The organism is Halorubrum sp. AD140, from assembly GCF_034497445.1.
Classification (GTDB): Archaea; Halobacteriota; Halobacteria; order Halobacteriales; family Haloferacaceae; genus Halorubrum.
Genome location: NZ_JAXRUU010000012.1, coordinates 1 through 54,020, shown reverse-complemented (window position 1 = coordinate 54,020; position 54,020 = coordinate 1). Strand labels below are relative to the sequence as shown.

Below are 54,020 nucleotides of genomic sequence, written 5' to 3'. Positions count from 1 at the left end.
GTCCCGATCGTCGGCGTCGGCGGAATATCGGATGCGGCGGGCGCCTACGAGAAGATACGTGCGGGAGCCTCGCTCGTCCAGTTGTACACCGGGCTCGTGTACGAAGGGCCGGGGCTCGCCCGCGATATCAACGAGGGACTCCTCGAACTGCTCGAACGGGACGGGTTCGACTCCGTCGCCGACGCGGTCGGCGCGGACCTGTAGCCGAGAGAACACCGGCGATCGTTCGTCGGCCTACGCCTCGTCGCGCACGATGACGACGACGTCGTCGGCCTCCAGCAGCTCTCCGTCGCCCCGATACTGTCGCTCCTCCTCGATCGAGAACTCGTCGCCGACCAGCGTGACGCCGGCCGCGCGGAGCTCGTCGCCGTCGATCTCGTACTCCTCGCGTGCGATCGCGGCCTCGATGTCGCCGACTCGGTCGCCGTACTTCGGGCCGACCGTCGCGTAGTCGAGGTCTATCCCGATAATCACCGTCTCGACCGGGGCGTCGGCGTCGGGGTGGACCGCGACGTCGGCGACGTGCATCACGCCGGTGATGTCGTCCTCGAAGCCGCGAACGTCCGCGTACACCTCGACGGCGTCGAGCTCGGCGTTCAGCGGGAGTTGGTTCTCGCTCTTGTACTTCCGGAGCGCGCCAACGACGGCCGTGGCGGCGGCGCCGGCCTCGTGGTCCGCCTCTAGCCCGAGCGGCTCGGGCCAGTCCGCGAGGTGGATCGAGTGGGTCGAGTCGCTCGCGCCGTCCGCGTACATGTCGTGCCAGAGCTCCTCGGTCACGTGCGCGAGCAGCGGCGCGAACAGCTTCAGGAACCGGCGGTGCGCCGTCCGGAGCGTGTACGTCGCCGCGTCGTCCTCGCGCTGCTTGACGATCTCGAGGTAGTCGTCACAGAACGTGTTCCAGAAGAAGCTCCGGAGCTCGTCGCGGGCCTTCGAGAACGCGCGGTCCTCGAACAGCTCGGTGAGCCGTTCGATCTTGGCGTCGAGCTCGGCGAGCAGCCACCGGTCGAGCTCGCGGAGTCCGTCCGCCGGCTCGGTCGGGAACGGCTCCGGCGCGAGCGACTCGACGAGCTTGGAGGCGTTCCACAGCTTCCGGATGAGCTTCTCGCCCGCGCGGAGGTCCTTCTCCTTGAACGGGAAATCGTCGCCGACGGCGGTGCCGGCGGCCCAGTAGCGCGTGGCGTCGACCGGGAACTCCGCCAGGACCGCCTCGGGCTCGACGACGTTGCCGACGGACTTCGACATCTTCTCGCGGTTCTCGTCGAGGACGTGCCCGTTGATCATCGTCTCCTCGAACGGGACCTCGCCGGTGTGCTCGTAACACTTCACCAGCGTGTGGAACAGCCAGAAGCTGATGATGTCGTGACCCTGCGGCCGGAGATCGAACCGGTACAGCTCCGGGTGCTCCATCGTGAACGCCTCGGCCTCCTCGTCCCAGTCCCAGCCGGCGTTGATCAGCGGCGTCAGGCTGGAGGTGGCCCAGGTGTCGAGCACGTCGTCCTCCGGCTCGAACGCGTCGTGACCGCACGCGGGACAGGCGTCGACGGGCGGGTCGTCCGAGAGGGGGTCGACGGGCAGGTCGGCCTTCTCGGCGATGACGACCTCGCCGCAGTCCTCGCAGTACCACACCGGGAACGGGATTCCTGAGGAGCGCTGGCGGGAGATCAGCCAGTCCCACTGGAGCCCCTCGACCCAGTGCTCGTACCGGGTGAACATCTTCTCCGGCGACCATTCCATCTCCCGGCCGACCTCGAGGTACTCGTCGGTCTTGTCGAGCATCTCGACGTACCACTGCTCGGTGACGAGGAACTCGACGCTCGTCCCGCAGCGCTCGTGGACGTTGACCGTGTGCGTGATCCCACGACGGTCGAGGAGGGCGCCCGCGTCGTCGAGGTCCGAGACGATGGCCTCGCGGGCCTCGGCGGAGTGTAACCCCTCGTACTCCTCGGCGACCTCGGTCATGTGTCCGGACTCGTCGATGGCGACCCGGAGGTCCAGGTCGTGGACCTGGTACCACTCGATGTCGTTCTGGTCGCCGAACGTACAGCACATCACGATCCCGGAACCGGTCTCCATGTCGACGCGCTCGTCGGCGATGATCTGCACCTCGTGGCCGAACAGGGGGACCTCGGCGAACTCGCCGACGAGACCCTGGTTCTCGTCGTCGTCCGGGTGGACGAAGACGGCGACGCACGCGGGGAGGAGCTCCGGGCGCGTCGTCGAGATGAGGAACTCGTCGTCAGTGTCGCCGTCTGCGTCGCCCCCGACCACGGGGAAGGCGATGTCGTGGAAGTGGCTGTCCTGCTCGTCGTCCTCGGTCTCGACCTGCGAGATTGCGGTCTCGCACTCGGGACACCAGATCGCGGGGGCCTTCTCGCGGTACTCGCGGCCCTGCTCGTACAGGTCGACGAACGACAGCTGGGAGACGCGCTGGACGCGCGGTTCGATCGTCTGGTACGTGTGGTTCCAGTCGACCGAGACGCCGAGCGACTGGACGTTCGCGGTGAACTGCTCCTCGTACTGCGCGCAGACCTCGCGGCATTTGGCCTGGAACTCGCGGCGTTCGAACTCCTGGTGGCGGATGCCGAGCTCGTCCTCGGTGAGCCGCTCGGAGGCGATTCCGTTGTCGTCGTAGCCGAACGGGAAGAACGTCTCGCCGCCGTTCATGCGCTCGAAGCGCGCGACGAAGTCCTGGAGGGTGAAGCCGTACAGGTGGCCCATGTGGAGGCTCCCCGATACCGTCGGCGGGGGCGTGTCGATGGAGAAGACCGTGTTCGGATCGACCGGATCGTCGTCGGGGTAGGCGTACGTCTCCTCGTCGACCCATCGCCGCTGCCACCGCGGCTCGACGGCGTCGGGGTCGTACTCACCACTGGGCATTTCACGCCCATCTTCCCGCGGTTCCCCCTTAACGGCCTCGGTTGTGCAGGGCGAGCCCGCGTTACAGCGCGGTCAGGCGCCGCCGGACGCGGTCAGACCCGGTCGTCCAGGTCGTGCTCGGCCGCCATCCGCGACGCCTCCGCCGCGAACCGCTCGATCTCGTCCGCCGAACTCTCCCCGAGCGCGTTCTCGTCGACGTCGCGGCCGGCGGTGATCCCGTCGCCCGTGACGAGCCGCTGCTCGGCCAGCTCCTTCGTGTGGACGCGCTCGCCGTCCTCCGTGGCGTAGGTGAGCCGCACGAGCCCCTTCGAGTCGAACTCTCGATCGACGAGCCAGACCGTGGTCATACCCGGGGATGGGTGCCTGCGACGCTTAAGAAGGACGATCGTGGTGGGTGAACCATCCCGCAGCGGTTTCGATCCCGATGGTCTGCGGTCGGCGCGCGCCTGCGAGGCCGCACACGCGGCCGAGCAGCGCGTGCGAGGGAGTCGCTGGCGCCCTGCGCCAGCGACGAGGCTGGGGAGGTGTGAGGGGCGGTGCTGTGCGGGGCGGGACTCGAAGGGGCGAACGCGAGGACGGCGTAGGCGACGTAAGGACCGCAGGAACGAGTGAAGCGAGTGACGAGGACCGCAGCGAGCCCCTCAAGTCCTCGCGGTCGGGGATTCGGCGGTCTCGCTCACCGTATCGAGACTGTTCGTTTGCGATCGACATTCCGAGAAGCTGAATCGAACCGCGGCGAAGGCAGACACCGACCCGCGGATACGACACGCAAAAACGGAGACACGTGAGTACGGCGTCGCCAGCGCTTTGTACCGGCTCGTCGAACCAGCACGCATGCGCGTGAAGTTCGACCGCGACACCTGCGTCGGGATGTACCAGTGCGTCGCCGAGTGGGACGCCTTCGAGAAGAACCTGAACGACGGGAAGGCCGACCTGCGAGGGAGCGAGGAGGAAGACGAGGACGTGTTCGTGCTCGAGGTGCCCGACGGCGAGGAGTTCGACGCGAAGTTCGCGGCACGGGTCTGCCCGGTCGACGCCATCGAGGTGTACGACGACGGCGAACGGGTGGTGTAAACGAAGAACGATTCCCGACGGTCGGTTTGTCGATCGCTGCTAACGGAGCGCGTCAGATAGACACCTCCAAAGCCCCAGCCGCGACGACTCGCGCGGCTTGCTGCGCGCTTCGGTCGCTCGCGTTGCTCGCTCCTTGCGGTGCTTGCGTCGCCGTGCTTCGTCCTCGCGACTGCCCCTTTGCGTCCCGCCCGAGCGCACAGCACCGCAGCCTCACGCCTCCCCAGCCTCGTCGCTCGCTTTGCTCGCGACTCCCTCGCGCGCGCTGCTCGCGCCCGACGGGCGCTCACAGGCGCGCGCCAAGTGAATGGTTCACAGGAGCGTCGAACCCTCACCCGCTCCTACAGATAAGCGCTCGGCGAGGTCTTCGGCGAAGTACGTGATGATGAGATCAGCGCCCGCGCGCTTGAGCGACAGCAGCGACTCGTGGGCGGTCGCCTCCAGGTCGAGCCACCCCTTCTCGGCGGCCGCGTGCAGCATCGCGTACTCGCCGGAGACGTTGTACGCGGCGACCGGATGGTCGAACTCCGCGCGGATGTCGGCGACCACGTCGAGGTACGGGAGCCCCGGTTTCACCATCAACACGTCCGCGCCCTCCTCGGCGTCGATCCGGGCCTCGCGGAGCGCCTCGCGCCGGTTGGCGGGGTCCATCTGGTAGTGTCGGCGGTCGCCGAACGCTGGCGCGCCGTCGGCCGCGTCGCGGAACGGACCGTAGAACGCCGACTCGTACTTGACCGCGTAGCTCATGAGTGCCACGTCCTCGTGACCGGCCTCGTCGAGCGCCCCGCGGATCGCTCCCACCTGTCCGTCCGTCATCGCGGAGGGGGCGACCATGTCCGCGCCAGCGTCGGCCTGCGAGACCGCCGTCTCGGCGAGCAGCTCCAGCGTCTCGTCGTTCTTCACCGTGAGCGTCGGGTCCGTCTCCGCGGACTCCTCGATCACGCCGCAGTGCCCGTGGTCGGTGTACTCACAGAGGCAGACGTCGCCGATCACGTACGCGTCGGTCTCGGCGGCGATCCGCCGCGTCGCGCGTTGGACGACGCCGTCCTCGGCGTACGCCCGACTCCCCTCCGAGTCCTTCGACTCGGGGATCCCGAAGAGGATCACGGCCTCGACGCCGGTCTCGCGGACCTCCTCGACGCGGTCGACGGCCTCGCTCACGGGGACGCGTTCGTGGCCCGGCATCGTCTCGATGGGAACGCGCTCGTCGGTCGTCGCGTCGACGAAGACGGGCGCGACGAGGTCCGAGGCTGCCAGCGACGTCTCGCTGACGAGCGGACGGACGCCGTCGGTCCGAAGCCGCCGCGGCCGGTCGGTGGGGTGCATAGCGGAGCGTTGGCTCCGGGCGGTCTTTTATGATCCGTCCGCGGCGAGCCGGTTACGGACCTGAAGGCGGTGAGAGGCGAGGCCGAAGAGGAGGTTATTCCGACGATTCGACGTCGATCCGGTCGCGGAGCGACGCGAGTTCGTCCGACTCCGCGAGCTCCTCGACGCGCTCCTTGAAGTGCTCCTCACAGAGGCCGACGACCACGCCGCTCTGCTCGGCCTCGTACGTGGCCTCCCGCTCGCAGTAGTGACACCGCATGGTCGCCACTCTATCGGCGTCGGGCTTAACCCTGTTCGTCGATCGGGGAGGATCCGGTCTCCCGCCCGGTTGGAGCCGGCAGCCGGGCGCGAACGGGCTCGAAGGCGTCGGCGGTCAATCCCGCCTCGGCGAGCGTGCGCTCGTGCGCGTCGCTCCCACCCGTCAGGAGCAGGTCGTGCTCGGCGGCGACTCGCTCGACGCGCGCGTCGTCGACCGGACGCCCGTACGGGTAGAACCGCTCGACCGCGTCCAGATCGCGGGCGACGTCGAGCGCGGCGGCGACGTCGTCGTACCGGAACGGGTGCGCGAGCCCGACGAACGCGCACGCGTCTCGAAGGAGTTCGACCCCCCGATCCAGTTCGGTCACGTCGCGGGCGACGTAGCAGGGGCCGTCGTTCCCGATCAGCGCGTCGAAGGCGCCCGCGTAGTCGTACGGCGCCTCCGACTCCTCGATCGCGCGGGCGACGTGCGGGCGCCCGAGGCCGGGACGGGGGTCGACGCCGAGGTCGACGCCGAGTCGCTCCTCGACCGCGTCGAGGATGGCGGCGCCGCGGCGCTGCCGGTCCGCCTGGAGACGCTCGATCTCCGCGTCGAGCGCCGCGGTGTGTTCGACGGCGTATCCGAGCAGGTCGAGCCGTTCGAAGCCGGCGTCGACCCGCAGTTCGATACCGCGGACGACTCGGACCCCTTCGCGTTCGACGACGGGGGCGTCGAGGTCGGGGTGGATCCGGTCGTGGTCGGTGACGGCGACCCAGTCGAGCCCCGCGTCGGCGGCGGTCGCAGCGAGTTCCGCGGCCGTCATGGTGCCGTCGGAGATCGTCGTGTGCGCGTGGAGGTCGGCGACGATCCGGTCCGTGTCCATGGATTCCGTTGGCCTCCCCCGTACTAAGCGGCGACGATAGATTCGTGTGAATGCACACCAATATAAGGAACTATAATTTGATATCCCGGACTAAGGTTGTGCATGGACAATCATTAAGAACCGTCGGCGCTGTTTATCTGTCGATGCGCTTGAACGGCGTCGACGACCGACTCGAACGGCACCAATACCCGACGACCTCGGAGGAACTGATCGCGGCCCACGGGAACGCGACCGTAGAGCTCGCGGAGGGCACCGAGCGTCTCGGCGACGTGCTGGAGCGGTTCGGCGACCAGACGTTCGACGACGCGGAAGACGTGTTCACGGCCCTCCGCGCGGGCGTCTGTCACCGCGGCGTCGGTCGGCGGTTCTACTCGGACCGCGACCCGACGACCGACGCCGAGGACGGACCCTCACCGGTCTCGTTCTGAACGGACACGAGTCGACCGCGCTTTTCGACGTCTACCGCGTCGGTAGCACCGGATCGTCGCCAGCGGTACGAGTGGCGTAACGGCACGAGTGTCAGTCGCGTCGGAGAGGCGCGCGCGAGAACGGATCCGACTCACACCCAATCGATCGCCGGCGACAGGTCGATCGGCACCGATCCCTTCCGATACCCCTCCACGTGCCCGTCCGGGCGCGCGCGGAGAACGACCGCCGGGCGATGTCGAACGTCCGGCTGAGCCTCGCGAACCGCCGCCCAGTCGTCCGCGGGGAAGGACGTGCAGTCGACGAGCAGCGTGACGCCGCCGCCGTGCGCCCGTAGCTGGCCGCTCGTCTTGGTCTCCGCCGTGTCGCGGACCGCCGCGACGGGACCGTTCGCGGATCGGTTCGAGGCGGGCTGCGGGCGCGTCACCTCGACGAGAGACGCGCGTCCGGTGTCCGGATCGGTCGCTCGGAAGTCGAGCGAGTGCCCGGTCGTCACCTCGATCTCCGGAGTCACGTCGTATCCGGAGTCGGTGAGGATCCGCGCTACCGTGAACTCCGCGATCGTCGCGCTCATTCGCACGATGTCGAGCGACGCCGAGGTGCCGAGCTTGCCCGCCATCGTCTCGCGATATTCGTCGAGCGTGCCCGGCCGCAGCGTCTCCTCGACGAATCCTGTCCCCTCCTCGCGCGTCGCCTCCGGGAACCCGGCGGCGTGATCGCGGAAGAACGCCCGCGTCGTTTCCGCGCCGTCCTTCGAGCAGAACACCGGAAGGAAGTACCAGGAGACGTGCGGGAACGCCGCGAGCCACGGCTCCTCGTCGTGGAGCGCGGCGAGCAGCTCCCGTTGGACCCACCGAGAGACGGGATACGCCACCTCGTCGAAGCCGTACTTGTCCGTGCGCCACAGCTGGCTCGGCGTCTCCGTGTTCCCGATCCAGTAGCCGACCGGTCCTCCGCTCGCTCCCGCGGGCGGGTCGGCGTCGTCGTCGGTCCAGCAGAACAGGGCGAACGAGCCGTCGTCCATGTCGAACCGCCGCGCGTCGTACCCCGGTGGGGGACTGAACCACGGGTCGCTCGCGGTCGCTCCGAGGTTGTCGTCGAGCGGTCGTTCGAGCTGCGAGTGGACGCGGTCGGCGCTCCAGCGACCGGGGGCGCGCCTGAAGCGGAGCGGTTGTGCCACGGCCGTGTTATCGCGCCCCAGGTCTAATCGGTTCCGGTGCCCGAAACGCGACGCCCCGACGATCTCTCGGAGTAGTTTCGACAAGCAAACAATTCACCGACACATATATGACTGATTGTTTCTAAGTGAGGTCGTACCATGTCAATGGGTGCCTATGACGAGGCCGAACACGAGCGTCGCGAGAAGATGACCAGCGAAGTCGACGCCGATTTCGACGCGGAGCGGCCGGAGTATTCCGGCTCGCTCACGTTCGACTCCGGCGACTCGGCGGAGGCACTCCTCGACAAGTTCCAGGAGCTGCAAGGCGAGTGAGGCGGGCATCGGAGTCCCTCTTCTGCGGATCGACGCTTTCGACCCGGCCCGCTGACCGATCGGACCGTCGGTCAGGACAGCGCGATGGCGGCCGTACAGACGATCGCGACGGCGAGGACGTGACCGACGACCGCGCCGAGCAGGACCGGTTCCTCGAGTAGAAACGGGACGAGCGCCAGCTGAAGCACCGAGAATCCGATGTTCTCCGCGTCGATCCGCCTGACGCGCGCGGCCTCCTCCGGGTCGAGATCGACGTTCACCGCGCGCCAGAGCGCGACGACCGCGCTCCACCAGGAGGTGCCGATCCGATAGGTGAGGTCCCAGAGGATGAGGAGCGTCAGGTAGACGGCCGGAATCGGCGGGTTCGAGCCGAAGAGACGAGTGAGAAGCGTCCCATCCCAGGCGATCAGGTACGTGATCAGGGCGATGAACGCGAGCACCCCGAGGACGATCTCGATGCTCGACCCGAACAGGAGCCGCTTGTGCTCCGGGGGCGTCGACAGGCGGCGGTTCGCGGCGCCGAGCCGGTGCATCTCGACGCTGCCGATCGCCGCGACCACGACGGCGACCGTTCCCGCGACGACCGCGTCCCACAGCTCGTAGTGCCAGCCGAGGACGACCACGCCGGCCTGAAACAGCAAGAACTGGATCGCGACCGCGAGCCGCCGCGACAGCCCCAGGCCGGGGATCCCGCCCACGAGGCTCTCGTACACCCACGTCTCGCCGTAGTTTCGACTCACGACTCCGACTCCGCGTCGAGCTCGGCCGTGGCGTCGGTCGGGCCGGTCGGGCCGGTCGCGCCAGTCGCGTCACTCGCGTCGTCACGCCGGAGACTGTCGATCGCCCTCGCGACGGCGACCTCGAACGGCGTCTGCTCCACCGGCACGAGGTCGCGGATTCGGTCGTCCTCGACGATCACGGTGTTTCGGAGCCCCTCGACGAGCGAGCGAGCGAGGTACGGGTTCACGTCGGTCACCAGTCGGAGCCACTTCGCCGACAGCTCCGGGCTCAACACCGGCACCCGGACGATCCACAGCCTGTGGCCGAGCTGGCGGCGGGTTCGCCGGAGGATCTCGGCGTACGTCAGGACGTTCGGTCCCCCGATCTCGAACGTGTCGTCGCGCGTCTCGGGGACGTCGAGGACGCCGACGAGGTACGCCACGACGTCGTCGATCGCGATGGGCTGACACAGGGTGTCGACCCACTTCGGCGTCGTCATCACCGGGAGCCGGCTCGCGAGACCGTATATCACCTCGAAGCTGGCGCTCCCGGCGCCGATCACGATGGCAGCCCGCAGCGTCGTGAGCGCCGGATCTCCGGCCGCGAGGATCCGTTCCACCTCGCGTCGGGACCGGAGGTGTTCTGAGAGCTCCTCGCGGTCCTCTCCGAGTCCCCCGAGGTAGATCACTCTGTCCACGCCCGCGGCCGACGCCGCCGCGGCGAAGTGCTCGGCGCAGTTGCGGTCCCGTTCCTCGTACCCGGGGCCCCCGTCCATCGAGTGGACGAGGTAGTAGGCGGCGTCGACGGGAGTGCCGTCGACCTCGAACGCCGGGGGGAGCGTGTCCGGCTTCAGAAGGTCACCTTCGACCACGTCGACTCCGTCCGGCGGGACGTAACCGTCGGCGTCGCGAACCAGCGCGACGACCTCGTGGCCGCGGTCACGGAGCGCCGGTACGAGTCGGCCCCCGACGAACCCTGTGGCGCCGGTGACGAGCACGCGCATACCGACCGCTCGTGGGGAGCGACCAATAAGCCTCCGCCACCGTTCGGGCGTGCGTCGGAGCGTGGGTCGCCATCGAGCGTCGCCGTCCGCTTCCGTTCGCCGGGACCGAACCCTAAAAGGGACCGCGCGCCGCTCGTTGGAGCATGCACGCTGGCGAGTTCGAGCCGGTTCGCGGGGTGTCAGACCTGTACGTCCACGACACCGGGATGTTCGACACCGACGAGTACGGAGCCGTGTACGTGTACGACGTCGAGCGCCCCGTCGTGATCGACACCGGGACCGGCGCGAACCGGGAGGCGCTGTTCGAGACGATTGAGGAGATCGGGATCGGACGCGAGGACCTGGCGTGGATCCTCCCGACTCACGCCCACCTCGACCACGCGGGCGGAGCGGGCCACCTCGCCGAGCGCTACCCGAACGCGGAGGTCGTCGCGCCGGAGAAGGGGGTTCGACACCTCGTCGACCCGGGCCGCCTCGTCGCCGGAACGAAGGCCGCGGTGGAAGATCAGTGGCAGTACTACGACGACCCCGTTCCGGTCCCCGAAAGCCGGATATCGGGGCTGTCCGAGGGGGACCGAGTCGACCTCGGCGACCGCGAGCTCGTCGTGCACGAGGCGCCGGGCCACGCGCCGCACCAGGCGATCTACCACGACCCCGACGCCGGCGTGGTCTTCGCGGCCGACGCGGCCGGGATCTACGTCCCCGAAGTCGACGGGATCGAGCCGACGTCGCCGCCGCCGCAGTTCGACCTCGACCAGTGTCTCGCGGACGTCCGGACGATCGAGGAGTTGGACCCCGACTACCTCTGTTTCGGTCACTTCGGGCCCCGCGAGTACGAGCCCGAACTGGCCGGGGAGATAAAACGCGCGTACGTGGAGTGGGTGGAGGCGGTCCGCGCGAAACGGGAGGAGCTCGCGGACGACGACGCCGTCGTCGAACACTTCGAGGCGGCGAGCCGGAACGTCGAGTTCTGGAACCCCGAGCGCGCCCGAGCCAACGCGAGCCTGAACGTCCGCGGCGTCCTCGCGTACCTCGACTACGTCGGTGAGAACGAGGAGTGAAAACCGCCGCGACGAGGGGCGGGCGAATCGCGCGGACGCAAACCTCCTAAACCCCGCGCCGCCTAGGTGTCACTCATAAATGGGCATCTTCGACACGATCCGCGCCGTGCTCGGAACGAGCGCCGAGGCGGACGCGACCCGGGAGGCCGACCCCGAGGACCTCTTCGGGATGTCGACCGCGTACATGACGATGGAGGCCGACCTCGGCTACGACCACTGCGGGGAGGCCGCGCTGTGTTTCTCCGGCGTCGACAGCACGCGCTTCGACGACGCCGTCGAGACGGTCGAGGCCATCCTGGAAGCCGGCGAGGTCGACACCGGAACCGGGTTCCACCGCCACGAGGACGACCATGGCTACCAGTGGTTCGTGCTGGAGGACGACGACCCCGAGGACCTCGTAACGAGCGTCCACTTCGCGGCCGACCAGTTCATCGAGGAAGGGTTCGGCTCGCGACTGCTCGCGGCCGTCTTCGGCTTCGAGAAAGCCGACGTGGTCGCCTACTGGATCTACTCGTTCCGGCGCGGCGCGTACTACCCCTTCTCGCCGGAGGGGACGAACGAGCGGAACCAACAGGTCGAGTTCAAGCTCCAGTCCGTCCTCGACGGGGAGCTCGGCCTCGAAGACGACGAGTCGTACTGGTACCCGCTGTGGCCGGACGTACCCGGGAACCACCCGTGGGAGTGAGCCGACGTGAGGATGGGCCGATGAACGCGTCGACCTCGGGGGGAGAGACGGGGTCGACCTCGGGGGAGGAATCCGACGGCGTTACATCCGAAGACACCTCGGACCGCACGTCGGACGGCAGCCGCGATGCGCCGGAGAAGCGCGCGATTCGGTGGGTCGCCGTGCAGGCCGCGGTGCTGACCGCCGCCGTCCACCTGCTGTGGGCGTGGCCGCGGCTGAGCGATCCGGGAGACGTGCGCCCCTACGTGTTCCTGCTCGGCGGCGCGTTCACGGTCGCCGTCGCCGTCGCGACGCTGCGCGCCCCCGAGTATCGACGGCTGTACGCCCTCGGCGCCGGTACGCTCGCGGCGTTCCTCCTCGGCTACGTCGGGTGGCACGGCGCCGCGACAGCGGGGGCGCTCGGGAGCGACCCCCTCGCGATCGTCGCGGTGGGCGCCGAGATCGTCGGCGTCGCCGCGTTCGTCGCACTCTACCGGCTCGCGCCGCCGACGAGCGTGGTGCTCGAACGGCGGACCGAGGGGGAGAAGCCGTGAGCGACGACGCGTACCTGACGGTGGCGGAGCCCGCGACGGCGACGTTCGAGGTCCGAGGCTCGGAGTTTCTCGGGCACGTCGCCCCGGTCGACACCGTCGAGGAGGCCGAGGCGTTCATCGAGCGCGTCAGGGGCGAGTACGGCGAGGCGACCCACAACGTGCCGGCGTACCGGGTGCCGGCCGGCGCGGCGTCCGAGCGGACGCCCGGGAGCGATCCCATGCTCCGGGAGTACGCCTCCGACGACGGCGAGCCGTCGGGATCGGCCGGGAAGCCGGCGCTCAACGTACTCCAGCAGCGCGATATCCGCAACGTCGTCGCGGTCGTGACCCGGTACTACGGCGGGACGAACCTCGGCGTCGGCGGGCTCGCGCGCGCCTACTCGCGAGCGGTGAAGGAGGGGATCGACGAGGCCGGGGTAGTCGAGGAACGGCCGCATCGGCGGCTGGTCGTCGAGACCGGGTACGACGATTCGGGCACTGTTCGAGGCGTGATCGAGTCGTCGGGCGTCGCGTTCGACGCCGACTACGACGAACGCGTGCGGTTCGACCTCCGGGTTCCCGTGGTCGAGGTCGACGAACTGATCGAGCGACTCAACAGCGCGACGAGCGGCCGGGTCGAGATCGACCGGTAGCCACGGCGGCGTCGAGGTGGCGAACAGGCGACGGGTTCGAAACGGACTGCGTCCCGCGGCGGTGCGTCGCGCTCCCGTCCAGTGCGCCGCGGGCGAGAGTCACGTCACGGCGGGGGTAGCCTCGGTATCCGACTTCAACTGTCGACCGGGAGCCGGCTGACCGACGGACAGGCGACTACGCGAACTTCCGAACCGTCATCTCCAACGTGTCGAGGTCGAGGATTGGCGCGTATCCCGCGTCGGGGTCGATGTTGACGGACTTCTGGAAGTCGGTCTGGGCCTGCCAGCAGCCGGAGTTGACCGCGAGGACGTTGTGGTACTTCCCCCAGCCGAGCTTGTGGACGTGACCGGTGTGGAACACGTCGGGGACGTCCTCGATGACGAGGTAGTCGCGCTCCTCCGGCGCGACGCGGGTGTGGCCGCCGAACTGCGGGGCGACGTGACGCTTCTTCAGCAGTTGGTACATCGCCTTGTGGGGCTCGTCGTAGCTCGCCTTCTCCTCGGGGAGCTCCGCGATCACCTCGTCGAGGGAGACGCCGTGGTACATCAGGACGTCGACGCCCTCGACGCTGACGGTGGCCGGGTTCGAGACGATCCGGGCGTCGTGAACGTCCATGATCGAGCGCAGTTCGTCGTTGAATCCGGGCTGGGGCTCCGCGAGTCGAACCGCGTCGTGGTTGCCGGGGATCATCACGATCTCGGTGTCGCCGGGCACCTCCTTGAGGTGCTCCGCGAACGCCTCGTACTGGTCGTAGATGTCGACGATCTCCAGCTCCTCGTCCTGGTTCGGATAGACGCCGACGCCCTCGACCATGTCGCCCGCGAGCAGGATGTACTCGACCGGTTCCGCCTCGGGGGTGTGAAGCCAGTTCGTGAACCGGTGCCACGCGTCGGCCATGAACTCCTCGCTGCCGACGTGGACGTCGGAGATCAGCGCGGCCTGGACGTGGCGGTCGGCCGCGCCGGTTCGGTGGGTTCGGGGAACGTCCGGGAAGTGCAGCGAGTCGGCGAACAAGATCCCGGAGTCGTCGGCGAGCGTCCCTTCGACGGCGACGCACTCGTCCATCAGGATCTCGTCGACGACGTCGGCGAGTCCCTTGTCTTTCATCACCAGCGCGGGGAACGTCCCGGTGGTGTCCTCCAGCTCGACGAGCCAGTGGCCGGACTTGGTGGAGCGAACGTCGTTGACGAGTCCGATCATCGCGGCGTCGCTGCCGCCGGGCATGTTCGCGATCGCCTCCGCTGGTCGGTGGTTGACGCGACCCCGGAGCAGCTTCGAGAGCCGCTCGTAGCGGTCCCGGAACGTCCGGACGAAGTCGGCGTACTCGCCGGTCCCCGTGCTCCGTCCGGTCATGTCGTTTCCGACCTCCAGCTCGCGGCGGTCCGGGTCTCGAGAGCGGTCAGCGTCGCGAGGGGAGTCGGAAGCGCCCCGCCCGTCGACGGTCTCGGTGGCCGCGACGGACCGCGAGTCGGAATCTGACGAGGAATCGGCGCCGACGTGGCGTTTCTCCTCTCCCTCCGACCCCTTTGTTTCAGGTGGAGAACGCTCCGGCGATCGGGCATCGATCTCCTCGGGTTCGTCGCGTGACGGGAGGGCGGCGTCTGCTACGTTCGAGTCGGAGACGGCTTCGCCGCCGGCGATAGTTTCGGAGTCCGTCGAGGTCTCGGAGTGTGAGTCTGCCGAAGTCCGGGAGTCGACGGCCTCGCGCACGTGGTCGACGGTGATTCGAAGCGCGTCGTCGGGAGCGGCGTCGACCGCCGATTCGAGGGCGGCTTCGGAGTCTGACGCGCCCGCCAACAGGGTGACCGCCTCGCGTTCGGCGTTGTACCCTCGTCTGGCCAGCTCTCTAACGATTCGCGCGTTCGACTCCAGCGGCACGGCCGTCGAGACGGGAGAGCGACTCAAAACGGTTCCGGAGGACCGGTCGGAAGCGCCGCTACCTTTCGAAGCCGTGACCCGGAAGCTTATGACCGAAACCCGCCAATTCACACGCAATGGAAGAAGGGGATCGGTCGGGACCCGAGGACGATTCTGCCGACCGAACCGAGTCGCTCGACGACGAGGGCGAGGAGGGATACGCACCGGACAACCGGGACACAGCAGACGACCCCCCTGCCGACGGTGAAGATAGCTCGATGGGCCCGGGTCCTCGGGAGCTAAGCTCCTCGGGGATTGCGGCAGTCACGGCGCGCGATCCGGGGGAGGTCGATAGGTCGGAAGCGAGCGTCGGGGATCCAACGGAGGTCGACACCGAGTTAGCGGGCCTCCTGTACCGATTCCGCCACGACAGGGAGGGGGCGTTGATGTGGATCCGGGAGCTGCTGTCCAGCGTCGCCATCGTGCTGGCGATCGGCCTGATCCTGTTCGGGGTCAGCGGGGTGTGGCCACCGATGGTCGCCGTCGAGTCCGGGAGCATGGAGCCGAACATGGAGGTCGGTGACCTCGTCTTCGTCACGGAGCCCGGTCGGCTCGCGCCGGACGCTGCCGACAACGACGTGGGCGTGGTGACCTACGAGAACGGCGAGACGGTGGACTATCGGACGTTCGGGTCGTACGGCTCAGTCGTCATCTATCGGCCCCCAGGGCGGACCGCCTCACCGATCATCCACCGCGCGATGTTTCACGTCGAGGAGGGCGAAAACTGGTACGACCGCGCCGACGACGAGTACCACGACGCGGGAAACTGCGAGGAACTGAACCACTGTCCGGCCCCCCACGACGGCTTCATCACGCTCGGCGACAACAACGGAGAGTACGATCAGGCGAACGGTCTCGCCGCGCCAGTCAGAGCCGAGTGGATAACGGGCGTCGCGCGAGTCCGCGTCCCGTACCTCGGGTACGTGCGGCTGATCGCGACGGGACAGGCGGAGGTGAGCGACGTGCTCGCGACGACCGTCGTGTCTGAGTCAGCCGCCTCGGAGTCGGTCGGAGCCGGCGACTGGCCTGCCGGTTCGGACGACGGGAGCCGAGACGAGACGAGGTGGTCGCTCTCGGCGCTCACGGCATCGACCCCCACGGTTTCGAGTGGAACACCGGCGGTCGCGGCGGAGTGAGTTCGGAACGAGCGATCGAAGTCGACCAGCCGTCGGTGAGTCGATCAGTTGTCGAACCGCGCCTGGACGAACGGCTGTGCGTTCTCGATGTCGCCGAGTCGGGAGTCAGACAGCAGCACCGCCTCCGTCTCTTCGACCGGAACCGAGAGCCCCATCTCCTTCGTGCGGCCGTAGCGGCCCTTGGAGACGACGACCGCGTTGACGATTCCGAGCATGTCGAGCTCGCTGATGAGGTCGGTGACGCGACGCTGCGTGAGCACGTCGGCGTCGATCTCCTCGCAGAGGCGTTTGTAGATGTTGAACACCTCACCGGTGTTGATGTTGTGGACGCCGTTCTTCTCCAGGAGGATGACGGCGAAGAGGACGATCTTACTCTGCGTCGGGAGGGTCCGAACGACCTCGACGACGCGGTCGAGCTCGATCTTGTCCTGTGCCTGACGGACGTGTTTCTCGGCGACGACCTCTGCCTGAGAGCGCTCGGCGAGCTCCCCGGCGGTCCGGAGGAGGTCGAGAGCGCGGCGCGCGTCGCCGTGTTCCTGCGCAGCGAACGCCGCACAGAGGGGGATCACGTCGTCCGTGAGCGCCTCCTGCTTGAACGAGATATCGGCGCGGTGCTGGAGGATGTCTCGAAGTTGGTTCGCGTCGTACGGGGGGAAGACTATCTCCTCTTCGCCGAGACTGGATTTAACGCGGGGATCGAGGAAGTCTGTAAACTTCAGGTCGTTCGAGATCCCCATGATGGAGATCCGCGACCTGTCGAGCTCGGAGTTCATCCGCGAGAGGTTGTAGAGGGTGTCGTCACCGCTCTTTTCGACGAGCTTGTCAATCTCGTCGAGCATGATCACGACCACGCGCTCGTGGTAATCGACCGCCTCGAAGAAGGTGGAGTAGACGCGGTCGGTGGGCCACCCGGTCATCGGGACATCTTCCATCTCTTCGGCGTCGGCCTCCAGCTCGTCGATCCGCTCGTTCAGGTCGTCGAGGGTAGCGAACTCGCTCCCGACGAGCGCGTCGGGATCGTCGGTGGCCTCGGACTGGAGGTCTCGATACCGGTCGAGGCGGTTCGCGATGACCTGCTGGTTCTTCTCGATGAAGGTGTTGGCGAGCTGAGCGAGGACGCGGTACTGCGTGTCGGTCACCTCGCAGTTGATGTACTCGACCTCGCAGGGAACGTCGTACTTCTGTGAGGTCGATTCGAGCTCCTGAGAGACGAACTTCGCGGACGCCGTCTTACCCGTTCCCGTTTTTCCGTAGATGAGGATGTTTGAGGGCGTCTCGCCGCGGAGCGCGGAGACGAGGATCGTCGCCATGCGGTTGATCTGGTCGTTTCGGTGGGGAAGCTCGTGCGGGGTGTAAGAGGGCCGGAGCACCTCTTTGTTCTCGAAAATCGGCTCGCCGGAGAGGAGGTCGTCGAACAGTCCCTGATTGTCGTCCGCGTCGTCCAAGACGACGCCGTCGAAGTCGACGTCGGGTGACGAGCGGTCGCGACCGCCGTTTTCGACACTGACGTTCGATCCGGCGTCGGCGTCTGTTAACGCCTCGATATCGGAATTTTTCGCCAGGTCTGTGTTAGTGTCCGCGTCCGTGTTCGTCAACGTCTCTGGATCTGCCGTGACGTTCGGGTCCACCTTTCGACTCGAGCCGTCGGCGGGACCGTCGCGTTCGGCCCTCACCGCGCGTGGGGGCGGATCGTCTTGGTCGCCGTCCGTAGTGGACGGGTTTCCTCCGTTCTCGTCGCTGTTCTCCGGTTCGTCCGCCTGCGATGTGTGCTCTCCTTCGTCCATGTGAACCCCCCTATTTCAGGTGGAAATACCCCGAATGGAGGCGATCCGTGTCGTGTTCCGGCCTGAAACGTCGACATCCAGAGAGACCGGCGTCCAAGGATGTCCAGTTGATGCAGTCGAATTAGATGAAGAGGTGCTACAAAAATGTTGCTCTCCGGACCCGAAACGGAGCGACGTTCGCTTCGTCGCCGTCAGCTCCGACGAAATGAATTTCGAGATCGTGAATCGATCGGGGCGATCGGTTTGGAATGAGAGCACGGCCGCGTCAGGTAGGCGCTCTCAGATGGGTACCCGCTTTATCCTCCCCTTGTACTACGTCGCACCCCCCCACCCCTTTGTTTCGGGTGGAACACCGATCTCGTGGGTGGGGGGAGAAAGAGAAGACGTCTCTATGAACAGAAGGATTTATATAGCATGGATAATAACAGTACCCTCGGTAATCCGTCCGAGTTTATTTTATATTTGTTCTGTGTTGTTTTTAGACTTTTCTGAGTTGTGTATACCGATATCTCCTCCTGTCCTCCTCCTCTCCCGTCCCCCTTGGTCGTCTCCACCCGAAACAAAGGGGTGGGGGAGGTGAGACGACAGAGGAGAGGTAGAGAACAGAAAGTGGAGTGAAACGACAGGTCGGCCCACGCTCGCTGTCGCGGACCCCGACTCTCCTCACTCGTCTCTCACACCTCTCCGATATTCGAAACCAACTCGTTCGACATCGCCCGTTTCGAAACTGCTCACCGTCGATATCGGCAGAACAAAAATGTCTGACGCAGTTCTTAAGTGAGAGGGGTGTGGACTCTACGTTAATTCCCCGAATACGCGCCAAGCCAACCTGGATCGGGTGTTGGCACGCACTCCGAGCATTCGGGAGAGATCACAGGATTGGAGGTCAGGATGGGACTGCTCACGAATCTCAAAGACAGCATATCACGGGTCACGGACGGGTTGTTTGCGGCCGACGAACCCAAACGGATCGGGATCTACGGACCGCCGAACGCCGGAAAGACGACCCTCGCAAATCGGATCGCGCGCGACTGGACGGGTGACGCCGTCGGGCCCGAGAGCCACATTCCACACGAAACGCGGCGGGCTCGACGCAAAGAGAACGTCGAGATCGAGCGAAACGGCCGGAAGGTCACGATCGACATCGTCGACACTCCCGGCGTGACCACCAAGGTCGACTACAAGGAGTTCCTCGATCACGACATGGACAAAGACGACGCCGTCCGCCGCTCCCGCGAGGCCACCGAGGGCGTCGCGGAGGCGATGCACTGGCTCCGAGAGGACGTCGACGGCGTCATCTACGTGCTCGACTCCACCAACGACCCGTTCACGCAGGTGAACACGATGCTCATCGGGATCATCGAGTCGCAGGACCTCCCGGCGCTCATCCTCGCGAACAAGACGGACCTCCCGGAAGCGAACGTCCAGCAGATCGCGAACGCGTTCCCGCAGCACGAGACGATCCCGCTGTCGGCGCTCGAAGGCGAGAACATGGACGAAGTGTACACGAAGATCGCGGAGTACTTCGGCTGATGCCTGGTCCGACTCCCAACGTCGACGGCGATGCCGCTTCCGGCGACGACCCCGACGACGGCGTCCGCATCGACATGATAAGCGGGGCTCGGATGGAGGGGCTCACCGGCATGGAGAAGATCCGCCTCATCCTCGATGGCGTCCGAGACGGAAACATCGTCATCCTTGAGGAGGGGCTCTCCCCCGACGAGGAGTCGAAGCTGATCGAGGTGACGATGACGGAGATCAGCCCGGACGACTTCACCGGAATCGAGATCGAGACGTACCCGAAGGCGGAGACGACAGACCAGAGCTTCCTCGACAAGCTGATGGGGCGAAAATCCGCTCAGAAGCTCACCGTCATCGGTCCGGCCAACCGAATCGAGACGCTGCACAAAGACGAGAACCTCATCAGCACGCTCGTCTCCCGCAAATAGATGCCTCACCAGTGTACCACCTGCGGCCGGACGTTCCCCGACGGCTCGAAGGAGATGCTTTCGGGCTGTCCGGACTGCGGTGGGAACAAGTTCCAGTTCAAGCCCGCGGGCGCGACGACCGACGATCAGTCGCCGCCGGACGAGCAATCGGTACCGAACGGGAGGTCGCCGCCGGACGAGACGGAGCGGCCCACCCCCGAATCACCTGACCCCACCGGTGTCGACGCCACCGATGCCCCCGAGCCGACTCCCCCGGTCGACGCTGACTCGACTCCCGCCGACTCTACGCGGGTTGCCGACGAGGAAGCCGCCAGCACCCGGCAGCCGTCGGCGAACGCTCAGTCGACGAGTTCGGCCGCTTCCGACGCCGCGATCGACGACTCCACGACGGGGACCGAACACGTTCGCGAACGCGACGAGGAGGACACTGCGCAGGCGAGCGCCCGATCCGACGTCGTCTCGCCGGACGAACTCGACCGGGCGAGCCAGCCCGTCGACTCCAACACAGATGCTCGGGACGCCCCCAACCCTGATGAGTCCCACCCCGACATCGACGAACTCCGAGACGAGCTCAACGATCAGTTCGAGAGCATCCGGATCGTGAGTCCCGGGAAGTACGAGCTCAACCTGATGGAGCTGTACGACCGCCAGGAGTACATCATCTCCCTGCAGGAGGACGGCCGGTACGTCATCGAGATGCCCGACGCGTGGGGGATTCAGGACGAGTGAGGTATTCCGGAGAGTGAGGTATTCCGGACGAGTGGTGTCGATCAATCTCTGACTCGCTCGGTACGATCCGCGCGTTACTGACCCGACCGAAGCCTCCGCAGCCGTCGCCCCCGTCGAACTGTACATTTGGGCGACCATTGTCGAAGCGCCGAACTGTACATTTGGGCGACCATTGTCGAAGTGGACACAGTTATGCGGCTTCCTCCGCTACGGACGCCCATGTCTGCTGATCGTGCTTTCACTTCGGAGTCTCGCTCCGACTCTCGTTCGATCCGACGCGACGAAACCGACCGGTACGCTCGCGACGAGGTGGGCGTATGCGCGTAGTCGCCAAGTTCGGCGGCACGAGCCTCGGCAGCGGCGACCGGATCGAGCGCGCGGCCGATTCGGTCGCAAATGCGGTCGAGGCGGGACACGAGATCGCTGTCGTCGCGAGCGCGATGGGGTCGACGACCGACGACCTCCTCGACGACATCACCTTCGAGACGGACGACGCCGACCGCGCCGAGATCGTCTCGATGGGCGAGCGCACCAGCGTCAGGATGCTCAAAGCGGCCCTCTCGGTCCGCGGTATCGACGCCGTCTTCCTCGAACCCGGTCATCCGGACTGGCCGGTCATCACCAACGAGCTCGGCGAGGTCGACGTGGAGGAGACGAAGAAGCGCGCGCACGCCATCGCGGAGCGGCTCGACGGCGTCGTCCCGATCATCACCGGATTCCTGGCGGAGGACCACGACGGCAACGTCACGACGCTCGGTCGGGGCGGGTCCGACACGACCGCGGTGATGCTCGGCAACTACATGGACGCCGACGAGGTCGTGATCGTCACCGACGTCGAGGGCGTCATGACCGGCGACCCCCGGGTCGTCGAGGGGGCGCGAAACGTCGGTCGGATCACCGTCGACGAGCTGCGGAACCTCTCGTTCCGCGGCGCTGAGGTTGTCGCCCCGTCGGCGCTCTCGTACAAGGACGGGGACCTCGTGGTCCGGGTCGTCCACTACCAGCACGGCGACCTCCTCCGGGGCGGGACCCGAATCGAGGGACAGTTCGAGAGCCTGATCGACATGCGCGAGGAGCCGCTCGCGTGTCTCACCATCGCGGGTCGCGCGATTCGGAACCAGTCAGGCATCCTCTCGCAGCTGGCGAACGCGCTCCGCAAAGAGGAGATCAACATCGACGCGGTCGCCTCCGGTATGGACTCCGTCACGTTCTACGTCGACGTCGACACGGCCGAGACGGCCGAGGCGCTGCTTCACGAGGCGGTCGTCACCGACGAGGCGCTCTCGTCCGTCACCGTCGCCGATCCGATCGCCGTCATCCGGGTGATGGGCGGCGAACTCCCCAACCAGCCGGGCGTCATCCAGGACATCATCGCGCCGCTCGCCGACGCCGGGATAAACATCATCGACCTGATAACGAGCGCGACCTCCGTCGCGGTGTTCGTCGACTGGGACGACAGGGAAGCGGCGCTCGAGATCGTCCAACAGCGCTTCGACTGACGACTCACTCGCCGTTCCGACCGTCAAACTCCTCGAACTCGATCCGATATCGGGTGGTCCGTCGCCCGTCGAAGCGCGGGCCGCTCCCCGCCGCAGCGAACCCCAACGCCTCGATCACTTCACTCGTTTCCTCGTCGTTCGGGACGACGACTTCGACCCCCATCTCCTCCCGGCACGCGAACCGCCGCGGCTCCTCGAACAACCGTTCGACCGTCTCGCCGCTCCCGTCGAAGTCGGTCACGTGAACGGTGTCGTCGCGAACGTCGAACGCGACGAATCCGAACACCGTCTCCTCGTCGTCCTCGTCACTGGCGTCACCCCCGTCCTCGTCACTGGTGTCACCCCCGTCCTCGTCGCCCGCCACCGCAACCCGAACCGACCGGTCGTGGATCACGTCCCTCACGACGTCTCGCGGCCTATCGATCGCAGCCGCCAGCGCCTCGGCGTCGGATTCGAGTCCGTCACGTATCCGCATACCACGGTTATCCGTCGGACCCGTATAAATCCGCTGGCGGTCGTCACAGCGGTCGACTGGTAGCCGCCCACGTTCCATCCGCCTTGTCTTTCGATCCCGTTCCTTCCACCTTTCTTCCGGTCCCGTTCCTTCCGTCTTGCCTCCGGTCCGCTCGAAGTAATATAGTTTTAAACGACCGGCGACCCCAGAAACGGACATGAGCAAACCCACTACGATCGTGCTCGGAACGATCGGCGTCTCGGCGGCCCTGTCCGTACTCATCATCCTCTCGTACGTGCTCGGCTGATGTTCTCGTCCCGGTCGCTCGACGAGGACCTCGACGCGGTCCGGGAAGAACACGCGCCCGGATCACCCGTCCTCGACGTCGACGCGGACTTCGAGACACTCCCGCCGGCGGCGGCCGAGGACCTCGGCCTGTTCGTCGACGGTCTCTCGCCCGCCACCTTCCCGACCGAGTGGCTCCCGGACGAGGTGCCCGAGCTCCTCCGGAGATACGCGGGCCCCGCGTTCACCGTCGGACTCCCCGGGGACGGAACCGTCGTCCGGACGACCCAGACCGACCCGCAGGCCGTCCTCGTCAAGAAGCGCGCCGAGGGAACTCCGGAGGATTTCCTCGCGTTCCTGATCGCCGACCGCCTGGTCCAGGTCGGTGTCTCCCCGTCCACTGGCTCGCTTCCAGCGGAAGTTCCCTCGAACCGCCTTCCCGAGAGCTTCCTCCCGTTCTTCGGCGAGCGATACCGCGATCTCGACGCCGCGATCCGTCGCCCGGCTTCCGACACCGGCGCGTCCACGACCGCACCCGGTCCCCCCGGCGCGTCCACGACCGCACCCGGTCCCCCCGGCGCGTCCACGACCGCACCCGGTCCCACCGACGTCTTCCAGATCGCGGCTGCGCTGTTCGACGCCTGGGTCGGGCTCTACACCAGAGACGTTTTCGCGTCGTGGGAGGAGCGCTATCCGCGGCTGTTCGACGCGTGGCTCGACGCCGGCGACCGCCTGGAGGGGCGACTCGGCGGCCTCCCGGGCGAGGTCGCCCGCGGAGACACCGATTTCGCGAACGCGACGGAGTACGCCTGCTCGACCGTCCGCCACGGGCTCGACCTCCCCGCGCCGTTCGCCGCGCTCGACACCGCCGCCTACCGCGACCGCGGCGCTCCCTACGCGGTGAAGTGGGCGGAGAAGACGTTCGAGTCGATGGTCGACGGCGACTCGTAACCGAATCCCGGTCTACACGTCGACGGTGACGTTGCCGTCGCCGTCGAGTTCGATGACGCCCTCGAACAGCTCTCGGAACCGATCGAGCGTCGCGACCTCGTGGACCTCCTCGGAGAGGTGGAAGATCCCGACCGCGTCGTGTTCGTCGAGGAGCGCGAGGATGTCCGCGGCCGCCTCGTACACCGCGTCGTCGTCGGCGTAGTACGCCATCTCCGTGAGCGAGTCGACCGAGACTCGCCGCTTCCCCTCGCTCTCGGTGAGGAACCGCTCGACGCGGTCGACGACGCCGTCGAGGTCGTCCGGGGCGGAGACGTAGTAGACGTCGTCGCTGGAGCGCCGCGAGTACCCGCGCTCGACGGAGAGCGTGTCGAGGATCGTCGCCTTCGTCTCGTCGACGTCGTAGTACTCCAGCTTCTGTTCGACTTCGCGTGCGGTCGTGCGCGTGGAGACGACGAGGAACGCGTCGGTGTCGGTCTTCAGGAAGTCCGTGTCGATCCGGTCCGTCTCGCCGATGCTCGGGTGGACGAGCAGAAGCCCCGTACCTCCGGGGATCGTTTCCGGCCCGTTCTCGATGGCGAGCGAGTAGTCCATGGGATCGGAAACCGCCCGACCGACTTAACGATGCGGGCCGCGGACGGCGACCGGTCGCCGACGTTCCGGCCGACCGGTTTTTGGGTCTCCCTCGCGTCGGCACGCACGATGGCCGGTCACGACACCGCGCGCGACGTCTACCGACAGGCGCTGCCGGTGATCCTCGTCAGCCTCGTCGCCGGGCTGTTCGCCGGCACCATCCTCGGGTCCGAGACGATGCGCGCCGGAATCTCGGAGGTCCCCGGCCTCCTCCTCCTGCTCCCCGCGTTCCTCGCGACCCGCGGCGGCGTGTACGGGTCGCTCGGAGCCCGCCTCTCGACCGGACTCCACCAGGGGCTCATCGAGCCCCGGTTCCGTCTCGACCGGCGGCTCAGGAACGCGATCCTCGCCTCCTTCGTCAACGGGATGACCGTCTCCGTGTTCATCGCCGTGGTCACCTACCTCTGGCTGACGCTCTTGGGGACGGAGGGGAACCTCCTCGAACTGGTCGGGATCATGGTCGTGGCGGGGCTCCTCTCGGCGGTCCTCATGATCTCGGTGCTGATCGCGGTCATCTTCGTCGGCTACCGGCGTGGACTCGACCCCGACAACGTGATCGGACCGGTCGTGACGACGCTCGGGGACGTGTTCGGGGTCCTGTTCCTCCTCGTCGGGATCTACGTCGTGGGGGCCGCGCTGTGACCGACCTCGGCGGCGCGAGCGGCGTCGGGGATTCCCCTGACGCAGGAGAGCGCCCCACAGACTCCTCGGAGACGACGATGACCGACGAGTGGTCGATCCGCCGGATCGTCCGGACGATGATCCCGCTCCTCGCCGCGCTGTCGGTGCTCCAACTCGTCTCCGGTACCGTCCTCGAGACGTACGAGGCGGTGCTCGTCAGCAACCCGGCGCTCCTCGTGTTGGTGCCGGTCCAGATCGGCACCGCCGGGAACCTCGCGTCGATCACCTGCTCGCGGCTCACCACGCAGCTCTACCTCGGGACCTACGAGCTGGATCCGTCGAACCCCGACCTCAGGGCGAACGCCGGCGCCGTGTTCGCGCTGGCGGGGACCGTCTTCGGCGTCGTCGGCGTCGCCGCGTGGGCCATCGGCGTCGCACTCGGCGGCACGCTCGGGCTCGGTCGGGTGCTCCTCGTCTCGCTGGTCTCCGGGATGCTGCTCGCCGTTCTCGTCGTCGCGACGAGCGTCGCCGCCGTGGAGGCATCCTACCGGATCGGTCTCAACCCCGACGACACCACCATCCCCGTCGTCACCAACGTCTGCGACATCGCCGGCGTGTTGATCCTCTTCGCGGTCGTCGCCGTCGTCGTGTGAGCTCAGAACACGCTGTCGGCGGTCGCGGCCCCGACGACGCTGAACACCGCGCTGACGGAGACGGCCTTGGCCGTCGTCGCCCACAGCTCCACTCCCGTCACGCCCTGATCGATGAGGAACGTGGCCGGCGCGTCGAACAGCACCACGAGGACGATGACGGAGCCGAACGCGACGATCATCAGCGAGACGAACCGGGCGGGGATCCCCGCGATCTCCTTTTCGACCTCGGGGTCCCGGTCGGTGTCGGCCCGGTAGAGCGCGGCGTATCCGATCAGCGCGACGAGTCCGACGGTGAACGCCCCTTGGATCGCGCTCATGCCCGCGGCCAAGTCCCACACCTCTCCGGTGACGACGAACGGTCCCGCGAGGAGAAAGCCGCCGACCGCCTGCTGTGCGGAGTCCGCGATCCGGAACTTCGGTCGACGGAAATTCCCCGGCCGTTTCATATCCCTCGAAGGGACGGCGGCGGGTAAAACGGCGACGCTTTTCGGGACGCGCGTCGCGACGAGCGGGGACCGTTCCGACGCTTCCCCTCCGAACCGGTTTTCACCCGCCCGCCCGTCGTACCGCCATGAGCGTTCGCGAGGAGTTCGACGACTGGGCGACGTCGGGGAAGGACCGCGGGATGGAGGAGCGGCACTGGCACACCGCGAAACACGTGCTCGCGCGGATGCCGGTCGAGGCGGGCGACGCCGTCCTCGATCTGGGAACCGGTTCCGGATACGCGCTCCGGGCGCTCCGCGAGCGGGGCATCGGGCGGGGGTACGGGCTCGACGGCGCGCCCGAGATGGCTCGCAACGCCCGACGCTACACCGACGACGACGCGGTCGGCTTCCTCGTCGGCGACTTCGACGCGCTCCCCTTCGCGGACGACTCGCTCGACCACGTCTTCTCGATGGAGGCGTTCTACTACGCGGCCGACCCGCGCAACACGCTCCGGGAGGTCAGGCGCGTGCTGAGGCCCGGCGGCACGTTCTACTGCGCCGTGAATTACTACGCCGAGAACGAGGCGAGTCACGCCTGGCAGGAGAACATCTCCGTGGAGATGACGCTGTGGAGCCGCGAGGAGTACCGCGAGGCGTTCCGCGACGCCGGGCTGTACGTCGCCGAACAGGACACCGTCCCCGACAGAGAGATCGAGATCCCGGACGCGGCCGCGTTCCCCACCGACGACTGGGACTCCCGCGAGGCGATGGTCGACCGCTACCGGACGTGGGGCACGCTGTTGACGGTCGGCGTCGCGCCTTGACTTAGTAGACCGTTTATACACTCTCGTCGGTAGATCGACGGTGAGCCCTACTGAAGCCCCAGCCGCTCGGCTATCCGTTGTTGACAGCGGCTCTGCGGAGAACACCTCCAAAACCCCAGCCGCGATGACTCGCGCGGCTCGCTGCGGTCCTCAGTCGCTCGCTCCGCTCGCTCCTTGCGGTCCTTGCATCGCCGTGCTTCGTCCTCGCGACTGCCCCTTTGAGTCCCGCCAGTCCCGCACAGTAACCGCACCTCACGCCTCCCCAGCCTCGCGGCTCACGGCTTCGTCGTTCGCCGCGTCCCTCGCGCGAGCACCTCGCACCCGACGGGCGCTCGGAGGCACGCGCCACCGCAATCTCCGTTTCATATCGACCTCCCGCCGATCCCTTTTAAGCGTGCGAACCGTTCACACAGTTGATACCACATGGAACTCCGCTGTGAGGGCTGCGCCGGCTGCTGCGTCGACTGGCGGCCGCTCGCGCCGGACGCAGCAGGATCCGACCGCGCCGGCAGACGCCCTCCGCTCGACGACACCTACGACCTCGTCCCGCTCACCCGCGACGAGGTCGCCGGCTTCCTCGACGACGGACTCGGCGACGCCCTCGTCCCCCGCCTCTTCGAGCCCGCCGAGCGCGACGCGGTCGTCTCGATAGACGGCGTCGAGGTGGCCGCCGCGGGCGACCGTCCCGTCTTCATGATAGGCCTCCGGAAACCACCGAAGCCGGTCGCGCCGATCGGCACCGACGAGCCCCGCTGGCTCGACGCGTGCGTCTTCCTCGACCCGACGACGCTCCAGTGCCGGATCCACGACGACGACCGCTACCCCCGGACCTGCGCGACGTACCCGGGACACAACCTCGCGCTCGACGCCGAGACCGAGTGTGAGCGCGTCGAGGCCGCCGGCGGCGGCGACCGCCTCCTCGACGGGGAGCCGCCGACGGACCTCCCGGCGCCCGCGTTCGGCCCGCAGGCGCTCGGCACGACCGTCTTCGCGTATCCGGACCCGGACCGCCTCGACGGGACGATCGACCGGATCCGGAGCGGCTCGCTCACCGCCGACGACCGCGCCCGGTTCGTCGGAGCCGCCGTCGGCTCGCGTCCCGGCTCGCTGTCGGTCGACCGCGACCGCATGGCCGAGGCGCGCGCCCTCGCTCGCGACGCCGACTCGTGGGCCGGCCGCGCGATCCGCGAGTGGACCGAGCGCGCCGGCGGAGACGGCGACCCGGTCGACCGCGACCCGGAGGACCGCGAGCGGTTGGTTCGCTACCTGGAGGACGACGCCGGCGCGCCCGGCACGCCGGGGTGGGGCGAGTGAACGGGAGCGACCGCCGTCGCCGCTAGGGCTCGTCCGCGACCCGTCGCACCGCGAGCGCCCCCTCGCAGGTGCACTCGTCGGCACACTTCGGGCACTCGGCGGCGGACCGGTCGAGCGGCTCGCGGTGGACCGTCTCGTACCCGTGCCCGTCGAACAGCTTCTCCGGGGAGTCGTCGCCGCCGTGGTACCACGAGTCCGCGACGAACAGGTCGACGCCGCGCGCCGCGCCGATGCCGTGGAGCCGTTCGAGGAGTCGACTCCCGATTCCGCGGCCCGTGGCGCCGTCACGGACGTACCCCATCTCCAGGTGACCGTACCGCTCCGCGGCGGGAAGCAGGTCGGGGTCGTCGAAGAAGTACATCTCGTCGGCGACGGCGGCCGGGTCCGCGAACTCGCGGAGCGCCATGACGCCGAGGATCGCGTCGTCGCTCCCGGCCTCCACCGCGACCAGCACGTGGTACGTCGGGTCGTCCAGTCCGAGGTCGACGCCGTACGTGCTCCCCTCGCTGAAGTGCGACGTGATGAGCTCCTCCAGCGGCTCGGCGTCCTCCGGTCGGGGGTCGCGGATCGCGATCTCGTCCATCTTCCGGGAGTACACTTTCCCGGGCCAAGAGGGGTGCGGTATCGGACTCGGTTCGACGCGCGTTGGGCTCGTTCGCGTCCCGGGTCAGTCCGCCGTCGACAGGATCCCGTAGCTTTCGAGCACCTTCCCGAGCCGGAACATGGAGGCGACGACGGCGTCGCACACTGGCCGGACCGCGTCCTTCGGCACGAAGCCGACCGCGAGCCCGGCCACCTCCAGCATCGGGAGGTCGTTCGCGCCGTCGCCGACCGCGACCGTCGAGGCCATCTCGACGCCGAGGTCGTCCGCGAGCGCCGCTAGCGCGTCGTCTTTCGTCCCTTCGATGAGCGGCCCCTCCGCCTCGCCGGTGAGCGTCCCGCCGGCGGTCGGCAGGCGGTTGGCGACGACCGTGTCGGCCGCGACGCCCTCCTTCGCGAGCGCGCGCTCGACCCCGCGCTCGAACCCGCCCGTGAGTACCGCCACGTGGTGGCCGTCGGCCTGGAGGCGCTCGATCAGCCGGGCGGCGCCCGGGCGGAGCGTCACCTCGTCGAACGCGGCCGCGACCGCGTCCTCCTCGAGACCGCCGAGCAGCTCCGCCCGCTGGTACAGGCTCTCGGCGTAGCTGAGTTCGTCGTTCATCGCCCGCTCCGTGATCTCGGCCACCTCGTCGGCGACGCCCGCCCGCTCGGCGAGCAGGACCGTCATCTCGGAGTCGGAGAGCGTACCGTCGAAGTCGAACGCGATGAGGCTCATACGCCACGTTCGGCCCGGCAGGGTTTTTAACCGCGTGGTCGCGCTCGGGATGTCGGCCCCGGTTCGGCGCGTGGTTCTCGGTTCGGTACGTCGGTCCCGGTGGCCTTTTTGCCCGCCGGGGCCGTCGACTCCCACATGGACCGGACAGACGCGAACCGGGCGGACGTGGACGTCGACGACCTCCTGAAGGTCATCCTCGGGCTCGCTATCGCGTGGCTTCTCCTGGAGATCATCGGCACGGTACTGGATCTCACGTTCGCGCTGGTGGACGCCCTCCCGACGCTGATCGTCGTCGCGATTGTCGCCCTGATCGCCTTACGGCTCACCGATCGGATCTGAGGCGTGTTCAGCCTGAACGTTCCGATCCCGCCCGCGATAGGCGACGTCGCGGCCGATCTCCACCCGAAACTCTCGGGGTTCGATCGGGTGCGCGACCGGCACACCCTCGTCTGTAAGCGGTTCGGGGAGGCGGACGTCTCCGACGAAGCGACGTCCTCGAGATCGGAGGCCCTCGCGACGCTGCGCGAGGATCTCCGCCCGCGGCTCGCCCGGACCGACCCGTTCGAGGTCGCGGTGACCGGCGTCGACGTCTTCGACGCGCCGGCCGCCGGCTCGCGGCCGGTGGTGTACCTCGCCGTCGAGAGCGACGGGCTCGTCCGGCTCCACCGCCGGCTGTGCGCCGCCTACGGCGCGATCGAGGGGATCGAGGGCGACGCGTACGTCCCGCACGTCACCGTGGCGCGCGGCGGGAGCCCAGAACCGGGCGTCGTGGCCGACCTCGTCGCCGCCGCGTTCGACCCGATCCGGTGGCGGGTCCACGCGCTCGAGGTGTACGACCCCGAGTTTCGCGAGGTCGTCGCGACGCTCGAGCTATAACCGCTCCCTGAGCGTCCGGGCCGTCGCGTCGCCGACGCCGTCGACGTCGGTGAGGTCGGCGGCGGAGGCCTCGCGCACGCTCTCGACGGAGCCGAACCGGCGGAGCAGCCGGCGACGGGTCTCGGGGCCGACGCCCGGCACGTCGTCGAGGACCGTCTTGACCTCGTCGCGGACGGTCTGGTGGTACGACACCGCGAAGCGGTGCGCCTCGTCGCGCACCCGCTGGAGCAGGTGGAGCTCGGGGTCGTCGTCGGGCCACCTGCGCGTCCCGGTCGACGTCACCACCAGCTCCTCGGCCTTCGCGAGCGCGACGGCGGGCACGTCCCAGCCGGTCTCCGCGAGCGCGTCGCGGGCGGCCTCGAGCTGTCCCTCGCCCCCGTCGATGAGCAGCAGGTCGGGGTCGGGGCGGTCGTCCCGGCCCTCGACGGCGCGCTCGGCGCGCCACCGGATCAGCTCGCGCATGTTCGCGTAGTCGTCGTTGCGGTCGGTGAGCTTCTTCCGGCGGTAGTCCGCGGTCTCGGCGCTCCCGTCGACGAAACAGACGTTCGAGCCGACCACCGCGGTCCCCTGCGCGTGGCTCACGTCGAACCCCTCTATCCGGACGGGGCGATCGATCCCGAGCCGGTCGCCGAGCGCGCCGACGGGGTCGTCGCGGCCGTCGCGCTTGCGGGCGTTCTTGAGGGCGAGCTCGACGAGCTTCGCCTCTCGGCCCGCCCCGGGAACCCGTACCGCGACCCCCTCCGCCTCCAGCCAGTCGACCACGTCCGGGTCCGACGGGCGCTCCGCGAGCAGCACCGCGTCCGGGAACTCGCGCTCGGCGTAGTACTGCGTGAGGAACGCGGACAACACCGCGGCGGGCGTGTTGGCGCCGGGGTCGGCGCCACCGCTCCCCTCCGCGTCGCCGACGGCGGCCGCTTCCGCTCCCTCGTCGCCGACGGCGGCCGCTTCCGCTCCCTCGTCGCCGTCCATCACCGCCGCGTTCAGCCGGTGTCGACTGCGGTCGACGAGCTGGCCGCGCTCGCTGTGGAGCCGGGCCACGCGGGCGTCGTCGCCCTCGACGGCGGCCGCGAGCACGTCGACGGTGCGGTCGTCGGACCGGTCGCTGACCGCCTCGCCGCCCTCGCCGTGGAACGCCTCCACGGCCTCCAGTCGGTCCCGTAGGTTGGCGGCCCGCTCGAACTCGGCGCGCTCGGCCGCGGCCTCCATCCGTCGTCGCAGGGGATCGGCGAGGACGCCCGTCTCGCCCTCCAGGAACCGCCGCGTCGCGGCCACGTCCTCGGCGTAGCTCTCGGGGTCGATCTCGGCGGTACACGGGGCCGAGCAGATCCCCATCTCGTAGTCGAGACACGGCCGATCCCGGTTCGCGTACTTGTGGTCCGAGCAGCCGCGGAGCCGGTACTCGTCGCGGATCGCCTTCACCACGGTCTCGACGCGACCCACGTTCGTGAACGGCCCGTACGCGACCGCTCCCTCCTCGGGGTCGCGAGTCACCTCGATCCGCGGCACCGGGTGGTCGGTGAGCGCGATGAGCGGGTACGACTTGTCGTCTTTCAGCCGGACGTTGTACCGCGGCTGGAGCCGCTTGATGAGGTTCGCCTCCAAGAGCAGGGCCTGCGTCTCCGTGTCGGTCACCGCAAACTCGATCCGGTCCGCCCGCCCGACCATCCCGCGGATCCGCCCCGAGCGCGGGTCCGCGTACGAGCGCACCCGGGCGCGGAGGTCGACCGCCTTCCCGACGTACAGCGTCGTCTCACCCGCCCGGAACTGGTACACGCCGGGCTCGGTCGGGAGGTCCGCGGCCCGCTCGCGCACGGCGTCGGCGTCCATCGCCCTCCGGTAGCCGCCGGACGCGTTTGAACGCTGCGGGCGCCGGGGGCCGCCGTCTCGGTGACCGCAGGCCACTGCCGCCCGACGCCTCACGGAGTTATCAAATATGAATACCAGGACGGACCGTTTATGATGGCGGTTCGGAGACGGTCACGTAGACATGACGGGGATCAGCGGGCTCTTCCAACGCGTGCTCGGGCGAGGGCGGGACTCGCGGTCGGTCCCGGACGGCGGCGTCGTCGTCGACGATCCGGGCGCCGGATCGAGCGCGGCTGGCGCGACCGAGCGGCCGGCCGGAGCGGAGGAGGAAGCGCACACGGTGACCGACGAGGTCGGCGTCGACCGCGCCAAGACGCTGGCGAGGGCGGGCTTCGAGCAGGTGTTCGACGCCACGAGCGTCCCGACGTTCATCCTGGACGCCGACGGCAACGTCGCGGAGTGGAACGAGTCCATCGTCTCGCTCACCGGGAGCGAGCGCGAGGACGCGATCGGCTCCAGCCACGTCTCGGAGCTGTTCTACCCAGACGGCCGCCGAGCGGACACGCTGGCCGACAAGGTGCTCGACGCGCCGGAGAACGCCGACGAGGTGTACGGCGTCGAGCGCTGCGACTCGGCCCGGAACCGCTACCGCGACACCAGCACGATGGTGGACCGCCACGGCGAGGAAAAGCACATCGAGTTCACGGCGGCGCCCCTCTACGAGGACGACGACGTCATCGGCGTCACCGAGGTCGTGATCGACCGGACCGAGAACGTCAACGAGCGGGACGCCACCGGAGAGCTTGTCGCCGAGATCAGGGAGGCCGCGGAGGCGATCGGCGAGGGAGACCTCGACGCCCGCGCCGGTCACCGCGACTCCTTCGAGCACCTCGACGACGAGCTGGTCCGCGTCGTCGCCGTTGTCAACGAGATGGCGGAGAACCTCCGCGACCTCTCGGAGAGCGTCCACTCGAAGGCGCGCGACCTCGACGCGACCGTCGGGGACGCGAGCGCCGCGGCCGCCGACATCGCCGAGAACGTCGACGAGCAGAACGAGCTGTTGGAGGAGAGCGTCTCCGAGATGCAGTCGTTCTCGGCCGGGATGGAGGAGGTCGCCGCCACCGCGGACCAGGTCGACTCCGCCGCGGTCGCGGCCAGCGAGGCCGCCGACGAGGGGCTCGACGCCAGCGAGGACGCCCGCGAGGCGACCGAGGACGTCGTCGAGATCGGCGACGAGCTCGTCGAGAGCGTCGGCGCGCTCTCCGAGCGCATGGACGACATCGAGGAGGTGATCGAGGTGATCTCCGACGTGGCCGAGCAGACGAACCTGCTCGCGCTCAACGCCAACATCGAGGCCGCCCGCGCCGGCGACGGCGGCGACGGGTTCGCGGTCGTCGCCGAGGAGGTGAAGAAGCTCGCCGACGAGACCCGCGGCTACACCGAGGAGATCACGGAGAGCCTGGCCGAGCTGCAGGCGCAGTCGGACGAGACGAGCACCGCCGTCGAGCGCTCGCACGACCGCATCGAGGACGCCGGCACGGAGATCGAGACGGTGCTCGACTCCCTCGAGGAGATCGCCGACGCCGTCGACGAGGCCGCCGCCGGCGTCGCCGAGGTCGCCCGGACGACCGACGACCAGGCCGCGACGGTCGAGGAGCTCACCTCCTCGCTGGAGGCGGTCCGCGAGCGCTCCGACCGCACCGAGGACGCGACCGACCGCATCGTCCAGGCGACCGACGATCAGGAGGCCGCCGTCGACGAGCTGATCACTCGCGTCGAGCGGCTGGACGCCCGGTAGCGAGCGCGCTCTCGACGTCGGTAGCGAGCGCGCTTTCGGCGCCGCCGGCTCCCTCGTTCTCTCCGCCGCCGAACGTTTAACCCCGCCGAGTCCTTCGTTCTCGTATGTCCGCCACGCCGCCCGGACCCATCGGCGATCCCCTCTTCGGCAGCGGTCGCCGGTACGCGGCCGACCCGTTCTCGTTCCTGCTCGCGTGCGCCGACAGCTACGGCGACGTCGTCCGCTTCGACCTCGGCCCGCGCGAGACGTACCTGCTCACGAACCCCGCGGACGTCGAGCGCGTCCTCGTCGCCGACGCCGACCGGTACCGGAAGCCGCAGTTCGGCGACGACGCGATGGACGCCTTGCTCGGGAACGGCCTCCTCATGAGCGAAGGCGACACGTGGCAGCGCCAGCGGAAGCTGGCGAACCCCTCCTTCCACAACCGCCGGATCGGGGCGCTCGCGGGGACGATGGTCGAGCACACGGAGTCGCAGATCGCGGACTGGGCCGACGGCGAGGTCGTCGACGTCCAGCTGGAGATCGCTCGGCTCACGGTCAAGATCATCGTCTCGGCGATGTTCGGCGCCGACATAACCGACGCGGAGGTGAAGACGGTTCAAGAGAAGCTGGAGCCGCTCGGCGCCCGGTTCGAGCCCGACCCGCGCCGCTTCCTGATCCCGAACTGGGTGCCGACCCGGGAGAACCGCGAGTTCGACGCCGCGATCGACACCCTCGAGTCCGTGATCGACGGGATCGTCGAGCGCCGACGGGGAACCGAGCGCGACCCCGGCGTCGACCCGGCCGGCCCCGAGGGCGTCGCGGTGCGCGGCCCCGCCGGGGACGGCGACGGCGCCCTGCCGATGGACCTCCTGTCGGTCCTGCTTCGCGCTCGCGACCGGGGCGAGCAGACCGATCAGAACCTCCGCGACGAGCTGGTGACGATGCTCCTGGCCGGCCACGACACGACCGCGCTCGCGCTGACGTACGCGTTCTACCTGCTCTCGAGGCACCCGGAGGCCCGAGCGCGCGTGGAGGAGGAGGCCGATGCGGCGACCGGTGGCGGTCGCACAGCGGACGACCCCCCGACCGCGGCCGACGCCCGCGAGATGCGGTACACCGAGCGCGTGCTCACCGAGTCCATGCGGCTGTACCCGCCCGTTTACGCCCTGTTCCGCGAGCCGAAGCTCGACGTGAAACTGGGGGGATACCGGATCCCCGACGGCTCCGCACTGATGCTGTCGCAGTGGGTGATCCACCGGTCACCGCGGTGGTACGACGACCCCGAGACGTTCGACCCCGACCGGTGGAAACCGGACCGTCGGCGCGGGCGTCCGCGGTTCGCGTACTTCCCGTTCGGCGGCGGCCCGCGCCACTGCATCGGGAAGGCGTTCTCGCTGCTGGAGGCGAAGCTGATCCTCGCGGCGGTCTGCTCGCGGTACCGGCTCGACTACGAGGGGCCCGACCTCTCGCTGCGGGGGTCGCTGACGATGCACCCGGACCACCCGGTGCCGATGCGGATCCGCGAGCGCTGAGCGAGACGGCGAGGCAGGGGTAGTTTATCGGTGATACCGAGCCAACCACGCACCCGTCCATGCGCGCGTTCTTCGCCGTCGACCTCCCCGCATATATCGCCGCCGAGTTGGCGGACGTACAGGCGCTGTTCGAGGGCGTCGAGGGGCTTCGGTTCGTCGACCCCGCGCAGGCGCACGTGACCCTGAAATTCCTCGGCGACGTCGACGAGCCCGGGTCCCCGTCCCTCGACGAGGTGATCGCGGCCGGCGAGCGCGCGGTCGCGGCCGCCGAGACGGGTCCGTTCGAGTGCTCCGTCGGCGGGCTCGGCGTCTTCCCGAGCCTCGACTACGTCTCCGTCGTCTGGGCGGGGGTCGACGACGGAGCCCCGGAACTGACCGCCCTCCACGAGGCGCTGGAGGGGGAGACGACGGCGCTCGGGGTCGACCCCGACGAGCACGCGTTCACCCCGCACGTGACGCTCGCCCGGATGCGCGACGCCCGCGGAAAGGAGCTCGTGCGCGAGGTCGTCCGCGAGCGACACCCCGAGATCGGCCGATTCACCGTCGACGCGGTCCGGCTCGTGTCGTCGACGCTGACGAGCGAAGGCCCCGAGTACGAGACGGTCGCCTCGTTCTCGCTCGGATAGCTGCGGACCGCTCGATCGCCATCCGCAGCCCGGGCTCACTCGCTCCGCCCGCGCTCACTCGCTCCGCCCGCGCTCACGCTCCCCCTCGGCCTCGTCGTGCTCCTCGTCGTCTGCGCCTCCGTTCGCGTCCGCGGCGGCCGCGGTCGGCGACCCGGCGGCGTCACCGTCCACGCCGGGGTGTTCGACGCGGATCCGGGTCACCCGCGTCGGGGTCGCGCCGGTGACGGTGAGCGTCACGCCGCCGATCGCGACGCGGTCGCCCTCGGTCGCGATCCGGCCGACGCGCTGGGTGATCAGCCCCGCGACCGTCTCGACGCCGCCGTCGACGGGGAGGTCGAGTCCGAGCGTCTCGTTGAGGTGCGCGACGGTGGTCCACCCCCGCACCACCGCGGCGTCGGGCGCCACCACGTCGACGTGGTTCGTCTCCCACCGGCCGACGAGTTCGCCGACGATCTCCTCGACGACGTCCGCCAGCGTGACGATTCCCACGACCGCGCCGAACTCGTCGACGACGATCGCCAGCCGCCGCCCCGACGACCGCAGCTCGGCGAACAGCTCGTCGACGGGCTGGGTCTCGGGAACGAACGTCGGATCGCGGAGGGCGCTCGAGAGCGGCTCGCCCCGCTCGTGGGCGCCGATAGCGTCGCGGACGTCCACGATCCCGACCACGTCGTCGCGGTTCTCGCCGTAGATCGGCATCCGGGTGACGCCCTCTCGGCCGGCGGTCGAGAGCACGTCCGCCGGCGTCGCGGTGTCCGGGAGCGCTACCATGTCGGTGCGCGGGACCATCACCGCGGAGACGCGGGTCGACTCCAGGTCGAGGACGCCGCGGATCATCGCCCCCTCCTCGGGGTCGATCGCGCCCGCGGCCTGCCCCGAGAGCACGAGCGTCTCGATCTCCTCGCGGGTGAGGTACGACTCGATGTCGGACTCGCCGCCCGTGAACCGGTTGACGACGCCGGAGAGCGCCTCGAACACGTACAGCACGGGCCGGATGACGCGCTGGATTGCCACGACAGGTCGAGAGACGCGGAGCGCGTGCTTCTCGGCGTTCGCCACCGCGTACGACTTCGGCGCGATCTCTCCGAAGACGATGACGAACACGGAGGTGACCAGCGTCGAGCCCGTGGCCGCCTCGCCCCCGGAGAACCCGAACCGGACGAACACGGCGGTCGCGACCGAGGCGGCCGCGATGTTGGCGACGTTGTTGCTCACGAGGGCCGTGACGAGGAAGCGGTGCGAGTCCGCCCGCAGCGCCGAGAGCGCCCGCGCGCCGGGCACGTCGGCGGCGACGAGCGAGTCGACCCGGTGGCTCGCGACCGAGAAGACGGCGAGCTCGGAGCTGGAGAAGAAGGCGCTGATCCCGGTCAACACGAGGATGGCGGCCACGCCCGCGAACGCGATCGTGATGTCCATACCGAGCCAAGCGGGCGAATATAAATGGGAGTACCGGCGCGTCCCGGTGAGCGCCCGACCGAGGCGGGCGCTCACCGCCGGCGCGAGGGAGGCGGTGGGTCGGCGCGGCTCCGCCCGCGCCGACCCGACCGCCGAGGCTGGGGAGGCGCGAGGTGCAGAGCGGTGCCGTGCGGTCGCGGATGGGGTACAGTTGCGGGCAGGGTGTGGTTGCGGCCGGAGAGCGATCGCGAGTGAGGGGAAATCGCGAGCGGGGCGGTTCGATCCGGTTCGATCTTGGGAGTGACTAGGGAGACGAGGAGTGAGAACCAACCCCGAACCGAGGTCTATACATGAATACGTATTCTCCAGTCGAAACGAAGGGGTAGATACCCATAGACTCGGATCCGTTTGCGCGGCAAAACGGCGCGATGAGGAAAGCGTTAACCCCCCGCCGCAGGTGGATCCGGACATGAAGGTACTCGTGACCGACCCCATCGCGGACGCGGGGTTGGATCGACTCCGAGACGCCGGCCACGAGGTCGAGACCGACTACGAGGTCGAGGGCGAGGCGCTCCTCGACGCCGTGAGCGACGCCAACGCGCTCATCGTTCGCTCCGGGACCGAGGTAACCGAAGCGGTCTTCGAGGCCGCGCCGGAGCTCGTCATCGTCGGTCGCGCCGGGATCGGCGTCGACAACATCGACATCGAGGCCGCCACCGACCACGGGGTCATCGTCGCCAACGCCCCGGAGGGGAACGTCCGGGCCGCCGCCGAGCACACGGTCGCGATGACGTTCGCCGTCGCGCGCTCGATCCCGCAGGCGCACGGCCGCCTCCTCGGCGGTGAGTGGGCCAAAGGCGAGTTCCTCGGCACCGAGGTCAACAACAAGACGCTCACCATCGTCGGGCTCGGCCGCGTCGGCCAGGAGGTCGCGAAGCGGCTCGACTCGCTCGGGATGGACCTGGTCGTCTACGACCCGTACATCTCCGAGGAGCGCGCCGAGCGGCTCGGCGCCGAGCTGGTGGAGGACCTCCACGAGGCGCTCGGACGCGGCGACTTCGCGACGATCCACACGCCCCTCCTCCCCGAGACCGAGGGGATGATCGGCGAGGACGAGCTGGCCCAGCTGGAGGGCGGCTACCTCATCAACTGCGCCCGCGGCGGTATCGTCGACGAGGACGCGCTCGCCGAGGCCGTCGGCGACGGCGTCCTCGCGGGCGCCGCGCTCGACTCGTTCGCCGAGGAGCCCCTCTCGCAGGACTCGCCCCTGCTCGACGTCGAGGAGATCGTCCTCACCCCGCACCTCGGCGCCTCGACGGAGGCGGCCCAGGAGAACGTCGCCGTCGACACCGCGGAGGCCGTGATCGCCGCGTTCGACGACGAGCCGGTGCTCACCGCGCTCAACGCCCCCTCCGTCGACGAGACCGCGTTCCCGCGGATCAAGCCGTACATCGCCGTCGCGGAGACCGCCGGCAAGGTCGCCGCGCAGCTGCTCGACGGACGGATCACGGGCGTCGAGACGACCTACGAGGGCGACATCGCCGCGGAGGACGTCGAGCTCGTCACCGCGAGCGCCCTGAAGGGCGTGTTCGAGCCGCTGGAGTGGCAGGTGAACGCCGTGAACGCGCCGCGGCTCGCGGAGGAGCGCGGCATCGAGGTGACCGAGTCGAAGACGCGCCAGACCGAGGACTTCCAGAGCCTGGTGCGCGTCACCGTCCACAACGGCGAGGACTCGATCGCGGTCGAGGGCACGCTCTTCGCGGGCGAGGACCCGCGCATCGTCCGGATCGACGGGTTCCGCGTCGACGCGGTCCCGTACGGCCACATGCTGGTCGCGCGCAACACCGACGAGCCGGGCGTCATCGGGCTCATCGGGACCGTCCTCGGCGACCACGACGTGAACATCGCCGGGATGTACAACGCCCGCGAGACGCAGGGCGGCGAGGCGCTCACCGTCTACAACCTCGACCAGGACGTCCCGGACGCCGCGATCGAGGCGCTGCTGGCCGACGGCCGGATCGTCGAGGTCACCGAGATCACGCTGGACGACGCCGACGAGCGACAGGCGGAGTAGACCGCCAGGGACCGGCCGCCGTGATGTCGTGCGCTCCGCGACCGTTCCGAGCCGTGGCGCTACGGGACGAGACGAGCTGTGCTGAACTGCGCTGAGATGAGTTGAACTGAACGCGTCGACGCCCCGGAGATATACTTATGAACGAACATGATAATCATTCAATGACATGGTAGACGCCGACGTCCACGTCCTCGACCGCGGCGGGCTGTACTGCGACATGAACTACATGATGGAGGCGAACACCATCGGGAGCCACGACGAGCCGAATCCCGACACCGAGTACGACGAGATCCCAGTGTGGAACCTCGTCATCGATCACCCGGAGGCGACGATCCTCTGGGACACGGGCTCCCATCACGACGCCGCCGACGGCCACTGGCCGGAGGGGCTCACGCAGGCGTTCTACCCTCACGACGCCAGCGAGCACCGCCTCGACGACGACCTGGAGGCGGCGGGGTACTCGCTCGACGACATCGACGTGGTGTTCCAGAGCCACCTCCACCTCGATCACGCGGGCGGGCTGGAGTTCTTCGCGGGTACCGACACCCCCGTGTTCGTCCACGAGGAGGAGCTGAAGTTCGCGTACTACAGCGCGAAGACCGACGAGGGGAGCGCCGCCTACGTGCTCGACGACTTCGATCACGACCTCAACTGGCGGGTGCTCCACCGCGACCGAGAGGAGCACTTCGCCGACCTGGAGTTCGTGCGGTTCCCCGGACACACGCCCGGACTCACGGGTTCCGTGATCCACCTCGACGGCGACGGCACGGTCGTCTTCACCGGCGATCAGGCCTACATGACCGAGAACTACGAGAACGGTGTCCCGCTCGGCGGCCCGCTCGTGTGGGGAAAGACGGAGTGGGCCGAGAGCATGAACCGCATCCGCGAGCTGGAGCGCCGTCACGACGCCGAAATCGTCTTCGGTCACGACCCCGAGCAGTTCGCGGCGATCCAGCCGGGGTGGGGAGTGTGAGCTACCAGCGCTCCGTCTCGGCGGACCCCCACGAGCTCTCGCCGGAAACCGTCTGGGAGGTCCGGATGCCCGCGATCCGGGTCGGCGCCGGCGCGGCCGACGAGCTCGGCTATCAACTCGGTCAGCTCGGGCTCGACGGCGACGGTCGCGGACTGATCGTCACCGACGGGGACCTCGTCTCGCTGGGTCACGTCGACCGCGTCGCCGACGGGTTGGAGGCCGACGGGTTCGACGTCGACGTGTACGACGACGTCGAACGCGAGCCGAGCATCGCGGCCGTCGAGGAGTGCATCGGGTTCGTCCGTGATGAGATGGGTGCGGACGGGTACGACTTCTACCTCGGACTGGGCGGCGGCAGCTGTATGGACACCGCGAAGGCGGCGCGGGCGATCGTCGCCAACGGCGGCGACGTGCTCGACTACGTGGCCGCGCCGACCGGCGCGGGCGAGGACCTCACTGAATCGGGTCCCCCGCTGATTCTGTTGCCGACGACCGCGGGAACGGGCTCGGAGATCTCGCCCGTGGCGATCCTCTCTGTGACAGAGAAGGACATCAAGGAGGGGATCTCCAGCACGCACGTCCGGGCGGACGCCGCGGTGCTCGACCCGCGGCTCACCACGACGCTGCCGCCGGATCTCACGGCGAAGACCGCGATGGACGCGCTGGGCCACGCGATCGAGGGATACACCACCCACCGCTACGACGATCTGCTCCGGCCGGAGGACCCGGCCGATCGACCGGTGTACGCGGGTCGAACCGGATTCACGGAGATGTTCAGCGAGAAGGCGATCGATCTCCTCTCGTCGAACGTGCGCCGCGTGGTCAACAACGGCGACGACATCGAGGCCCGCGGAGCGATGTTGAAGGGCGCGCTGTTCGGCGCCATCGCCGGTCTCACCGCGGGAGCGAGCCTCGCGCACGCGATGGCGTACCCCGTCGGCAACAACTATCACACGTACCACGGTGAGACGATCGCGGCGCTCACGCCCGCGAGCACCCTCGGCTACAACGTCGCCAGCGACCCGCCGCGGTTCGCGAGGGTGGCGGAGATGCTCGGCGCCGACACGTCGGGGATGAGTACCCGCGACGCCGCCGACGAGGCCCGCGAGGCGTTCGTACGGCTTCAGCGGGATCTCAACGTGCTGCCGAGCGGACTCAACGAGCTGGCAGGGATCACCGTCGACGACGTCGGCGTGCTCGCCGAACGCACCGTCGAGAGCCAGCAGCGACTGCTCCGGTGTAACCCGCGACCCGTGACGAAGGCGGACGTCGAGGAGGTGTTCCAGGACGCGCTGTACAACTGGGAATAGCGAGCCGGCGGTTCGCTGGACGCCGGCCGATCAGTCGCGCAGGTGCTCGACGACCGCCTCGACGTCGTTCGGGACGGGTTCGGGGTCGCCGCCGGCCTCGTAGGCGGCGTCGGGGTCCTTCAGGAGGTGGCCCGTCGTCAGGCAGACCACCTGCTCGTCGTCCTCGACGACGCCCCGACGGCGCAGCTTCCGCAGGCCGGCGAGGCTCGCCGCGGAGGCGGGCTCGACGCCGACGCCCTCCTCGGCGAGGTCGCGCTGCGCCTCGGTGATCTCCGAATCGCTCACGGCGACGGCGGTGCCGCCCGTGTTGCGAATTCCGGGTATCGCCTTCGGCGCGTTGACCGGGTTGCCGATGCGGATCGCGGTCGCGCGCGTCTCGACCTCCTCCCACCGGCGGACCTCGTCGTTCCCCTCTTCGATCGCCTCGACCATCGGCGCGGCGCCCTCGGCCTGCACGCCCGTCAGTTTGGGGACCTCGTCGACGTCGAGCGCGCCCGACTGGACGAGCTCGCGGAACGCTTTATAAAGAGCAGCGGTGTTGCCCGCGTTGCCGACGGGGAGGACGATCCGGTCCGGGAAGGCCCCGTAGTCGTCGCGGAACTCCTCCAATATCTCGAAGCCGATCGTCTTCTGACCCTCCAGGCGGAACGGGTTCAGGGAGTTGAGCAGGTACGCCTCGCCGCGGGCGGCGAGCTCCTGGACGATGTCGAGGCAGGCGTCGAAGTTGCCGTCGACCTCCAGGATGCGGGCGCCGTGGAGGCTCGCCTGCGCGACCTTCCCGGCGGCGACCTTCCCCGCGGGGAGGAGCACGAGCGTCTCCATGTCGCCGCGCCCGCCGTAGGCGGCGAGCGCGGCCGAGGTGTTCCCGGTGGAGGCGCACGCGAGCGCGCCGACGCCGAGCTCCTTCGCGACCCGGACGCCGACGGTCATCCCGCGGTCCTTGAACGAGCCGGTGGGGTTCATCCCCTCGTGTTTGATCCGGAGCGCGTCGACCCCGACCGCCTCCTCGATCCGCGGGACGCGGTGGAGCGGGGTGTCCCCCTCGGGGAGCGTGACCCCCAGATCGAAGGGGAGCGCCTCCCGGTAGCGCCAGACGCCGCGGTCGGGGCCCTCCGAGGACGCGCCCGACCCGAACTTCTCGAACGTCGGCGGGTCGGCGTAGCGCACCTCCAACAGGCCATCGCACTCGTCGCAGGTGTACCGGACGTCCTCGAAGGGCGCGAACGTCTCGTCGCACTCGATGCAGGCGAGCCACGCCCCGTCGGCTGCGCAGTCGGGCGCCGTCGGGGCCAGGGCGTCGATGGCGAGGTCCATTACGTCGCCGTCCGTGCCGGCGCGGCTTAAGCCGGGCGGTCGAAGCGGACATCGCCGGTCAGAGGGTGGGGAAGGAGAGCCGTCCGGTCAGTCGACGATGATTTCGGAGTCCTCGTCCGACCCGTCGCGGCCGGAGCCGAGCCGGTCCTGATAGCGCTGGATCCAGTCGGCGAAGCAGTCGGGACAGAGCCGCTGCGTGTCGATGTTCGCCCGGTCGACGCTCAGCCGGAGCGTCCGCGAGAGCGCGTCCGTCGTGGGCTCGCCGCAGCCGTCGCAGGGCTCGGTCGTCGGCGCGTCGCTCATACCGATCGGTGGCGGGGGTCCCTCTTAAAAGTACGTCGACGGCGGGGAGAGCGCCGGCGGGTACGGCGTCAGACCGTTCGGAACGCGCGGTCACCCGCGTCGCCGAGCCCCGGCACGATGAACCCGTCGCCGTCGAGGTGGTCGTCGATGGCGACCGTCAGCAGGTCCGCCTCGGGGACCTCCTCGCGCACGCGGACGAGGCCGTCGGGCGCGGAGACCGCCGAGAGGACGAACAGGTCCTCGAAGTCCTCGGCGTCGTCGAGGACGTGGTCGAGCACCGCACACATCGTCGAGCCGGTCGCGAGCATCGGGTCGGCGACGATAACGGTGTCGTCGGGACCAATCTCGGGCAGCTTCACGTAGTCGATGGAGATCGGGAACTCACCGTCGGTCATCCCGGCCTCCTCGTCGCGGCCGGCGGAGATGACGCCCTGCTTCGCGCGCGGGAACGCCTTCAGGAGCCCCTCGACGAACGGGGTCGCGGCCCGCAACACGTTGATGATCACCACGTCGTCGAGCCCCTTCACGCGCTCGCCGGTCGTCTCCTGGAGGGGGGTCGTCACCGGGACGTACTCCGTCTCCATCGCGCCGTCGATGATCTCGTAGCCGCAGATGCGGCCGAGCTTCACGAGCCCCTTCCGGAACGCGACCTGTTCGGTCTCGACGTCACGGAGCCGCGAGAGGGTGTCCTTCGCCAGCGCGTGCGTGATGAGGTACGCGTCGTCGCGGTCTTCGATCGTCATTGTCGGGAGAGGGACCGCGTTCGGCTTAAAACGTGGCGAACCCCGTCCACCGGCGGTCTCCGCCGGTGGGACCGACTCACCGCAACACCGCGGCGTACGTCACCCCGAAGAGGATCAGCGCGAGCGCGCCGACGTTCGCGGGGGTGAGCGCGGCCACGCCGAGCAGGTCGAGCCCCCAGACGACGGTCCACGCGAACCACGCGGAGAGGACCGCGTTCAACAGCAGGATCAGCCGCGGGTCGCCCTTCGAGCTCTCGACGCCCTCGCGGATCCCCTTCGGCTCCTCGCTCATACGGGAACCCGGAGTGACCGCCACTTAGCTCTTGTCCGTGGGGCCCGTACGTCGCGCATGCCCGTCGAGGTCCACGTTCACAACCGTCACGGGTCTCGGGTGGACCCGGTGCCGTTCCTCGTCACCGCCGGGCTCGCGTTCGCGTTCGCGCTCTCGTTCGGCCCGATCTACGGCCTCTCGTACGGTCTCACGCTCGCGACGTCGCTGGCGGTGTCGTCGACGGCCTTCGCGGTCGCGACCGCGATCGCCTACCAACAGCTCGTGCGGTGCGCCCCGCCGCTCGACGCCGGCCCGCTGCCGCCCGGACCGCGAGTCGAGCGGCTGCTGTACGCCGGGATGGGTCTCGGCGTCCTGATCGTCGCCCTCACCCTCCCGCTGCTCTGATCCGCCCTCAGTCCGGTATCGAGCTCTGAAGCGTTCACTACGACTGCGAATCGCGCGCCGAATACGGCGGGGAGTCAGTACGCGAGCGACGGTATCCCTCCAAACGACGTCTGAACGAGTCCGCAGCCTGATCAGTCGGTTCCGTTACAACCATACGCAGTTGACGATTCCCCCCGCTCCCGATCGCTCGATACAGTGACAGCGTCACGAGACCGGCTGGTCGTTCGGCTAAAGCCTTTTACAGTTATGAATCCAACATATTGGTCTATGGCTACTGAGGCGACGTTCACGGTTCCTGCGGACGAGTTCCCCCTGGGGACCGTGTTCGAACAACTCCCCGACGTGACGGTCGAACTGGAGCGACTCATTCCCGCACGGGACGTGCTCATCCCCTACTTCTGGGTGCGTGGTACCGAAGTCGACGATATCGAGAGCGCGTTCACCGAGCACCCGGGCGTGAAGGACATCCGGCTCGTTGACTCTGTCGCTGACGAGTACCTGTTACGCCTCGAGTGGGCGCTGGACTACGACGACGTGCTAACTGTACTGGCGGAGACCGGGGTACCCCTGATCGAGGGCACCGGGACGAAACAACAGTGGACGTTCAAGATCCGCGGTGATAATCGAAATGACATCTCACTCTTCCACGAACGCTGTCGAGAGCTAGGCATCCCGATCACGTTGACACAGTTGTACGCGCTCGCGCCGACTGGGACGACGGCCGAAACCGGCCTCACTGACACCCAACAAGAGGCACTGGTACTCGCCTACGAGCGCGGATACTTCGAGTCTCCGCAGGAAGTAACGTTGGAAGCGCTCGGCGAGGAACTCGGCATTTCACAGCAGGCCGTCGGCTCCCGTCTCCAAGGAGGGATCAAGCACGTCCTGGGGAGCACGCTCTCCGCCCTGCGGGTCGACTTCTGAGTGGGTGCGTAAAAACGGTTTGTGTCTGAAAATGGCATTTTGATTCCGGTGGGCCGTCCGCATTAGGACATGAGTTCGACGCCAACCGACTTCGACTCGGTACTCGACCTGTGTCAACATCAGCACCGTCGGATCGTCCTCGGGGTGCTCGCAGAAGAACAGCGGCCGGTGACGCTCAGCGACCTCACGCGGGCCGTCCTCCGGTACAACCATCATACGCACCCGACAGAGGCGTCTGAGGACGTTATCACGAAGACTCGCATCTCGTTATCCCATGTCCACCTCCCGAAGCTGGTCGAAGAAGGGTACGTACACTATGACACAGAACGCCAGCTCGTGGAACCGATCGAGCAATCAGCGCAGGTACAGCAGACCCTCTCTACGATCCTTGCTGCCGATTCCTCGCTCGATATGCCGGTAGACCGATAGTGCCGATCAGCCGCTCTCAGTTCGGGGGCAAACGCCAACCGCGATGAAATCGGGAGATATACAGACGCCAGAACACACTGACGGTGAACGTACGACCGATTGGCCGAGACCATCGGACGACCCGCAGCCTGCAACGTCGGGCTAGCCATCAGAGAGCGGTACGGGCCCGAGGCTACGCACTCGCAGAGGGGCGTACCTCTTCGCTCTCGAAAAACCGAAGCCAGCGATCCTCGATCTCGACCGTGTAGCCCTGATACTCGAAGGCGAGCCGATACGGAGTCGACGACTCGCTCGCGTGGGTCACGAACGAGTCTATCCCCTCCGGATCCACGCTGTCCCAGAGCGGTTCGAGCTCGGCTGCATCTCGGTCTGTCAGGTCGGCAATACTACTGACCACGATATAACTCGCCGATTGGTCGGTGGCCTCGTCCAAATCGACTTTGTACACGGGAAGTTTCCCGTCTCCGTTTTCTTGGATGTTCATGACAGTTACACAACAAAACCTTCGGTACTCTTCCAACGAGCCGAGTTGAACGTGAAGATACAAGGTTCTTACACCGAATATATTTGGTCTCTCATCTGGTTGGTTCTGTTCGTCAGCGGCGAGCGCCCGTCTCCAGGACGACCACCGGAACGCGGCTCGGGCTCGGGCGACCGGACGGAGTGGTCTCCGCTGCTGTGCGTACAGTTCACACAACAGCGGGAGCGTAACATGGCCTCCCTCGGGGGAGTCTCTATGGGGATATTCGACACGGTAACGAGCGTGCTGGAGGGGTCGACGCAGCGCGCGCCCGGAAACGCCGGCGACGACGGCTCGGAGGGTGTGACGACTGCGGCGTCCGGGTCCGGGACGTCGAGGTCGGCGCGGAGGGGCTCGACCGCGACGACGACGGGACGCCCGCGTGTCCCGACTGCGGCGAGTCGATGCGGTTCGAGCGCGCGAGCGGGACGGCTGCGCCTGCTGAGAGCGCCTCCGCGTCCTCACGGCACCGACCCTCGTCTCAGGGCTCGCGGAGCGCCAGCTCCCCGCCCTGGTCGGTCGGGAACGGGAACTCCCCGTCCGTCGCGGTCGTCGCGCTCGCGTCGTCCTCGAAGGCCGCCCACTCCGCGTCGTCGACGAGCGCGTCGTCGAGGCGCTCGCGGATCGCCGCCTCGTCGATGCCCGCCCCGATGACGACGTACTCGGTCAGGCGGTCGCCGTGCTCGTCGTCCCAGTCGAGCGCCGGTCGGTTCGAGCGCAGCATGTCGCGCTCCACGGTCGGGAGGCTCGCGATCCACGGGCCGAGCGCCGTGACGCGCACCGACGCGCCGGCCTGCCCGACCTGCTGGCGCTGGTCGGTGCCCGCGACCCACAGCGTCCCCTTCGAGCGGACGACGTCCGCGGGAAGGTCGCGCAGGACGGCGGCGATCCGGTCCGGGTGAAACGGTCGCCGGCGGCGGTAGGTGAAGGAGGTGACGCCGTACACATCGTCCGGGTGGCGGTGGTCGTGGTCGCCGTTCCCCTCACGGCGGTGGTCGTGGCCGTGGCCGTGGTCTCCCCCGTGGCCGTGGCCGTCCCCGTCGCCCCCGTGCTCGTGGTCCTCACGTCCCTCGGCCAGCGCCCGCTTCCACCCCGGCCGGCCGCCGAGCTCGCCAGCGTCGAACAGTCCGACGTCGAGGATTCGGTCGGGATCGACCGCGGAGAACTCGGCGACGACCGTCTCCGCGTCGGGCTGGAGCGCGCCCACCAGCTCGACCGCCTCGTCGAGCTCCTCGTCGGTACAGAGGTCGGCCTTGTTACACACCACGAGGTTCGACACCTCGACCTGCTCAACGAGGAGGTCGGAGAGCGGACGGGCGTTCTCGTCGTCGTCCGCGGCGACGCGCCGCTCGGGGACGGCGTCGCCCCCGAAGGCGTCAAGGAACTGTCGCGTGTCGATCACGGTCACCAGCGCGTCGACCCGGTAGCGGGCCGCCGCGCGCGACTCGGTCGTGAACAGCCGGGCGACCGGGGCGGGCTCGGAGATGCCCGACGACTCGACGACGAGCGCGTCGAAGGAGCGCTCGTTCGCGAGCCGGACCACCGCGGTCTCCAGGTCGTCCTGCAGCTCACAACAGATACAGCCGTTCGACAGCTCGGTGACGCCCTCGACGTCGACCTCCGACCCCTCGGCGATCAGCGCCGCGTCCACGTTGACGTCGCCCATGTCGTTGACGAGGACGGCGATGTCGCGGTCGCCGGCGTTTCGCAGCAGGTGGTTCAAAAGCGTCGTCTTGCCCGCACCGAGCCCCCCCGAGAGCACGGTCACCGGGATCCGGTCGTCCATGCGAGTGGCTCGGTGGGCGGGGCCCTTCAACTCCGCGGCGGCGGACGCGATCGATGTTCCCGGACGCGCGGGCGGTCGGCACGTTCCCGCCGGCTGGTGGAGCCCGACGCGGGGCGTTGGAAGCCGACGCAGGCGTTGGAAGCCAACGCGGGCGTTGGAAGCCGACACGTTGATACGTCGCGCCCCCGCACCGCCGACCATGTTCGAGTACGTGTCGGCGGTGAGCATGGTGGCAATCGCGATGACCGTCCTGATGGTCGTCGCGATGCTGTACCTCGTCTGGGGAGCGGTCGGCGAGGACGCGCACACGCCGACCCCCGACGACGGCGAGCGGCCGGAGCTCGGCGAGGGGGAGGAGACGACCGAGGCGCAGGGCGAGCTGGCCGCAGACGGGAACTCGGCCTGACCGGAGCTTCGCCCGACCGCGTTCCGACCGAACCGCTGACGAGCACCCGACGCGTGACCGCGACAGCTTTTACCGAGCGCCGACCGTCACGACCGATAATGACAGTCGCAGACCGGATCGACGCGTTCCGAGCGGCCCTCGACGAGTGGCTCCGCGGCCTGTATCACGGGATGATCACGCACCCGGCCTACGAGAAGATCGAGAAGGAGGCCGAGGACACGGAAGACGAGTTCATGCTCGCGTGCTTCCCGGACGCGTTCGGGATCCCCTCGCCGGTCTCGTACTACACCGCCGAACTGCTCCCGTACCTCGAAGACGAGTTCGAGGCGTGGGAGCGGCGGCTGTGGGACCGCGAGAGCCTCATCGAACGAAAGGGTCAGCAGTACCACTTTTGATGGAGCGGTTCGTCTTCTTCGGCGGAAAAGGCGGAGTCGGCAAGACCACGGTCTCGTGTGCGTACGCGTATCGCTGTGCGGAGGCCGGGCTGCGGACGCTCGTCGTCTCCACCGACCCCGCGCACTCGGTGTCGGACGTGTTCGGCCAGCAGTTCGGCGACGATCCGGAACCGGTCGACGGAGTAGCGGGGCTCGACGCGATGGAGATCGACCCCGAAGACGAGATGCAGCGGCACCTCCAGGAGATCCGGGAGGGGCTCTCCGAGCAGGTGTCGGCGGCGATGGTCTCGGAGATCAACCGGCAGCTGGAGATGTCACACGGGACGCCGGGCGCGTACGAGGCCGCCCTCTTCGACGCGTTCGTCGGCGTGATGCGCGAGGAGAGCGAGGCGTACGACCGCGTCGTCTTCGACACCGCACCGACCGGCTCGACGCTGCGACTCCTCGGGCTCCCGGAGTTCCTCGGCGACTGGATCGACCGCCTGCTGTACAAGCGAAAGCAGTCGATCGACCTGTTCGAGAAGGCCGCGATCGGCGACATGGAGCCGCGGCGCCTGATGGACGGCGACCCCGTCTTAGAGCGCCTCCAGCGCCGCAAGGAGTTCTTCGAGTTCGCCGGCGCCACGATGCGGAGCGACGCCGCCTTCTTCCTCGTGTTGAACCCCGACCAGCTGTCCGTCAACGAGACGGGCCGGGCGATCGAGGGGTTCACCGAGCGCGACCTGCGCGTCCGCGGGCTCGTCGCCAACAAGCTCACTCCGTCGCCGGACGCCGACGAGGAGGGGCGCGGCGCCAGCTACCTCCGCGAGAAGGTCGCGACCGAGCGCGAGCGGCTCGACCAGGTCCGCGAGGAGTTCGAGCCGCCGTTGGTCGCCGAGATCGAGTCGCGAACGCGGGAGGTCCGCGGGGACGTGCTCTCTGAGGTCGCGGCCGCGCTCGACGTCGAGACGGGGCAGCCGGCGGGCGCGCGCGAGTAAGGAACGCGCTCCGAGACGCGGAATCAACTGTTCGTGCCGAGAAACGAACCTCGACACGGCCACCTTCGGGCGATTTTTTCGGACTCCGACGCGTAACCATCACGGTCGAAGCCAATATTTAATACGTTCTTACCGAACCGAGTTCACGAGGCAGGGGAACTTATGACAAACGTAATATGGATCATCGTCGCTGTGCTCGCCACGTTCACCGTGGGATACATGGGGTACTCGCGCTACCTCTCGCGGTTCGTCGAACTCGACGACGAGCGGGAGACGCCGGCACACAAGTACGAGGACGGACAGGAGTACGTACCGTCGAAGAAGCCGGTACTGCTGGGGCATCACTTCTCGAGCATCGCGGGCGGCGCGCCGATCGTCGGCCCGATCACCGCGGGAGCCATCTGGGGGTGGGTCCCCGCGATGCTGTGGATCGCGATCGGCAACCCGCTGATGGGAGCGGTCCACGACTTCATCTCGCTGTCCAGCTCGATCCGCCACGAGGGGCGCTCGATCGGGTACATCGTGGGCCAGTACGTGGGCGAACGCGGGAAGAACCTCCTGTTGTGGTTCGCGTTCCTCACCATCATCCTCGTCGTCGCGGTGTTCGCGTTCGTCGTCGGCGTCGTGTTCAACGCGTTCCCGCAGGTGACGACCGCCAGCACCGTGTACGTGGTGCTCGCGCTGCTTTTCGGCGTGTACCTCTACCAGCTCAACGGGCCGTTCATTCCGGGGACGGTCCTGTTCGTCGCCGGCGTGTTCGCCGGCGTCTGGGTCGGCATCCAGTACCCGTTCGCGCTGTTCGAGCTCGCCGAGGGGAGCCACCCCGCGGGGACGTTCGTGCTGTTCAGCGGGAGCACGGGGAGCTGGGTACCCGCCGCGGGACAGATCGGCGGTAACGCCGCCGCGTGGGTTCCGATCGTGATGGTGTACGCCGGCATCGCGAGCGCGCTTCCGGTGTGGGTGCTGCTCCAGCCGCGCGACTACCTCTCGTCGTTCCTGCTGTACGCCGGCGTCGGCGGCGGCGTGCTGGCGATCATCGCCGGAACGCTCATCACGACCCCGGCGGAGCCGCTCACGATCGACTCCTCGATCGGCGTGTTCGAGGGCTTCTGGGGGATCGAGGCGGCGGGCCTCTTCCCGCTGTTCCCGCTGCTCTTCATCACCATCGCGTGCGGGACGATCAGCGGGTTCCACTCGCTCGTCTCGTCGGGGACGACCTCGAAGCAGCTCAACAAGGAGAGCGACGCCCGCCTGATCGGCTACGGCGGGATGCTCGGCGAGGGGCTGCTCGGCGCGCTCGCGCTGTCGACGCTCGCGGTCGCCGGCTTCGCCGGTGACGCCGCGGCCGGCGGCATCGGCGGCGCGCTGCCGAACTTCGCGACCGGCGGCGGGATCATCCTCACGAGCTTCGGGATCCCCCAGACCATCGGGAGCGTGTTCATGGCGCTCGTGCTCGTGAGCTTCCTGCTCACGTCCACCGACACCGCCGTGCGTCTGGGTCGGTACATGGTGGAAGAGATCGTCGGCATGGACGACGGGATGACCGTCTCCGGGCTCTCCGGCGGCCTCGGTGCGGTCGCCCGCGGTCGGTACACGAACCCGGTTATCCAGATCGGCATCGCGTACCTGCTCGTCGTCTCCGGCCAGTGGCAGACGCTCTGGGGGCTGTTCGGCGGCGCGAACCAGCTCCTCGCGGCGCTGGCGCTGCTCACCGGCACCGTCTGGCTCGCCAACTGGGACGAGTCCAAGCAGCTCGTCTCCACCGGCGTGCCGATGGCGATCATGGTCACGATCACCGTCCTCGGACTGGCGTGGATCGCGCTGTACAACAACCTCTACGTCAACCTGATCCAGGGCGGCGCCGAGGCGCTCATCCCGCAGCTCTCGTCCGCGGCGCAGATGATCCTGGGCATCGCGCTGATTTACCTCGCCCTGTCGCTCGTCCGGATCGGAGTCGGTAACCTCCGCTCTGCGAGGCGGGGGGAGGCGCCCGCGGTCGAGCCGAGCGACGACTGACGGCGACGCCGCTCCGCGGTGCGGTTCGTTTTTCGAACTCCGTTTTGTAAACCGGTCAGCGCCAGAATCGTTTCGCGAACTTCGAAAAGATCCCGTCGTCCGGCTTCCGGACCGGCTCCCACAACCGGAGCGCCTCGGCGCTGCCCGTGGCCTCGCTGGCGACGAGCCGCTCCTCGTCGGGCGCGACGGCGACGAGGTTCACCTCGTAGTGGCCGTAGTAGCCGAACTTCAGCAGCGTCCGGTCGCGGAACCCGTCGACGAACTCGGCGACCGCGTCCGGGATCCGGTCGGCGACGAGCACGACCGTGACGTCGGTGCCGTAGTGCTGTTCGTTCCCGTCGACTCGCTCGTCGGCGACGCCGTGGGCGAACTCCACGAGCCGCTCGAACTCGGCGACCGTCGGAGCGGCGACGCGCCGGGCGAACAGGTGCTCCATCACGTCGTGGTCCGCGTAGCTCAGGGCCGGGTGGAGGAACTGTTTCTGGTTCCGCATCCGCATCTCCGCGTACAGATCGAACCGCTCTCCGTCGACGACGACGTCGGCGTCGAGGTCGTAGCTGTACATGAGCCGGTCGGAGACGCGGTCGAGGTACTCGTCGTCGTAGTCGGGGACGTTCTCACGGATCTCGGCCGGCAGCTCTTCGGGGTCGCGGCGGCCGTCGCCCGCGCTGTCGCCCTCGCCGTCGGCCGCGTCACTCATCGCCCGGGTCGTAGGCGACCGCGTCGTCTGCGGCGGGCGGTGCGCCGATCGCCAGGACGGTCACCGGCCCGTCGGCGTCGGCCGCGTTGTACGCTCGCTGCGGACTCTCGGGGTCGACGACGAACAGGTCGTCCGCCGGGACCTCGTAGACGCCATCGGGCGTCTCCACCGAGAGGGTCCCGTCGAGGACGTAGAACGCCTCCTGTTGTGTCTCGTGGTAGTGGTACGCGAGCGGGAGCTGTTCGCCCGGCTCGGCGCGGAAGCGGTTGATCGCCGCGGCGTCGAGCCCGCCGGGGTCGGAGAGCTTACGGCACTCGCAGGGTCGGTCGGGCTCCGGTTCGACGGAGTCGATGTCGACGACGCGGTATCCCATGTGAACTCGTTCCACGGAGCGGGTGAAAAGGGCGTCGGGCCGGCTCCGGGACACCGGTGACCCTCCCTCTCGCCGGTGGACGGCCACGGCGGGCCGGCAGCGGGATTTATGCGCATCGGACGCCAACGCTCGGACGAGAACACGCATGTCCGACCAAGAGAACGCGACCGACGGCGAGATCCGGGCGGAGGCGTGCGGTCGGTGCTCGATGTCGACCGTCGTCGGCGCGGTACACGGCGACAAGAACGCCGACGAGCGCGCCAGTCACGACCCGTTCGCCGGCGGGCGGATCGAGGTCGACGAGTCGACGTTTCGGCGGGTGTCGCCGGGGGGGTTCCTCAGCGACCTCAAAGACCGCGTCGACGCGCTCGGTCGCCGCCTCTCGTACGGGAAATAGCGACCGACTCACGTCAGTTCGGGGAGACTTATACGCGTTCGTTCCGTACGGGGGGTAACTGATGGAAGAGAGCATCTCCGGCTTCAAGGTGCGCGGAGACTGGGGCGACGTCGTCGAGCACGGCGAGCGGATCGCCTTGGCGCTCCGGGAGACCGGCGCCGACGGCGACGCCTACTACGAGTTCGACGAGTGGCGACCCAAGTCTCACGAGCGCATCGACGAGGACGTGTCGGCGAAAACCGCCGAGCAGGCGTC

60 protein-coding genes and 1 pseudogene (1 of these 61 running past the window's edge) are annotated in these 54,020 nt (G+C 68.4%); 36 read left to right on the top strand and 25 right to left on the bottom strand.

The window, feature by feature from the left end:
- On the top strand, positions 1-204 hold the 3' end of the coding sequence (locus tag U4E84_RS05045) for a quinone-dependent dihydroorotate dehydrogenase (RefSeq protein ID WP_322531007.1). It extends 852 nt beyond the left edge of the window; 204 of the gene's 1,056 nt are visible here — the last part of the coding sequence; its start codon lies beyond the left edge, outside the window; the stop codon is at positions 202-204.
- A gap of 30 nt (positions 205-234) precedes the next feature.
- Here U4E84_RS05045 and U4E84_RS05040 read toward each other — a convergent pair whose 3' ends face one another.
- Together U4E84_RS05040 and U4E84_RS05035 are read right to left on the bottom strand one after the other, a co-directional pair.
- A complete protein-coding gene (locus tag U4E84_RS05040; protein WP_322531006.1) occupies positions 235-2,877 on the bottom strand; it encodes a valine--tRNA ligase in 2,643 nt (880 codons plus the stop codon).
- 92 nt (positions 2,878-2,969) lie between these two features.
- The gene (locus U4E84_RS05035; RefSeq protein ID WP_322531005.1) at positions 2,970-3,224 is read right to left on the bottom strand and encodes a hypothetical protein; all 255 of its coding nucleotides are present in this window, start codon (positions 3,222-3,224) and stop codon (positions 2,970-2,972) included.
- A gap of 487 nt (positions 3,225-3,711) precedes the next feature.
- On the opposite strand from U4E84_RS05035, the gene U4E84_RS05030 reads away from it, so the two are divergent.
- Positions 3,712-3,951, top strand: a complete 240-nt coding sequence (locus U4E84_RS05030; protein ID WP_322531004.1) for a ferredoxin — start codon at positions 3,712-3,714, stop codon at positions 3,949-3,951.
- Positions 3,952-4,260: 309 nt separating this feature from the next.
- Here U4E84_RS05030 and hemB read toward each other — a convergent pair whose 3' ends face one another.
- The 3 genes from hemB to U4E84_RS05015 all read right to left on the bottom strand — a co-directional run bounded on the left by hemB (position 4,261) and on the right by U4E84_RS05015 (position 6,395).
- A complete protein-coding gene (gene hemB / locus U4E84_RS05025) occupies positions 4,261-5,274 on the bottom strand; it encodes a porphobilinogen synthase (protein ID WP_322531003.1) in 1,014 nt (337 codons plus the stop codon).
- A 94-nt stretch (positions 5,275-5,368) separates the two neighbouring features.
- The gene (locus U4E84_RS05020) at positions 5,369-5,533 is read right to left on the bottom strand and encodes a DUF6757 family protein (RefSeq protein ID WP_322531002.1); all 165 of its coding nucleotides are present in this window, start codon (positions 5,531-5,533) and stop codon (positions 5,369-5,371) included.
- A 25-nt stretch (positions 5,534-5,558) separates the two neighbouring features.
- Entirely contained in the window at positions 5,559-6,395 is an 837-nt protein-coding gene (locus U4E84_RS05015; RefSeq protein ID WP_322531001.1) for a PHP domain-containing protein, read from the bottom strand.
- Positions 6,396-6,538: 143 nt separating this feature from the next.
- Here U4E84_RS05015 and U4E84_RS05010 point away from each other — a divergent pair, with 143 nt between their 5' ends.
- Positions 6,539-6,823 carry a DUF2795 domain-containing protein gene (locus U4E84_RS05010; RefSeq protein WP_322531000.1) on the top strand — a complete coding sequence of 95 codons (285 nt, stop codon included), beginning with the start codon at positions 6,539-6,541 and terminating at the stop codon, positions 6,821-6,823.
- A 131-nt stretch (positions 6,824-6,954) separates the two neighbouring features.
- On the opposite strand, the gene U4E84_RS05005 is transcribed toward U4E84_RS05010, so the two are convergent.
- Complete coding sequence (locus U4E84_RS05005) at positions 6,955-8,001, bottom strand: DUF5784 family protein (protein WP_322530999.1); 1,047 nt, start codon at positions 7,999-8,001, stop codon at positions 6,955-6,957.
- A gap of 144 nt (positions 8,002-8,145) precedes the next feature.
- Between U4E84_RS05005 and U4E84_RS05000 the strand changes: the two genes are divergently transcribed.
- The gene (locus U4E84_RS05000) at positions 8,146-8,313 is read left to right on the top strand and encodes a DUF5786 family protein (protein WP_322530998.1); all 168 of its coding nucleotides are present in this window, start codon (positions 8,146-8,148) and stop codon (positions 8,311-8,313) included.
- A 71-nt stretch (positions 8,314-8,384) separates the two neighbouring features.
- Here U4E84_RS05000 and U4E84_RS04995 read toward each other — a convergent pair whose 3' ends face one another.
- Positions 8,385-9,053: a hypothetical protein gene (locus U4E84_RS04995; RefSeq protein ID WP_322530997.1), complete on the bottom strand. Its 669-nt coding sequence runs from the start codon at positions 9,051-9,053 to the stop codon at positions 8,385-8,387.
- Positions 9,050-10,036 carry an NAD(P)H-binding protein gene (locus tag U4E84_RS04990; protein ID WP_322530996.1) on the bottom strand — a complete coding sequence of 329 codons (987 nt, stop codon included), beginning with the start codon at positions 10,034-10,036 and terminating at the stop codon, positions 9,050-9,052. The genes U4E84_RS04995 and U4E84_RS04990 overlap by 4 nt, the downstream gene beginning before the upstream one ends.
- Before the next feature lie 143 nt (positions 10,037-10,179).
- On the opposite strand from U4E84_RS04990, the gene U4E84_RS04985 reads away from it, so the two are divergent.
- From U4E84_RS04985 to U4E84_RS04970, 4 genes are all read left to right on the top strand, one after another.
- On the top strand, positions 10,180-11,097 hold the full coding sequence (locus tag U4E84_RS04985) for an MBL fold metallo-hydrolase (RefSeq protein ID WP_322530995.1): 918 nt from the start codon (positions 10,180-10,182) through the stop codon (positions 11,095-11,097).
- A 79-nt stretch (positions 11,098-11,176) separates the two neighbouring features.
- On the top strand, positions 11,177-11,782 hold the full coding sequence (locus U4E84_RS04980; protein WP_322530994.1) for a hypothetical protein: 606 nt from the start codon (positions 11,177-11,179) through the stop codon (positions 11,780-11,782).
- Between the two features lie 20 nt (positions 11,783-11,802).
- Positions 11,803-12,315 carry a hypothetical protein gene (locus U4E84_RS04975; RefSeq protein WP_322530993.1) on the top strand — a complete coding sequence of 171 codons (513 nt, stop codon included), beginning with the start codon at positions 11,803-11,805 and terminating at the stop codon, positions 12,313-12,315.
- On the top strand, positions 12,312-12,947 hold the full coding sequence (locus tag U4E84_RS04970; protein WP_322530992.1) for a YigZ family protein: 636 nt from the start codon (positions 12,312-12,314) through the stop codon (positions 12,945-12,947). The genes U4E84_RS04975 and U4E84_RS04970 overlap by 4 nt, the downstream gene beginning before the upstream one ends.
- Before the next feature lie 175 nt (positions 12,948-13,122).
- Here the strand turns inward: U4E84_RS04970 and U4E84_RS04965 are convergent, their stop codons facing one another.
- Positions 13,123-14,826 (bottom strand): DNA-directed DNA polymerase II small subunit, encoded by a 1,704-nt coding sequence (locus U4E84_RS04965; protein WP_322530991.1) that lies wholly within the window; start codon positions 14,824-14,826, stop codon positions 13,123-13,125.
- Positions 14,827-14,942: 116 nt separating this feature from the next.
- Here U4E84_RS04965 and U4E84_RS04960 point away from each other — a divergent pair, with 116 nt between their 5' ends.
- On the top strand, positions 14,943-16,001 hold the full coding sequence (locus U4E84_RS04960) for a S26 family signal peptidase (RefSeq protein ID WP_322530990.1): 1,059 nt from the start codon (positions 14,943-14,945) through the stop codon (positions 15,999-16,001).
- A 44-nt stretch (positions 16,002-16,045) separates the two neighbouring features.
- On the opposite strand, the gene U4E84_RS04955 is transcribed toward U4E84_RS04960, so the two are convergent.
- Positions 16,046-17,785 carry an orc1/cdc6 family replication initiation protein gene (locus tag U4E84_RS04955; RefSeq protein ID WP_322530989.1) on the bottom strand — a complete coding sequence of 580 codons (1,740 nt, stop codon included), beginning with the start codon at positions 17,783-17,785 and terminating at the stop codon, positions 16,046-16,048.
- An 891-nt stretch (positions 17,786-18,676) separates the two neighbouring features.
- Between U4E84_RS04955 and U4E84_RS04950 the strand changes: the two genes are divergently transcribed.
- The 4 genes from U4E84_RS04950 (at position 18,677) to U4E84_RS04935 (ending at position 21,962) form a co-directional block, all read left to right on the top strand.
- Positions 18,677-19,318 carry a GTP-binding protein gene (locus tag U4E84_RS04950; RefSeq protein WP_322530988.1) on the top strand — a complete coding sequence of 214 codons (642 nt, stop codon included), beginning with the start codon at positions 18,677-18,679 and terminating at the stop codon, positions 19,316-19,318.
- Positions 19,318-19,734, top strand: a complete 417-nt coding sequence (locus U4E84_RS04945) for a DUF2073 domain-containing protein (protein WP_322530987.1) — start codon at positions 19,318-19,320, stop codon at positions 19,732-19,734. Before U4E84_RS04950 ends, U4E84_RS04945 begins: the two co-directional genes overlap by 1 nt.
- The gene (locus U4E84_RS04940; RefSeq protein ID WP_322530986.1) at positions 19,735-20,463 is read left to right on the top strand and encodes a Zn-ribbon containing protein; all 729 of its coding nucleotides are present in this window, start codon (positions 19,735-19,737) and stop codon (positions 20,461-20,463) included. It abuts the gene before it with no gap.
- Between the two features lie 317 nt (positions 20,464-20,780).
- Entirely contained in the window at positions 20,781-21,962 is a 1,182-nt protein-coding gene (locus U4E84_RS04935; protein WP_322530985.1) for an aspartate kinase, read from the top strand.
- A 4-nt stretch (positions 21,963-21,966) separates the two neighbouring features.
- Here the strand turns inward: U4E84_RS04935 and U4E84_RS04930 are convergent, their stop codons facing one another.
- A complete protein-coding gene (locus U4E84_RS04930; RefSeq protein ID WP_322530984.1) occupies positions 21,967-22,437 on the bottom strand; it encodes a hypothetical protein in 471 nt (156 codons plus the stop codon).
- Between the two features lie 285 nt (positions 22,438-22,722).
- Between U4E84_RS04930 and U4E84_RS04925 the strand changes: the two genes are divergently transcribed.
- Positions 22,723-23,652, top strand: a complete 930-nt coding sequence (locus U4E84_RS04925; RefSeq protein WP_322530983.1) for a hypothetical protein — start codon at positions 22,723-22,725, stop codon at positions 23,650-23,652.
- A 12-nt stretch (positions 23,653-23,664) separates the two neighbouring features.
- On the opposite strand, the gene U4E84_RS04920 is transcribed toward U4E84_RS04925, so the two are convergent.
- Complete coding sequence (locus tag U4E84_RS04920) at positions 23,665-24,243, bottom strand: hypothetical protein (RefSeq protein ID WP_322530982.1); 579 nt, start codon at positions 24,241-24,243, stop codon at positions 23,665-23,667.
- A gap of 108 nt (positions 24,244-24,351) precedes the next feature.
- On the opposite strand from U4E84_RS04920, the gene U4E84_RS04915 reads away from it, so the two are divergent.
- Positions 24,352-24,924, top strand: a complete 573-nt coding sequence (locus tag U4E84_RS04915; RefSeq protein WP_322530981.1) for a magnesium transporter — start codon at positions 24,352-24,354, stop codon at positions 24,922-24,924.
- A gap of 77 nt (positions 24,925-25,001) precedes the next feature.
- Positions 25,002-25,556 carry a magnesium transporter gene (locus U4E84_RS04910; protein WP_322531009.1) on the top strand — a complete coding sequence of 185 codons (555 nt, stop codon included), beginning with the start codon at positions 25,002-25,004 and terminating at the stop codon, positions 25,554-25,556.
- 2 nt (positions 25,557-25,558) lie between these two features.
- Here U4E84_RS04910 and U4E84_RS04905 read toward each other — a convergent pair whose 3' ends face one another.
- Positions 25,559-26,002, bottom strand: coding sequence for a DUF2391 domain-containing protein (locus U4E84_RS04905; protein ID WP_322530980.1), 444 nt, complete (start codon positions 26,000-26,002; stop codon positions 25,559-25,561).
- Positions 26,003-26,127: 125 nt separating this feature from the next.
- On the opposite strand from U4E84_RS04905, the gene U4E84_RS04900 reads away from it, so the two are divergent.
- On the top strand, positions 26,128-26,805 hold the full coding sequence (locus U4E84_RS04900; RefSeq protein ID WP_322530979.1) for a class I SAM-dependent methyltransferase: 678 nt from the start codon (positions 26,128-26,130) through the stop codon (positions 26,803-26,805).
- A 423-nt stretch (positions 26,806-27,228) separates the two neighbouring features.
- A complete protein-coding gene (locus U4E84_RS04895; protein WP_322530978.1) occupies positions 27,229-28,119 on the top strand; it encodes a YkgJ family cysteine cluster protein in 891 nt (296 codons plus the stop codon).
- Between the two features lie 22 nt (positions 28,120-28,141).
- On the opposite strand, the gene U4E84_RS04890 is transcribed toward U4E84_RS04895, so the two are convergent.
- Positions 28,142-28,702, bottom strand: coding sequence for a GNAT family N-acetyltransferase (locus U4E84_RS04890; protein WP_322530977.1), 561 nt, complete (start codon positions 28,700-28,702; stop codon positions 28,142-28,144).
- Between the two features lie 84 nt (positions 28,703-28,786).
- Positions 28,787-29,434, bottom strand: coding sequence for a phosphoserine phosphatase SerB (serB, locus tag U4E84_RS04885; protein WP_322530976.1), 648 nt, complete (start codon positions 29,432-29,434; stop codon positions 28,787-28,789).
- A gap of 135 nt (positions 29,435-29,569) precedes the next feature.
- Here serB and U4E84_RS04880 point away from each other — a divergent pair, with 135 nt between their 5' ends.
- A complete protein-coding gene (locus tag U4E84_RS04880) occupies positions 29,570-29,773 on the top strand; it encodes a hypothetical protein (protein ID WP_322530975.1) in 204 nt (67 codons plus the stop codon).
- A 3-nt stretch (positions 29,774-29,776) separates the two neighbouring features.
- A complete protein-coding gene (locus tag U4E84_RS04875; RefSeq protein ID WP_322530974.1) occupies positions 29,777-30,310 on the top strand; it encodes a 2'-5' RNA ligase family protein in 534 nt (177 codons plus the stop codon).
- On the opposite strand, the gene U4E84_RS04870 is transcribed toward U4E84_RS04875, so the two are convergent.
- Positions 30,305-32,137, bottom strand: a complete 1,833-nt coding sequence (locus U4E84_RS04870; RefSeq protein WP_322530973.1) for an excinuclease ABC subunit C — start codon at positions 32,135-32,137, stop codon at positions 30,305-30,307. The genes U4E84_RS04875 and U4E84_RS04870 overlap by 6 nt on opposite strands.
- A gap of 160 nt (positions 32,138-32,297) precedes the next feature.
- Between U4E84_RS04870 and U4E84_RS04865 the strand changes: the two genes are divergently transcribed.
- From U4E84_RS04865 to thpR, 3 genes are all read left to right on the top strand, one after another.
- The gene (locus tag U4E84_RS04865; RefSeq protein WP_322530972.1) at positions 32,298-33,914 is read left to right on the top strand and encodes a methyl-accepting chemotaxis protein; all 1,617 of its coding nucleotides are present in this window, start codon (positions 32,298-32,300) and stop codon (positions 33,912-33,914) included.
- 104 nt (positions 33,915-34,018) lie between these two features.
- Positions 34,019-35,428 (top strand): cytochrome P450, encoded by a 1,410-nt coding sequence (locus tag U4E84_RS04860; protein WP_322530971.1) that lies wholly within the window; start codon positions 34,019-34,021, stop codon positions 35,426-35,428.
- A gap of 59 nt (positions 35,429-35,487) precedes the next feature.
- Positions 35,488-36,054: an RNA 2',3'-cyclic phosphodiesterase gene (gene thpR, locus U4E84_RS04855; protein WP_322530970.1), complete on the top strand. Its 567-nt coding sequence runs from the start codon at positions 35,488-35,490 to the stop codon at positions 36,052-36,054.
- 54 nt (positions 36,055-36,108) lie between these two features.
- Here thpR and U4E84_RS04850 read toward each other — a convergent pair whose 3' ends face one another.
- The gene (locus tag U4E84_RS04850) at positions 36,109-37,470 is read right to left on the bottom strand and encodes a hemolysin family protein (RefSeq protein WP_322530969.1); all 1,362 of its coding nucleotides are present in this window, start codon (positions 37,468-37,470) and stop codon (positions 36,109-36,111) included.
- A gap of 448 nt (positions 37,471-37,918) precedes the next feature.
- On the opposite strand from U4E84_RS04850, the gene serA reads away from it, so the two are divergent.
- From serA to U4E84_RS04835, 3 genes are all read left to right on the top strand, one after another.
- The gene (serA, locus tag U4E84_RS04845; RefSeq protein WP_322530968.1) at positions 37,919-39,523 is read left to right on the top strand and encodes a phosphoglycerate dehydrogenase; all 1,605 of its coding nucleotides are present in this window, start codon (positions 37,919-37,921) and stop codon (positions 39,521-39,523) included.
- Between the two features lie 166 nt (positions 39,524-39,689).
- On the top strand, positions 39,690-40,496 hold the full coding sequence (locus tag U4E84_RS04840) for an N-acyl homoserine lactonase family protein (RefSeq protein ID WP_322530967.1): 807 nt from the start codon (positions 39,690-39,692) through the stop codon (positions 40,494-40,496).
- On the top strand, positions 40,493-41,806 hold the full coding sequence (locus tag U4E84_RS04835) for a hydroxyacid-oxoacid transhydrogenase (protein WP_322530966.1): 1,314 nt from the start codon (positions 40,493-40,495) through the stop codon (positions 41,804-41,806). Before U4E84_RS04840 ends, U4E84_RS04835 begins: the two co-directional genes overlap by 4 nt.
- A 30-nt stretch (positions 41,807-41,836) precedes the next feature.
- Here the strand turns inward: U4E84_RS04835 and thrC are convergent, their stop codons facing one another.
- From thrC to U4E84_RS04815, 4 genes are all read right to left on the bottom strand, one after another.
- The gene (gene thrC / locus U4E84_RS04830) at positions 41,837-43,120 is read right to left on the bottom strand and encodes a threonine synthase (RefSeq protein ID WP_322530965.1); all 1,284 of its coding nucleotides are present in this window, start codon (positions 43,118-43,120) and stop codon (positions 41,837-41,839) included.
- A gap of 87 nt (positions 43,121-43,207) precedes the next feature.
- Complete coding sequence (locus U4E84_RS04825; protein WP_322530964.1) at positions 43,208-43,423, bottom strand: hypothetical protein; 216 nt, start codon at positions 43,421-43,423, stop codon at positions 43,208-43,210.
- A 68-nt stretch (positions 43,424-43,491) separates the two neighbouring features.
- Positions 43,492-44,166: a uracil phosphoribosyltransferase gene (upp, locus tag U4E84_RS04820; RefSeq protein WP_322530963.1), complete on the bottom strand. Its 675-nt coding sequence runs from the start codon at positions 44,164-44,166 to the stop codon at positions 43,492-43,494.
- Between the two features lie 76 nt (positions 44,167-44,242).
- The gene (locus U4E84_RS04815) at positions 44,243-44,458 is read right to left on the bottom strand and encodes a hypothetical protein (protein ID WP_322530962.1); all 216 of its coding nucleotides are present in this window, start codon (positions 44,456-44,458) and stop codon (positions 44,243-44,245) included.
- 57 nt (positions 44,459-44,515) lie between these two features.
- On the opposite strand from U4E84_RS04815, the gene U4E84_RS04810 reads away from it, so the two are divergent.
- From U4E84_RS04810 to U4E84_RS04800, 3 genes are all read left to right on the top strand, one after another.
- On the top strand, positions 44,516-44,842 hold the full coding sequence (locus U4E84_RS04810) for a hypothetical protein (RefSeq protein ID WP_322530961.1): 327 nt from the start codon (positions 44,516-44,518) through the stop codon (positions 44,840-44,842).
- A 267-nt stretch (positions 44,843-45,109) separates the two neighbouring features.
- Positions 45,110-45,766 (top strand): bacterio-opsin activator domain-containing protein, encoded by a 657-nt coding sequence (locus U4E84_RS04805; RefSeq protein ID WP_322530960.1) that lies wholly within the window; start codon positions 45,110-45,112, stop codon positions 45,764-45,766.
- A gap of 69 nt (positions 45,767-45,835) precedes the next feature.
- Positions 45,836-46,195 (top strand): hypothetical protein, encoded by a 360-nt coding sequence (locus U4E84_RS04800; RefSeq protein WP_322530959.1) that lies wholly within the window; start codon positions 45,836-45,838, stop codon positions 46,193-46,195.
- Between the two features lie 172 nt (positions 46,196-46,367).
- Here the strand turns inward: U4E84_RS04800 and U4E84_RS04795 are convergent, their stop codons facing one another.
- Positions 46,368-46,679, bottom strand: coding sequence for a HalOD1 output domain-containing protein (locus U4E84_RS04795; protein WP_322530958.1), 312 nt, complete (start codon positions 46,677-46,679; stop codon positions 46,368-46,370).
- A 252-nt stretch (positions 46,680-46,931) separates the two neighbouring features.
- Between U4E84_RS04795 and U4E84_RS18975 the strand changes: the two are divergent.
- A pseudogene (locus tag U4E84_RS18975) lies at positions 46,932-47,160 on the top strand (hypothetical protein).
- Positions 47,161-47,196: 36 nt separating this feature from the next.
- Here U4E84_RS18975 and U4E84_RS04790 read toward each other — a convergent pair.
- Positions 47,197-48,501 (bottom strand): GTP-binding protein, encoded by a 1,305-nt coding sequence (locus U4E84_RS04790; RefSeq protein WP_322530957.1) that lies wholly within the window; start codon positions 48,499-48,501, stop codon positions 47,197-47,199.
- A gap of 199 nt (positions 48,502-48,700) precedes the next feature.
- Here U4E84_RS04790 and U4E84_RS04785 point away from each other — a divergent pair, with 199 nt between their 5' ends.
- From U4E84_RS04785 to U4E84_RS04770, 4 genes are all read left to right on the top strand, one after another.
- A complete protein-coding gene (locus U4E84_RS04785; protein ID WP_322530956.1) occupies positions 48,701-48,907 on the top strand; it encodes a hypothetical protein in 207 nt (68 codons plus the stop codon).
- 98 nt (positions 48,908-49,005) lie between these two features.
- Positions 49,006-49,302, top strand: coding sequence for a hypothetical protein (locus tag U4E84_RS04780; protein ID WP_322530955.1), 297 nt, complete (start codon positions 49,006-49,008; stop codon positions 49,300-49,302).
- Complete coding sequence (locus U4E84_RS04775) at positions 49,302-50,279, top strand: TRC40/GET3/ArsA family transport-energizing ATPase (RefSeq protein ID WP_322530954.1); 978 nt, start codon at positions 49,302-49,304, stop codon at positions 50,277-50,279. Before U4E84_RS04780 ends, U4E84_RS04775 begins: the two co-directional genes overlap by 1 nt.
- A gap of 162 nt (positions 50,280-50,441) precedes the next feature.
- Positions 50,442-52,295, top strand: a complete 1,854-nt coding sequence (locus U4E84_RS04770; protein WP_322530953.1) for a carbon starvation CstA family protein — start codon at positions 50,442-50,444, stop codon at positions 52,293-52,295.
- A 55-nt stretch (positions 52,296-52,350) separates the two neighbouring features.
- On the opposite strand, the gene U4E84_RS04765 is transcribed toward U4E84_RS04770, so the two are convergent.
- Together U4E84_RS04765 and U4E84_RS04760 are read right to left on the bottom strand one after the other, a co-directional pair.
- Positions 52,351-52,995 carry a hypothetical protein gene (locus tag U4E84_RS04765; RefSeq protein WP_322530952.1) on the bottom strand — a complete coding sequence of 215 codons (645 nt, stop codon included), beginning with the start codon at positions 52,993-52,995 and terminating at the stop codon, positions 52,351-52,353.
- Positions 52,988-53,368, bottom strand: coding sequence for a cupin domain-containing protein (locus U4E84_RS04760; RefSeq protein ID WP_322530951.1), 381 nt, complete (start codon positions 53,366-53,368; stop codon positions 52,988-52,990). The genes U4E84_RS04765 and U4E84_RS04760 overlap by 8 nt, the downstream gene beginning before the upstream one ends.
- Positions 53,369-53,513: 145 nt before the next feature.
- On the opposite strand from U4E84_RS04760, the gene U4E84_RS04755 reads away from it, so the two are divergent.
- Both U4E84_RS04755 and U4E84_RS04750 read left to right on the top strand, forming a co-directional pair.
- Positions 53,514-53,765, top strand: coding sequence for a hypothetical protein (locus tag U4E84_RS04755; protein WP_322530950.1), 252 nt, complete (start codon positions 53,514-53,516; stop codon positions 53,763-53,765).
- 61 nt (positions 53,766-53,826) lie between these two features.
- The coding region (locus U4E84_RS04750) for a DUF5828 family protein (protein ID WP_322530949.1) at positions 53,827-54,020 on the top strand (194 nt) is incomplete at its 3' end.

Coding starts and splice junctions, on each gene's coding strand:
- U4E84_RS05035 (WP_322531005.1), bottom strand. CDS start 3,224: ATGACCACGGTCTGGCTCGTCGATCGAGAGTTCGACTCGAAGGGGCTC.
- U4E84_RS04850 (WP_322530969.1), bottom strand. CDS start 37,470: ATGGACATCACGATCGCGTTCGCGGGCGTGGCCGCCATCCTCGTGTTG.
- U4E84_RS05020 (WP_322531002.1), bottom strand. CDS start 5,533: ATGCGGTGTCACTACTGCGAGCGGGAGGCCACGTACGAGGCCGAGCAG.
- U4E84_RS05030 (WP_322531004.1), top strand. CDS start 3,712: ATGCGCGTGAAGTTCGACCGCGACACCTGCGTCGGGATGTACCAGTGC.
- U4E84_RS04765 (WP_322530952.1), bottom strand. CDS start 52,995: ATGAGTGACGCGGCCGACGGCGAGGGCGACAGCGCGGGCGACGGCCGC.
- U4E84_RS04895 (WP_322530978.1), top strand. CDS start 27,229: ATGGAACTCCGCTGTGAGGGCTGCGCCGGCTGCTGCGTCGACTGGCGG.
- U4E84_RS05000 (WP_322530998.1), top strand. CDS start 8,146: ATGGGTGCCTATGACGAGGCCGAACACGAGCGTCGCGAGAAGATGACC.
- hemB (WP_322531003.1), bottom strand. CDS start 5,274: ATGCACCCCACCGACCGGCCGCGGCGGCTTCGGACCGACGGCGTCCGT.
- U4E84_RS04810 (WP_322530961.1), top strand. CDS start 44,516: ATGCCCGTCGAGGTCCACGTTCACAACCGTCACGGGTCTCGGGTGGAC.
- serB (WP_322530976.1), bottom strand. CDS start 29,434: ATGAGCCTCATCGCGTTCGACTTCGACGGTACGCTCTCCGACTCCGAG.
- U4E84_RS04955 (WP_322530989.1), bottom strand. CDS start 17,785: ATGGACGAAGGAGAGCACACATCGCAGGCGGACGAACCGGAGAACAGC.
- U4E84_RS04925 (WP_322530983.1), top strand. CDS start 22,723: ATGTTCTCGTCCCGGTCGCTCGACGAGGACCTCGACGCGGTCCGGGAA.
- U4E84_RS04860 (WP_322530971.1), top strand. CDS start 34,019: ATGTCCGCCACGCCGCCCGGACCCATCGGCGATCCCCTCTTCGGCAGC.
- U4E84_RS04755 (WP_322530950.1), top strand. CDS start 53,514: ATGTCCGACCAAGAGAACGCGACCGACGGCGAGATCCGGGCGGAGGCG.
- U4E84_RS04880 (WP_322530975.1), top strand. CDS start 29,570: ATGGACCGGACAGACGCGAACCGGGCGGACGTGGACGTCGACGACCTC.
- thrC (WP_322530965.1), bottom strand. CDS start 43,120: ATGGACCTCGCCATCGACGCCCTGGCCCCGACGGCGCCCGACTGCGCA.
- U4E84_RS04915 (WP_322530981.1), top strand. CDS start 24,352: ATGGCCGGTCACGACACCGCGCGCGACGTCTACCGACAGGCGCTGCCG.
- U4E84_RS04825 (WP_322530964.1), bottom strand. CDS start 43,423: ATGAGCGACGCGCCGACGACCGAGCCCTGCGACGGCTGCGGCGAGCCC.
- U4E84_RS04940 (WP_322530986.1), top strand. CDS start 19,735: ATGCCTCACCAGTGTACCACCTGCGGCCGGACGTTCCCCGACGGCTCG.
- U4E84_RS04865 (WP_322530972.1), top strand. CDS start 32,298: ATGACGGGGATCAGCGGGCTCTTCCAACGCGTGCTCGGGCGAGGGCGG.
- thpR (WP_322530970.1), top strand. CDS start 35,488: ATGCGCGCGTTCTTCGCCGTCGACCTCCCCGCATATATCGCCGCCGAG.
- U4E84_RS04760 (WP_322530951.1), bottom strand. CDS start 53,368: ATGGGATACCGCGTCGTCGACATCGACTCCGTCGAACCGGAGCCCGAC.
- U4E84_RS04900 (WP_322530979.1), top strand. CDS start 26,128: ATGAGCGTTCGCGAGGAGTTCGACGACTGGGCGACGTCGGGGAAGGAC.
- U4E84_RS04890 (WP_322530977.1), bottom strand. CDS start 28,702: ATGGACGAGATCGCGATCCGCGACCCCCGACCGGAGGACGCCGAGCCG.
- U4E84_RS04920 (WP_322530982.1), bottom strand. CDS start 24,243: ATGGACTACTCGCTCGCCATCGAGAACGGGCCGGAAACGATCCCCGGA.
- U4E84_RS04975 (WP_322530993.1), top strand. CDS start 11,803: ATGAACGCGTCGACCTCGGGGGGAGAGACGGGGTCGACCTCGGGGGAG.
- serA (WP_322530968.1), top strand. CDS start 37,919: ATGAAGGTACTCGTGACCGACCCCATCGCGGACGCGGGGTTGGATCGA.
- U4E84_RS04805 (WP_322530960.1), top strand. CDS start 45,110: ATGGCTACTGAGGCGACGTTCACGGTTCCTGCGGACGAGTTCCCCCTG.
- U4E84_RS05015 (WP_322531001.1), bottom strand. CDS start 6,395: ATGGACACGGACCGGATCGTCGCCGACCTCCACGCGCACACGACGATC.
- upp (WP_322530963.1), bottom strand. CDS start 44,166: ATGACGATCGAAGACCGCGACGACGCGTACCTCATCACGCACGCGCTG.
- U4E84_RS04985 (WP_322530995.1), top strand. CDS start 10,180: ATGCACGCTGGCGAGTTCGAGCCGGTTCGCGGGGTGTCAGACCTGTAC.
- U4E84_RS04790 (WP_322530957.1), bottom strand. CDS start 48,501: ATGGACGACCGGATCCCGGTGACCGTGCTCTCGGGGGGGCTCGGTGCG.
- U4E84_RS04840 (WP_322530967.1), top strand. CDS start 39,690: ATGGTAGACGCCGACGTCCACGTCCTCGACCGCGGCGGGCTGTACTGC.
- U4E84_RS04950 (WP_322530988.1), top strand. CDS start 18,677: ATGGGACTGCTCACGAATCTCAAAGACAGCATATCACGGGTCACGGAC.
- U4E84_RS04990 (WP_322530996.1), bottom strand. CDS start 10,036: ATGCGCGTGCTCGTCACCGGCGCCACAGGGTTCGTCGGGGGCCGACTC.
- U4E84_RS04770 (WP_322530953.1), top strand. CDS start 50,442: ATGACAAACGTAATATGGATCATCGTCGCTGTGCTCGCCACGTTCACC.
- U4E84_RS04980 (WP_322530994.1), top strand. CDS start 11,177: ATGGGCATCTTCGACACGATCCGCGCCGTGCTCGGAACGAGCGCCGAG.
- U4E84_RS05040 (WP_322531006.1), bottom strand. CDS start 2,877: ATGCCCAGTGGTGAGTACGACCCCGACGCCGTCGAGCCGCGGTGGCAG.
- U4E84_RS04960 (WP_322530990.1), top strand. CDS start 14,943: ATGGAAGAAGGGGATCGGTCGGGACCCGAGGACGATTCTGCCGACCGA.
- U4E84_RS04935 (WP_322530985.1), top strand. CDS start 20,781: ATGCGCGTAGTCGCCAAGTTCGGCGGCACGAGCCTCGGCAGCGGCGAC.
- U4E84_RS04910 (WP_322531009.1), top strand. CDS start 25,002: ATGACCGACGAGTGGTCGATCCGCCGGATCGTCCGGACGATGATCCCG.
- U4E84_RS04780 (WP_322530955.1), top strand. CDS start 49,006: ATGACAGTCGCAGACCGGATCGACGCGTTCCGAGCGGCCCTCGACGAG.
- U4E84_RS04795 (WP_322530958.1), bottom strand. CDS start 46,679: ATGAACATCCAAGAAAACGGAGACGGGAAACTTCCCGTGTACAAAGTC.
- U4E84_RS04870 (WP_322530973.1), bottom strand. CDS start 32,137: ATGGACGCCGACGCCGTGCGCGAGCGGGCCGCGGACCTCCCGACCGAG.
- U4E84_RS04775 (WP_322530954.1), top strand. CDS start 49,302: ATGGAGCGGTTCGTCTTCTTCGGCGGAAAAGGCGGAGTCGGCAAGACC.
- U4E84_RS04905 (WP_322530980.1), bottom strand. CDS start 26,002: ATGAAACGGCCGGGGAATTTCCGTCGACCGAAGTTCCGGATCGCGGAC.
- U4E84_RS04800 (WP_322530959.1), top strand. CDS start 45,836: ATGAGTTCGACGCCAACCGACTTCGACTCGGTACTCGACCTGTGTCAA.
- U4E84_RS04785 (WP_322530956.1), top strand. CDS start 48,701: ATGTTCGAGTACGTGTCGGCGGTGAGCATGGTGGCAATCGCGATGACC.
- U4E84_RS04930 (WP_322530984.1), bottom strand. CDS start 22,437: ATGCGGATACGTGACGGACTCGAATCCGACGCCGAGGCGCTGGCGGCT.
- U4E84_RS04815 (WP_322530962.1), bottom strand. CDS start 44,458: ATGAGCGAGGAGCCGAAGGGGATCCGCGAGGGCGTCGAGAGCTCGAAG.
- U4E84_RS04945 (WP_322530987.1), top strand. CDS start 19,318: ATGCCTGGTCCGACTCCCAACGTCGACGGCGATGCCGCTTCCGGCGAC.
- U4E84_RS05010 (WP_322531000.1), top strand. CDS start 6,539: ATGCGCTTGAACGGCGTCGACGACCGACTCGAACGGCACCAATACCCG.